This is a genomic window from Erythrobacter fulvus (genome assembly GCF_028595285.1).
GTDB lineage: Bacteria > Pseudomonadota > Alphaproteobacteria > Sphingomonadales > Sphingomonadaceae > Erythrobacter > Erythrobacter fulvus.
This window is the reverse complement of sequence record NZ_JAQQXQ010000007.1, coordinates 55,260-108,589: the sequence shown is the minus strand read 5'-3', so window position 1 is coordinate 108,589 and position 53,330 is coordinate 55,260. Positions and strand designations below refer to the sequence as shown.

Below are 53,330 nucleotides of genomic sequence, written 5' to 3'. Positions count from 1 at the left end.
GTGAGGCTGCCGATCCGCAACCTTCGCGCGAACACGCGCTGCCAGATGGCGGTTTGATCAAGACCATCAGCGCCTGCAAGCGTCACAGCCAGCGCATGGTGGCACTGGGGGTGCTGGGCGCACTTGCGCATCGCCCGGCGTTGGACGCGATAGAGCAGCTTGCTCTGGATGGTGCAGAGCAGCGCGACCTGCGTTGGGAAGCGGTGCGCCAGTTGATCGGGCTTGATCCGGCGCGGGGTTGCGCCGTGCTCACGCGGCTTTCGGAACGGCCTGCCGATTCCCTGTGTGAACCCGCCGCGAAGCTGCATCGCCAGCTTCTTGTTTCTTATCCCGCGCTCGCAGCCTTGGAGCCTGCCTGATGCCGCTTGTCATCGACAATCCATCGTCGGAAAGCTGCTCGCTGCCCGAATGCGTCGAGGCGTTGGCCGATCTGGGCTTCAATGCCGATGATCCTGCGAGCACGCGTGCGGCGGCGGACTGGCTGCGGCGGCTGGCGAATAACCACGACTTTCTCGGCGATCTGCTGGTCGACCGGTTGGCGGGGAGAGGCGGGCAGGAGATCGCGAGCGGTTACGGCCCACAGGCAATCATCCTCAGCCGCCCTGCGGATAACCGTGCGAACAGTGCCTTCCTGCGCGCCGCAATCTGGCCGTCGTCACAGGATCACGTGTTCCGTACCAGCGGCGCGGCGAGCTTCGTCTACGGCGCGCCCCATGATCACAATTTCGATTTTCTTACAGTGGGGTACTGTGGCCCGGGCTATGCCAGCGACTACTACGAATACGACTATGACGCGGTCGCGGGCTATCCGGGGGAGGAGGTGGGCCTGCGGTTTGTCGAACGTTCAACGCTCTCGCCCGGCAAATTGATGCTCTATCGCCGCCATGTTGATGTGCACCGCCAGTTGCCGCCGACAAGCCTTTCGGTCTCGATCAACGTGATGCGAGTGGATCCTGCGCAGGGGTGGTTCGACCAATACGGGTTCGAACTGGAGGCGGGCACGGTGACGCGCTGTCTGAACCCGCTGGCGAACGAGGCGCTGCTGCGGGTCGCAGTGGCAAGCGGTGCGGATAGCGCGCGTGACTTTGCCGAGTGGGTCGGAGCCACCCATCCAAGCGACCGAATGCGGCTGGCGAGTTTTGCGGCGCGCGCGGACATGCTCGACGATCCGGCAGAGGCTGACGCGCTGTGGCGAATGGGAGAATTGTCGGGCAGCCGGCTGGTTTTGGAAGTCGCGCAGCGGCAGCGGGCGATGCTGGCCTAGAGTACACCGCCTGCCAGACGATCGATCGCGCCTTGAAGGATCACCGCTGCGGCGTGGGCATCGATCGCGGCGGCACGTTTGGCGCGGCTCATGTCCTGTCCGATCATCGCAGCCTCTGCCGCCTGCGTCGACCAGCGCTCGTCCCAGAGCAGGATCGGCAGGGCAAAGGCCTCGGCGCAATTGCGGGCATAGGCACGCGAGGCCTGCGCGCGCGGGCCTTCTGATCCGTCCATGTTGCGGGGCAGACCAATGACAACGCCTTTGACGCCGCGCGCCTTCACCAGCGCCGCCAGCGTTTCGCGGTCACGGCCCCATTTGCCGCGCTGGATCGTGGTATTGTTAGTGGCAAAGCGCCAGCCGGCGTCGCAGGTCGCGGTGCCGATGGTCTTGGTGCCGAGATCTAGGCCGAGCAGCACGCCGCCATCGGGCAGCGCATCGGCGAAGGTGCGCGCATCCTCGAAGATCATTTGGCGGGCTGCTTCGTCCATGTCTCAACCCGGCGGATCACGTCGGCCTTGGTGTTCGCCCAGAACAGCGGCAGATCATAGACATGGTAATTGTTCCCCGGCAGCACATAGCTTCCCATTTCGGGCGGTGCGCCGATCAGCAAGACGCCCCGATTATCGCAGCGCGCAGGGACGAGACCGGGGGCGAGTTCGCCCTTTTCCATGCTGTCTTCGGGCACCAGTGTGCCGAGATTGGAGCTTGCCGGGGCTTGCCCGCCATAGGTGCCGGTCAGCGGATTGGTGCACAACATAGGGGACGTTCCCGGCGCATCACCATCGAGCGCGGGCATGCTGCCATAGGCTTCGAGCACCAGCGATGGATCGGCAGGCTCGGCAAAACTCTGCCACGAAAGCACGCATCCGGCCTGCTCCGGCGCGGCGCAGGCCGGAAAGCCCATCTGCGGCAGATCGTGCTGGAGGCTTACCGGCCAACCGATGATGTATGCTGCGACGAGCCGCTCTGCAGCCGGCGATCCGCGCACTTCTTCCGCCAGCAGCCGCTTGAGATGCAGCGAGCCTTGCGAATGGCCTGCCAGCACGATCGGCGTGTCGGGATCGATGCTGGACAGGAAGTAACGATAGGCCTCGCGCACGTCGGCATAGGCAGCGTCGATCGCTTGCTTGCCCTCCGGTGCGTCGGTCAGAAAGGCGCCCATGGTCGCCTGCCGGTATCGGGGTGCCCAGATTTCGGACGCCGCGTTGAAGGGACTGGCCATACCGCGCAGGTAAATGCGGGCGATACGCTCGGCATCCGGGTCGCCACCATTTTCAAGCGGCGCGTTCCAGCTTTCGCGGTTGAGATAGCTGGTAGGGTGGACAAAGAACACGGCAAAGCGCGGAGCGGGCGGATCGGCAGGGGTGGGCAGAAGCCCGCGGTCATTGGCATAGGCGGGTTGCCAGCGCGCCGGGTCCTTGAGCCCGATACCGGGGCGCGAGTACCACAAAGCCGGGTCCTCATAGGCATTGGCCTCGAGCGGCTTGACCGGCGCGAAAGCAACCGAGGGGACCGTCGCCAGTTTTGTGAGCTGGTTGGGGAACAGTGCCAGCAGGATCGCCCCCGCGATTACGAGCGTGATACAGAAAGCTACGAAATAGAGAAACTTGCGAGCCATTGCTTGCGCTGCCTCACGATTATTGTGCCGCGCTTTCTTCGGCTAGCGGCGGGCGCAGTGTTGTCCAGGCCCGCTCGGGACGCAGGCTCGAGAACCACGATACCGGGTTCCATGTGGTCGAACCGTCGAGACTGAAGGTGATGAATTCCGCCCGTCCGCCGATATTGGCCAGCGGTACTGCGCCGCCCAACCCGCTCTCGATCGCTTCGGCGCGGCTGTCGGCGCTTTCGTCGCGGTTGTCGCCCATCACGAAGACGGCGTTGTCCGGCACGGTATAGGGACCGTAATTGTCCAGCCGCTGGTCGCGGTAGTCGATGGTGAGATAGGTCGCCCCGTTGGGCAGCGTTTCGCGCCATGTCGGCGGTTCGTAATATTCGCGGCCGTCCGCGCCGTTGACGCGGTATTGATCGAAAGCATCAAGGCAGGGGGCACCGCGGCAGATCAGATCGGGTTCGAACGGGATGCGCACCGGCGGCACCACTTCGCGCTTGATCGCCTGGCCGTTGAGGATGATCTGCCCGCCGCGCACTTCGATTGTGTCGCCCGGCAGCGCGACCACGCGCTTGATGTAATCCTCGTCCCGCGTCGGGTGCACGGGAATGACGATATCGCCATATTCCGGCGTCGACGGCCACACCCGCCAGTCGCCCCGCGGCAACAGGTGGAAGCTCGCTGACGCCCACGACCAGCCATAGGGGTATTTGCTCACCACCAGCCGGTCGCCCACCCACAGAGTCGGCATCATCGAGGTAGAGGGGATGTAAAAGGGCTTTGCCACGAGGCTGTGAAACGCCAGCACAGCCAGCAGCATCAGCGCCAGCCCGCGGATTTCGGCCAGCCAGTCGACCTTGTGCGGCTTTTCGGGGGCGCTGGTGTCGGTCACATGAGGGCTTTCTTGGGGGCTTTCGGTGATTGCCATGTGCTTCGGGCCGATCAGAGGGGGATGGCTTCGATGATCACGAAGGCCTGGGCCCATGGATGATCGTCTGTGAGGGTAAGATGAATGCGCGCCTCATGGCCTTTCGGCGTCATTTCTTCAAGCCGCAATGCCGCGCCGCCTGTCAGCGCCAGCGTCGGCGCACCGGAGCGGCCGTTGACCACGCCGATATCCTTCATGAACACGCCGCGCTTGAACCCGGTGCCGACCGCTTTGGAGAAGGCTTCCTTGGCGGCGAAGCGTTTCGCATAGGTGCCGGCGATGGTGTAGGGGCGGCTGCGCGCCTTGGCGATCTCGATATCGGTGAAGACGCGGTTCTCGAACCGCTCTCCGTAGCGAGCCAGCGAATTGCCGATCCGTTCGATGTTGCACAGGTCGGAACCGAGGCCGATGATCATTTGAACGCCCTGATGATCACGGCAACCAGCAGGGCCAGCGCCATGAGGTGAAGCATCACCTGCGATTTGAACAGCGGATGGGCGAAATCGCCCTTGGAGAACTTCAGCGCACCGACGAAGCCGAAGATCTGCAGGGCGACCCAGCCGACCGCGAAGACTTCCATGACCCGCGTACTTAGCGAAAAGCCGAGAAAGCCGATGGCGAGCAGGAATAGCGCCGCGGCTGCGAAGGCCCAGCGCTTCTGTTCCGGGGCGAGCGGTGGAAGATCGCCGTCGGGCACTTATCGCACCTCGTCCATCAACTCGCGCATCCGCCGGATCGCGTTTTCCAGACCGACGAAAACCGCCTCGCCGATCAGATAGTGACCGATATTGAGTTCTGCGATCTGGGGAATCGCGGCGATCGGCTGGACGTTATCAAAGGTGAGGCCGTGGCCCGCGTGCGGCTCGATCCCGTTCTTGGCGGCGAGCGCGGCCATATCGGTAATGCGGCGCAACTCGCGTTCGACCCGCGCGCGGTCGCCGTCGAGGAAGGCGTGAGCATATTCACCGGTGTGAAATTCGACCACCGGCGCGCCCAATCGCAGCGCGGCATCGAGCTGTCGTTCGTTGGCCTCGATAAACAGCGAGACACGGATGTCCGCGCCGCGCAGATCCTCGACAATCGGCGCCAGCGTGTTGTGCAGGCCCGCCGCGTCGAGCCCGCCTTCGGTGGTGCGTTCCTCGCGCTTTTCCGGGACGATGCAGGCCGCGTGCGGTTTGTGCCTGAGCGCGATGGCCAGCATCTCGCGCGTTGCCGCCATTTCGAGGTTGAGCGGAAGATTGGTGGCTTGCTGGATGCGCGCCAGATCCTCGTCGCGGATATGACGGCGGTCTTCGCGCAGGTGCGCGGTGATGCCGTCGCCGCCCACTGCCGCAACGATTTCAGCCGCGCGCACCGGATCGGGATGGTCCCCGCCGCGCGCATTCCTGATCGTCGCGACGTGATCGATGTTCACGCCGAGCCGCAGCGGGCGAGGGTGGAGAGTTGCTGTCATTCTTTCCGGCTTCCGGGCTTCGTCACAGCTACGCGTGCCAGCGCTTCGGGGATGTCGCTTTCATCATAGGTGGGGAAATCGATGGCGAGCAGCGGGTAGAAAGGCACGCCGAGATCGACCGAACCGCATGAACGGTCGATGATCGCGCATTCGGCGATCACTTCACCGCCCTCGCGCGCGACAGCGGCGATAGCCTCGCGGCTGGAAAGGCCTGTGGTGACCACGTCCTCGACCATCAGCACCTTCGCCCCCGGTTCGAGTGCGAATCCGCGGCGGAGGTGGAAGGTGCCTTCTGGCCGTTCGAGGAAAAGTGCGTCCTTGCCCATCGCGCGGCCGACTTCGTGACCGATGATGATCCCGCCCATTGCGGGCGAAACCACGACATCGATCTGCGCGCGAACATCCGCAGGAATGCCCGCAACCACCGCCTCGGCCAACCGTGCGGCACGGGCGGGGTTCATGAGCACACGGGCGCATTGCAGGTAATGGCCGCTATGCCGCCCCGAAGAGAGTTTGAAATGTCCTTCTAGCAATGCACCGCTGGCGCGAAACTCGGAAAGGACTTCATCTTCGGTCATGAACGGACTCCGGGAAAAAACGAAAGTGACGCTGCGACTTGCGCGGCAATCATGGAGGCTTGCATAATTTTCTCCCTAGAAGCGCTTGAGGCCCTCGGCAAGCGCGGCTAAGGGCGGTCGGAAGCTGGCCGGAATGTCGGCGGAACGCTGTCTGGCGGAGGGTCGCCGGGCGGCAAGGGATCATAATTCGAAAACTAAGATTTCGAAGCAACTTGGACACATGAAGATGGGTCAGATGCATACCCGTATGAAATTGGCTGGAATCGCGGCGCTGGCTGCGATGGCAGCGCTGTTTGCGCCTGTGAGCGCTGGCGCGCAGGATGCGGCGGCGCCGGTTGCCGTGCAGGCAACCGCTCCGGATGCCGCATTGGTCGACGCTGTGACCGATGCTGCGAATGTCGAGGTGGGTGCCTACACCCCGATGGCTCCGACCAAGGGCAAGGGCATGCCGACCGATCCCCGCTCGGACGAGCCGGGCGCAATGGCCAAGTCGCTGACCTTCCAGGATCAGTATACCGATAATGGCGAATACGCGCTGGGGATGCACGACTACATTCTGCTGCCGGTGATCACCGTCATCAGCCTGTTTGTGCTCGGCCTGCTGCTGTATGTTATCGTGCGCTTCAACCGCGGCGCCAATCCGGTCGCTTCGAAGACCACCCACAACACCATGATCGAAGTGGTGTGGACGATCGTTCCCGTGATTATCCTAGTGGTGATCGCAGTACCTTCGATCACGCTGTTGGCGCGCCAGTATGAAACTCCGCCGGCCGATGCCGTTACAATCAAGGCAACCGGCTATCAGTGGTATTGGGGCTACACCTACCCCGACCATGGCGAGATCGAGGTCATCTCCAATATGCTTCCTGACGAAGAGGCGGTGCGGCGTGGTGAGCCGGCCCAGCTGGCGGTGGACAACCGCATGGTCGTGCCCGCTGGTGTGCCGCTGCGCATCCAGACTACGGCGACCGACGTGATCCACGCTTTCGCGGTGCCCTCCCTCTGGTTCAAGATGGACGCGGTGCCGGGCCGCCTGAACGAGAAGTTGCTGACCATCAAGGAGCCGGGCGTGTATTACGGCCAGTGCTCCGAGCTGTGCGGTTCGCGTCATGCCTACATGCCGATTGCGATCGAGGCGCTTCCTGCCGACGAATTCGCTGCATGGGTGCAGTCGCAGGGCGGATCGATGCCGGGTGCCGAAGAGACGCCCGCCGCCGAGCCCGAACAGGTCGCACTGCTGACCGCGCGCTGAGCCGAACGAACTGAACGAATAACACCTGAGAGTATCCGAAGATGGCAACCACCGCAGAAGGCTTCGACGTTCACGGCGATCACGCCCACGACGCGCATGACCATGCCGATCACAAGCCGGGCTTCTTCGCCCGCTGGTTCATGTCGACCAACCACAAGGACATCGGCACGATGTACCTGATCTTCGCGATCATCGCGGGGATCGTCGGGGGTGCCATTTCGGGCATCATGCGTGTCGAGCTGGCCGAGCCGGGTATCCAGTACCTGCAGTGGTGGGCCCAGTTCATGGGTGGCGCGAACGACATCAATACCGCGCTGCACATGTGGAACGTGTTCATCACCGCCCACGGTCTGATCATGGTCTTCTTCATGGTCATGCCGGCGATGATCGGTGGCTTCGGCAACTGGTTCGTGCCGCTGATGATCGGTGCGCCGGACATGGCCTTCCCGCGCATGAACAACGTGTCGTTCTGGCTGACGGTGGCGGGCTTCTTCAGCCTACTGTTCTCGCTGTTCGTCCCCGGCGGCTCCGGCCCGGGCGCGGGCACCGGTTGGACGGTCTATGCGCCGCTTTCCACCAGCGGTTCGGTCGGCCCTGCGGTCGACTTCGCGATCTTCTCGCTGCACCTGTCGGGTGCGGGCTCGATCCTGGGTGCGACCAACTTCATCACCACCATCTTCAACATGCGCGCGCCGGGCATGACTCTGCACAAGATGCCGCTGTTCGTTTGGTCGGTGCTGGTCACCGCCTTCCTGCTGCTGCTGGCGCTGCCGGTGCTGGCTGCTGCCATCACTATGCTGCTGACCGACCGCAACTTCGGCACCACCTTCTTCGATCCGGCCGGTGGCGGCGATCCGGTGCTCTACCAGCACCTGTTCTGGTTCTTCGGTCACCCCGAAGTGTACATCATGATCCTGCCGGGCTTCGGCATGATCAGCCAGATCGTTGCGACCTTCAGCCGCAAGCCTGTGTTCGGTTACCTCGGTATGGCTTACGCCATGGTCGCGATCGGCGTCGTCGGCTTCATCGTCTGGGCACACCACATGTACACCGTGGGTCTGGACGTTAACACGAAGATGTATTTCACCGCGGCGACCATGGTTATCGCGGTGCCGACCGGTGTGAAGATCTTCAGCTGGATCGCGACGATGTGGGGCGGCAGCCTCCAGTTCAAGTCGCCGATGGTCTGGGCGCTGGGCTTCATCTTCCTGTTCACCGTCGGCGGTGTGACCGGCGTGGTGCTGGCCAATGGCGGGATCGACGACAACCTGCACGACACCTACTATGTGGTGGCGCATTTCCATTACGTGCTTTCGATGGGTGCGGTGTTCTCGATGTTCGCAGGCTTCTATTACTGGTTCCCGAAGATGAGCGGGCGGATGCACAGCGAGTTCCTCTCGCACCTGCACTTCTGGACGTTCTTCATCGGCGTTAACGTGATCTTCTTCCCGCAGCACTTCCTCGGGATGCAGGGCATGCCGCGCCGCTATCCGGACTACACGGAGGCCTACACCTTCTGGCACCAGATCAGCACTTACGGCTACTACATCATGGCCGGTTCGATGCTGTTCTTCTTCGTCAACATCCTCTACGCGCTGTTTGCCGGCAAGAAGGCCGAAGCCAACCCGTGGGGCGAAGGCGCGACGACGCTCGAATGGACCCTGCCGAGCCCGCCGCCTTACCACCAGTTCGAAACGCTGCCGGTGATTACCGACAGCATGGACTATCACGATCACCGTCCGGCATCCGCGTAAGGACCGGGCGTGATCGGCTCCCTCGCCGGAGCATGACACACAGGCGGGAGCGCGGCTGGAATGGTCGCGCTCCTTGCCAATGGAACGCAAAGACGATGGCAAGCACAGCACCTCAGACCACCACGGCGCTGCCCACGGAATGGCGTGATTTCTTCACGCTGACCAAGCCGCGTGTGATGACGCTGGTGATCTTCACCGCGATCTGCGGCGTGCTGGCTGCGCCCGGCAGCATCCATCCGGTGCTGGGCTTCACCGCCATCCTCGCCATTGCCATGGGGGCGGGCGGTTCGGCGGTTCTCAACCAGTGGTGGGAAGCCGATCTCGATGCGGGCATGAAACGCACGATGAACCGTCCGCTGCCCGGCGGCCGGATGCGGCGCGAGGATGCGCGCGATTTCGGGCTCTTCCTGTCGGCGGCGTCGATCGTGCTGATGGGGGTCGCCATCGGCTGGCTGGCAGCTGCGCTGCTGCTGGCGGCCATCATCTACTATGCCGTGATCTACACGATGTGGCTGAAGCCGCGCACACCGCAGAACATCGTCATCGGCGGTGGTGCGGGCGCATTTCCGCCGCTGATCGGCTGGATCGCCGTGACCGGCGAAATCACCGCAATGCCGGTGCTGCTGTTCGCGATCATCTTTTTCTGGACCCCGCCGCACTTCTGGGCGCTGGCCCTGTTCGTGCAGTCCGATTACGCCAAGGTCGGCATTCCGATGCTGCCCGTTGTTGCGGGCGAGAAGGCGACCCGCCACCAGATCCTGATCTACACGCTGGTGCTCGCGCCCATCGCGATTGCTCCGTGGTATATTGGCGGAACCGGCTGGATCTACGGCATGACTGCGGTGACGCTGTCCGCGCTGTTCGTTCTGCTGGCTGTTCCGGTCGGCACCCGCACGCGGGCGGCCGAGGGTGACAAGATGCTGCCCGAGAAAAAGCTCTTCAAGTTCTCGATCTACTACCTCTTCGCACTTTTCGCCGCACTGGTGGCAGACCGTGTGGCGGCCTATCAGGGGTGGCTTGCATGACCCCGGAAGAGGAAAAGGAATTCACCCGCCGCCGCAAGAGCCGCAATCTTGTAGTTGCGGGAACGCTGCTGTTCTTCGTGATCCTGTTCTACGCGATCACCATCGCGCGGATCGGAGGCTGAACCATGGCTTCCACCGCGCCCGTCACCCATGATGCCGACACCGCCCGCCGCAATCTGCGGGTGGGGATGATGGCATTTGCGGGCGCATTGTTCATGCTCGGCCTCGGTTATGCGGCTGTTCCGCTTTACGAGATGTTCTGCCGTGTCACCGGTTTTGGCGGCACCACGCAGGTTGCGAGCGAAACCGACGCCGCACGCGCCGCCGCGATGGCTTCGGGCCAGCAGATCTCGATCCGCTTCGATGCCTCCACCGCAAGCGATATGCCCTGGACATTCCGTCCGAGCGCGCCGACGGACACGATCACCATCGGCCAGCGCGATATCGCGACCTACGTTGCGCGCAACAACAGTTCGCAGGCGATCACCGGCACCGCCACCTTCAATGTCGAGCCGGAACAGGCGGGCAAGTACTTCAACAAGATCCAGTGCTTCTGCTTCACCGAGCAGACCCTTGCCCCCGGGCAGGAAGTTGTCATGCCGGTGCTCTACTACGTCGATCCAGCCATGCTGGAAGACGAGAACATGAAGGGTGTCGAGCAGATCACGCTGAGCTACACTTTCCACCGCACGTCGGGGCCGGAATCGGCCGCACCGGCGGGCACCAACTGACTACGCAAGCAACCCAGGGACGGGAACGACCACATGGCTGGCACGGCAAACCACGATTACCACATCCTTGAACCCGATATTTGGCCGCTCGTCGGCTCGATCTCGGCGCTGACCTTCACCAGCGGCATGGTGCTGAGCTGGCATCCCGACGTGCTCGGGCCGCTTGCCGGCGCAACGGTGCTGTGGGCCGGCCTTGCGGGCCTGATCGCGACCTTCTTCATGTGGTTCCGCAACATCGTGATCGAAGCCCAGCGCGGCGATCACACCCCGGTGGTGCAGCTCCACATGCGCTACGGCATGATCCTGTTCATCGCTTCGGAAGTGATGTTCTTCGTCGGTTGGTTCTGGAGCTTCTTCGACTTCGCACTGTTCCCGACTCCGCTGACCTTCGACCATGAAACCGGGGCAACGACCAGCCTTTGGGGTCAGGCAGGCGCCATCGCGCAGTTCATTCCCGAAGGGATGGAAGTGCTCGATCCGTTCAAGCTGCCGCTGCTCAACACGCTGATCCTGCTGTGTTCGGGCACCACGGTGACTTGGGCGCACCACGCGCTGATCCACGGTGACCGTCAGGGCCTGAAGCAGGGCCTGTGGGCGACCATCGCACTGGGCGTGCTGTTCAGCTCGATCCAGGCGTACGAATACAGCGCCGCGCCGTTCGGCTTCGGCGGCAACACCTATTCGAGCGCGTTCTACATGGCGACCGGCTTCCACGGCTTCCACGTGCTGATCGGGACGATCTTCCTCGCAGTCGGCCTCTACCGCGCCTATCTCGGCCACTTCACCCCGCGGCAGCACTTCGGCTTCGAAGCGGCGGCGTGGTACTGGCACTTCGTCGACGTGGTGTGGCTGTTCCTTTTCGTCGCCATCTACGTTTGGGGCGGCTGGGGCGCCGAATACCACTGATGACGCCGGACTCCGGTCCGACGGAAAGCAAGGGGCAGCCGGGGATCGTCTCGGCTGCCCTTTCCGGTTTGTGCCCCCGCTGCGGCGCCAGGACGCTGTTCGCGACACCCGCAGGACTGGCGGATGAATGCGCGAGTTGCGGGCTCGACTTCCTCTCTCTGGAGCGCGGAGGGCGCTTCGTCGGCGTGCTGACGATGCTGCTGGCGCTGGTGCTGATCCTCGCCGCGCTCGGCGTGGATGAATGGCTGAGGCCGCCGCTTTGGGCGAGCCTTCTGTTCTGGGGACCGGTGACGGTTGGCGCGGTGATCCTTGCCTTGCGGCTCTGGAAGACCATGTGGGTCTATCACCAATACGAGGAACGTGCAGAATGACCCGCCGCCTACCGATCGTGTCGACCATCATCGTGCTGGCTGCCGTCGCCACGATGATCGGGCTGGGCGTGTGGCAGCTCGGACGCAAGGCCGAGAAGGAAGTGCTGATTGAACGCTACGAAGCGGCCGCAGGTGCGAGGGAGACCGTCGTCTTTCCTGTCTCGGGTGATGGCGCGGATGTCTGGTTTCGTCGCAGCGCTGTCGAATGTCTGGGCGCGCCGGTGGTCGATCCCGTGGCAGGCACGGCGGCGAATGGTCAGAAAGGCTGGGTGCATCGCGCGACCTGCAAAACGAGCGACGACGCCGCTGTCACAGTTGATCTGGGTTACAGCCGTGACCTTGCCAAAACCGCATGGCAGGGGGGCGAGGTGACAGGCGTTATCGCGCCCGGCCCCCGGCTTGTTGCCGATCCGGCGGTCGCCGGATTGCAGCCAATGGCCAAGCCTGACCCCGGCGATCTGCCCAACAACCACCTGGCTTATGCCGTGCAGTGGTTCTTCTTCGCGGCGACGGCGCTCGTAATCTACGTGCTGGCATTGCGGCGTCGCCGCAGCTAGTCCGCTACGCCTATGCAATACGTTTCGACACGCGGCAGCGCACCGGCGCTCGATTTCGAAGGGGTGACGCTGGCAGGTCTCGCCAGCGACGGCGGCCTCTATCTGCCCGCCGAATGGCCGCGCTTCAGCGAGGCCGAAATCCGCGACATGCGCGGGCTTTCCTATCCCGATCTGGCCGCGCGCGTCATGGCGCCCTTCGTGGCAGGCAGCCTGACCGAAGAAGAACTGCTCGGCCTGTGTCACAAGGTGTACGGCGATTTCGGCCATGCCGCTGTTACCCCGCTGGTGCAGATGGACGCGCAGCACTGGCTGCTTGAACTGTTTCACGGCCCCACGCTCGCCTTCAAGGATGTGGCGCTGCAATTGCTCGGCGCGCTGTTCGAGCTGTTCCTTGAACGCCGCGATCAGCGCCTGACCATTGTCGGTGCGACCAGTGGTGACACCGGCTCGGCTGCGATCCATGCGGTGGCGGGCGGCACGCGGGCGGAAATCTTCATGCTCCACCCCAAGGGCAGGGTGAGCGAGGTGCAGCGCCGCCAGATGACGACGGTGCGCGCGCCCAATGTTCACAACCTCGCAATCGAGGGCAGCTTCGATGATGCGCAGGCGCATGTGAAGCGCATGTTCACCGATCCGGAAGTGACGCGCGTGCTCGATCTGGGCGCGGTCAATTCGATCAACTGGGCGCGCCTGATGGCCCAGGTGGTCTATTATTTCGCATCCGCTCTCCAGCTTGGCGCACCGGATCGCAGCGTCGCCTATTCGGTGCCGACCGGCAATTTCGGTGACGTCTTTGCAGGCTATGTCGCGGCGAAGATGGGGCTGCCGGTGGAGCGGCTTATCGTCGCCACCAATGTCAACGATATCCTCCACCGCGCGCTGTCGAGCGGGGATTATTCCGCGGGCGGCGTCACGCCGACGATCACCCCGTCGATGGATATTCAGGTCTCCTCCAACTTCGAACGTCTGCTGTTCGACGCCGGCGGGCGCGACGGCGCGGCGCTGGCCGATCAGATGCGCAGTTTCGAGGCATCGAAGGCGATGCAGCTGACCAATGCGCAGGCCGAAGGCGCGGCGGCGCTGTTCACCAGTGCGCGCGCCGACCAGACCGAGACTGCGCGGGCCATGCAATGGGCCTACCGTAATGCCGGGCAGGTGATTGATCCCCACACAGGGGTCGGGCTTCACGCGGCGCAAGCCATGGCGGCAGAGGGCGTGGTTGCGCCGCAGGTGCCGCTGGTGACCCTCGCCACCGCGCATCCTGCCAAGTTCAACGATGCGGTCGAGCGCGCCATCGGCGTGCGGCCCGCGCTGCCGTCGCGGGTCGGCGATCTGTTCGGACGCGAGGAAAGCTATGTCGAACTGGCGGGCGATTATGCGACCACGCGCGATTATGTGCTCTCGCATGCCGCAGCTTCCGGTGAGGCCTGATGGCGGACCTCGTCCAGCAACCGCTGGTGATGGAATGCACCGGTTGGGATTCCTATCGTCTGATCGACAGCGGGGCGGGGCGTAAGTGGGAAGCCTTCGGCCCCTATAGCTTCATCCGCCCGGAACCGCAGGCCTTGTGGCAGCCCCGCATGGCCGACTGGCCCGCGGCGGGCGAATTCATTCCCGGTTCCGACGAAGACGGCGGGGGACGCTGGCATTTCGCGCAAAGCCTGCCCGACGAAGGCTGGGATCTGGCATGGGACGATGTGCGCTTCAATGCGCGCCCGACCCCGTTCCGCCACCTCCAATTCTTTCCGGACATGGCCCCGGTGTGGGAATGGATGCGCGCCCAGCTTGACGGGATGACCGAGGCAGAGGCGCTCAACCTGTTCGGCTATACCGGCCTCGGCACGCTCGCCCTGTCGCGTCATGGACGGGTAACGCATGTCGACGCTTCCAAGAAATCGGTCGCGCAGGCGCGTGAAAACGCGGCCTTGTCGGGCATGACCGATCGCCCGATCCGCTGGCTGACCGACGATGCCGCCAAATTCACCGCACGCGAGGTGCGGCGCGGGCGGCGCTATGACGGAATTATCCTCGATCCGCCCAAGTTCGGTCGAGGGCCGGATGGCGAAGTGTGGCGGCTTGAGGAGCATCTTCCGGGCCTTGTCGGCGATTGCGCAAAGCTGCTCGACAGCGATAGCCGCTTCCTTTTCCTCACCGTCTATGCCGTGCGGATGAGCAGCCTTGCGATTGCCGGCCTGCTGGAAGAGGCACTGGCGTACTTGCCCGGCCAGATCGAGCATGGCGACCTTGCTGTGCGTGAAGAAGGCGAGGGGGGCAGGCTGCTCCCGACGGCAATCTTCGCGCGTTGGTCCAATCCGCGCTAAGGCCCGCCGCCATGACCGATTCGCTCATTCTCGAAGTCAACGATCTCGTGGTCGATGTCCTGACCGGCATCTATTCCGAGGAGACCGGTAAGCCGCAGCCGCTGCGCATTTCGATCGCGGCGCGCTACGCCGTGGCGGATCGCTATGATCCCGACACGCCGCTGGATGCGTCGAAAAACTACATGGACCTCAAATTTGCCGCTTCCGAAGGCTTGCCTGCTGGGGTGCATTTCAAGCTGATCGAGGCGGTGGCCGATCACATCTGTCAGACGCTGTTCGTACAGGACGCGAAGGTTCAGGCGGTGACAGTGAAGATCGTCAAGCTGGCGATTGCCGAAGCAGGCGAGCAGATCGGCATCACTCTTCACCGCGAACGTCCGGGCGATCACGGAGCGTGAGGCAATGATGCGGCAGATCGAGGTCGGCCTGCTGCCTGATGCCCCGCTCGATTCGGCGGGCGCGTTCATGGCCTTCCACCTCGAAGCTGCTCGCGCGCTGCTGGCGCAGCCCGATTGCACCGCACTTGCCATCATTCTACCGCCCGCCGGGCACGATCACCGCGACTGGCGGCTGGCGCTGGCGCGAGATCTGGCGCGCGAGGCGGCGCCCAAGCGGGTCAATATTGTTGCCGGGGTCCCGGGTGAGATGCGGGAAGAGACGCTGCGCTTTTTGGCAGATGCGCCGGGGGTGACAGGACAGTATCTCCCGTGTCATGAATGACAATGTGCAGACAGCCTCTCCCCGCAAGCCTGACCTGATCGTGCTGCGCGATCCGGCCGAGGCCCCGCCGCCGCTGGTCGACGCCTTCCAACGCCGGATCACCTATCTGCGTCTTTCGGTCACCGACCGCTGCGACCTGCGCTGTTCCTACTGCATGCCCGAACGCATGACCTTCCTGCCCAAGAAGGACGTGCTGACGCTGGAAGAACTGTACGATCTTGCCACCGGCTTCATCGCCCGCGGTGTCACAAAGATCCGCATCACCGGCGGAGAGCCGCTGGTGCGGCGCGATATTATCGACCTGTTCACCGCGCTGGGGCGCAGGCTGGGCCATGATCTGGCGGAACTGACGCTGACCACCAATGCCACCCAGCTGGCCACCCACGCCGACGCTTTGGCAAAGGCCGGGGTGAAGCGGGTGAATGTCTCGCTCGACACGCTCGACCGCGCGAAATTCGCCGATCTGACCCGTCGCGATATGCTGCCGCAGGTGCTTGAAGGGATCGCGGCGGCCAAGGCTGCGGGCCTGCGGGTCAAGCTTAACGCGGTGGCGTTGAAGGGCGTCAACGAGGAGGAACTGCCAGACCTGATCGCATGGGGCCATGCACAGGGCCACGACGTGACCCTGATTGAGGTCATGCCGCTGGGCGATGTCGAAGAGGAGCGGCTCGACCAATATCTGCCGCTCAATGATGTGCGCGCCCAGCTTGAGCAGCGCTGGACCCTCAATGAAAGCAGCTATGTCACCGGCGGCCCGTCGCGTTACGTCGACGTGGCCGAAACCGGAGGGCGGCTGGGCTTCATCACCCCGCACACCAACAATTTCTGCGCCGGGTGCAACCGCCTGCGTGTCACCGCGACAGGCCAGCTTTACCCCTGCCTTGGCGGGGGCGAGCGGGTAGATCTGCGCGCTGCGCTCCGCTCGGACGCGCCGGAGGCCAATCTTGCCGCCGCGCTGGACGAGGCGCTTCGGATCAAGCCTGAAAAGCACCATTTCCGCATGGACGCACGCGGCGCCGCACCAGCCGTGCCGCGCCATATGTCGATGACGGGGGGCTGAGGTGATCACAGTCGTCCTGCTGGGCAGACTGGCTGACCTTGGCGGCGCGCCGACGTTGTCACTGCCCGCACCGCTCGACTGGGCAGGCCTCCAGGCCGCGCTGCCGCCTGCGCTGGCCGAGGCAGTAAAGAATTCGCGCAACCGCATTGCCGTCAACGGTGTGCTGCTGGCCGAGAAGACCGATTTGCACGCAGGGGACGGCGCCGAAATCGCGCTGCTGCCTCCCGTATCGGGCGGCTGAGTCCGTGTCTGCCCGTCCGCCGATGCGCGATATCCGCCTGCTCGATCAGATGTTCCTTCCGGGCTTGCTGATCGGTCCCTTTACTCAGGCTAACAAGGGGATGGGCGGGGTGTGCACCTTTGTGGGCGAGGTGCGCTCCGACACCGGCGTCGAGGCGCTCGAACTCTCGCACTACGAACCGCTCACCCTGCCGGGGATGCACGGCCTGGCCGACCGTGCCTTTGCCCGCTTCAGCCTGATGGGGCTCCTGATGGTCCACCGCGTCGGCCTGATGCGCCCGGGCGAGCCGATTGTGTGTGTGTCCGCTGCCGCGCTTCACCGCCGCGACGCGATCGACGCGGTCGATTTCTGCATGGACCACCTGAAAAGCGCGGCATGGTTCTGGAAACGCGAAAAGCGGGTCGGCGAATGGCACTGGATCGAACCGCGCGATCAGGACCACAGCGATCTTGCCCGCTGGTAGGGCGCATTTGATCCGGATCAAGGCACGCCGGGGTGCGCCCGGATAATCCTTCTCTTCACAAGAGGAGGATCACCCATGAGCCATATCGTCCATGATCTTATCGCGCGCGGCGATGCACGCATTGTCGACCAGCCCGAAACGCAGCCCGTCCGGCATCAGGTCGAGGTTGATCGCAATTTCGGCCTGCCCACGGTGTTCTACGCGGCCATGGCGGCTTGTTATGCCGGCTTTCTGGTGATCACCGTAACCGCGTTCGCCAGCCCTCTGCTGATCGTACCGATGGCGGTGATCGGACTGTTTCTGGTGATGTTCTTCGGCATCCCCACTGTCTGGACCCGCTTCCGTGGCAATGACAGCAGCCCCGAGACGCTCGGCGAGTTCGAGGTGAAGGGCATCATGACCAATACCGGCCCGCTGCATCCGCGTGATGCGGCAACGCAGATGCTGATCTTGCCGGTGCTGCTGGTGCTGTGGGGTCTGGCGGTGGTGACTATCGCCGCGATCGTCACCTGACCGGTGCAGAATTAAACTCCCCGACTGCGGGGCGGTGGCTTCGGGCTTACCGCCCCGAAATTTCTTGCAGCAGGTCTGCATCGCGGATGATGATGCCGCGCTTGCCTTCGCGCTGGATTGCGCCGGTATCCTCCAGCTCGCCGATCTTGCGGCTGACGGTTTCGATCGTGAGGCCGAGCATGTTGGCAATCTCGCCGCGCGTGAGCGGAAGATCGAAGCGCTGGGCCAGATGGCATGAGCTGTCGCTCGCAGCGGCAGCGAAATCGTGCAGCAGCGCGGCAAGGCGCGCCTCGGCGCTGGCATGGCCGGTGAGTTCAAGCAGCGTGCGCGTCGCCAGCAGATCGGCCTGACTGCGACGCAGCAGCGCACGGGCAAGTGCGGGATAATCCTCGATCGCGCGTTCGATGTCGCGCTTGGCGAAGGTGCACAGCCGGCTATCGGTCAGCGCCACCACGTCATGGTGCGCGAAAGGCGCGAACAGCTCGCCGATAAATCCGGCGGGATGGACAAGTGCCAGGATCTGCTCGTTGCCATCGGCGTCGATTGCCGAGACCTTGAGCGCCCCGGTCAGCAAGGTCGCGCATGCGGCATCCTCGTCCCCCGCGGCGAACAGCATCTCGCCGCGCTTGAGCGTGCGCGTCCGGCCGGCGGCCGCCATCGCGTCGCGTTCTTCGGGCGTCAGCACGGCGCAGGCGGCGGTTTCCTTGACCGGACAGGTGCTGCAGGCAAGGTTCATTGTCCCATCGTCTCCCACAAACGCGCGATAGCCGCGTCCTCGCTGCTCACCAGAACGGCAACCTGTTTGCGCGCGGTGTCGATCTCGTTGACCGGGGCAAAGGTGGTGGAGGCCCGGGCGGCCAGCAGGTCGAGATCGGCGAGCGCGCCCGAGGTTGCGGCGCGCTGGGCGGCAAGATCGGCCATGGCCACCAGCGCGGCACCGCGGGCGTCGCTTTCGATCGGCTGGCCGGCGGCAGCCCGCGCCAGCCGCGCGGCACCGGGTTCCTGCCGGGTGAAGCCTTCGTGGGATAGCGTTGCGCGTTCGACCAGCGCGGCGATCGTCGCGGCATCGGCAACGTCAGGGGCCGGTGCGGGGGGAGTGGTGGGCTGGCTCGCCGGGGATGCCGTCTCAAACGGACGCATCGAAAGCGAGGGATAGCGCGCATCGTCGCCCGCACAAGCACACAGGCCTGCGGTCAGCGGCAGCAGCAGATAGATTTTCCGTCGCACAAGCATCATAGACCCCGGCACCCGTTACCACGCTGTCCGCCAATGGCAAAGCCAAGTGTCGGAAAGGCCAAACGCGATTTTTGCCGCGCGGAGCCGTTGACTTGGCCGCACCTTTCCCCTAACGGCACCCATCTTTCCGGAGGCAGCATTCTCGCCGCTTCCGCATTGCTGTCTGGTTGGCATGGTGCGCCACGCTCTTCCGGACACAGCACAGACACGAGAGTATAAAGCCATGTTCGCTGTAGTGCGCACTGGCGGCAAGCAGTATCGGGTTGCCGCCGGAGACAAGATTGCCGTTGAAAAGCTCGCAGGCGAAGCCGGCGACACGATTACGCTGGGCGATGTCCTGCTGGCCGGTGAGGGCGAAACCCTTGCCGACGCCGCGAAGGTGACCGTCTCGGCGGAAATCATCGCCCAGGCGAAGAGCGAGAAGGTGGTCGTATTCAAGAAGCGTCGCCGTCACAATTATCGCCGCAAGAACGGCCACCGTCAGCAGATGACCCTGCTGCGCATCACCGCCGTGGACGAAGGCAAGCCGGCTGCCAAGAAGGCCGCCGCCAAGAAGACCAAGACCGAAGCGCCGGCCGAAGCCGCCGCCTCGGCCGAATAAGGAGTTCGCTGAGCCATGGCACACAAGAAAGCAGGCGGTTCGTCGCGTAACGGTCGTGATTCGGCCGGTCGTCGCTTGGGCGTGAAGAAGTTCGGCGGTCAGGAAGTGATCGGCGGCAACATTATTATTCGCCAGCGTGGCACCCGCGTCTATCCCGGCGTCAACGTCGGTATGGGCAAGGATCACACCCTCTATGCGCTCGACGCAGGCGTGGTGCGATTCCACTCGGGTAAGCTTGGCCGCAAATACGTGTCCGTAGACGCGATGGCCGAAGCAGCCGAATAAGCGGATGATCCGATAAAGGGATCGTCCGAACAGGACGGTCCCGGCAGGTGCAAGACCTGCCATGAGAGGGAGACAGGACCGTCCTCGCCAGAGGGGGTCCGTCTCCCTTTTTGCATTCTCCCTCACTGCTTGTCAGCGAATCATAAAGTTTCGCGGCAATGAAATTGTCATGCGTCTGCCCTAGGGGCTGCGCAGGCGAGGAAGGGAGTTCTCGTGTTCCATCGCAGTCACAGATTGCTGCTCCGGCCGATCTGGCCCGAGGATTCGCAGGCGCTGCAGGCGGGAATCGCCGATGAGGGCGTGGTGCGCAACCTTGCGCGTGCGCCGTGGCCTTATGGCGAACAGGACGCGCGTGACTTCGTAGCGCTGCCGATCGATCCCTTTTATCCCCGCTTTCTCATTACCCGTGCCCGCGATGCGGCGGTGCTCGGTTGCATTGGCATCGACGCCACGGAACGGCCCGGCACGGTTGAGCTCGGATACTGGATTGCGCGGCCTTACTGGGGCCAGGGCTTTGCGACCGAGGCAGGCGCGGCGGTACTTGGCATGGCCCGCACGCTTGGCCACGACGAAGCAGTCGCAGCACATTTTCTCGATAATCCGGCTTCGGGCAAGGTGCTGAGAAAGCTGGGTTTCGAGCCGACCGGGCAGGTTGCCATGCGCCATTCCTGCGCGCGCGGTCACGAAGTCGAGGCAGCAGGGTACCGTCTGCGGCTGGACATCGCGGGGGGCGCACGCCAACGCGCCGCCTGACCGTTCGGCCCGTACCGCTTGTCGATCCCCGAAAATGGGATTACGCGCCACGCATGAAGGCCACGCGTAAACGTCTCACCCCTGAGGAATCGCGCAGTTCCGCGCTCGACGCGGCGCGTGCGCTGTTGATCGAGACGGGGCCGCAATCGGTAACGCTGAAAGCAGTCGCGTCGCGTATCGGCCGCACGCATGCCAACCTGTTGCACCATTTCGGGTCGGCGTCCGGCCTGCAAAAGGCGCTGGCCGAACATATCGCGCGTTCGGTGTGCGAGACGATTATCGAGGCTGTGCGCGCGAGCCGCGCCGGGCTGGGTTCCCCGCGCGAGGTGGTCGATCTGGCCTTCGACGCCTTCGACCGCGAAGGGGCGGGCGCGCTGACAAGCTGGATGCTGCTGACCGGAAACGAGGATGCGCTCGATCCGATCATCTCGACCATCCATGATCTTGTGGACGAGATCGCGCCCGAAGAAGCCAGTCACGGCATCGAGCCCGGGCGCATTCACGGCGATACGTTGACGCTGGTGCTCATGGCGCTGGGCGATGCGTTGATCGGAGGGGCGCTGGCCAAGTCGCTCGGCCTGCAGCGCGACGCCGCGCGCGAGCGGGCGACCGCAATGCTCGAGGCCAGCCTCGCCGACTACCAGCAGGACTAGGCTTCGGTCTGCACCACGCCAACGCGCTGCCAGGGAGGCAGGGTATCGGGATCGATGCCGTCTACCCGCAAATGATCGACCGCGAGACCGAGCGCGGGATATTCGGCCACCCGCCGCGCCTGGTCCGAATCGGTTAGCGGCACCACGACCAAACGCCGGTTGACCTTTTGCCGCCAGTTCATGCGCGCGGTGTTTTCCTGCCCGACATAGCAGCCCTTGGTAAAACTGACGCCGTTCAGTTCGATCGCGTTGGTTTCCAGCCACAGGATCTCGCCAAGTTCCGCGCGGCCTTCCGGGACGCCGAGCGCGAGACGATGCGCCCGCCATGCCGAATCGGCGCTCTCGCCGCTCAAGGGAGCAAGCCAGCGATACCCGAGTCCCGGCAGGCGAGGATCGGCCGTCGCACCTTCATGCGCTTGCGTGCTCCAGTGAACTGCCAGCGAATCGTCGCGTGCAATCGCTATCTTGCGCCGCAGCCGGTAGAGCGTGAGGCGCTTGGCGAGATCGTCGGCCAGCGCCGCCTCGCAATCGATGAGGAAATCGCTCCCGTCGCCCCACACCAGAAAATCGAACATATGCTTGCCCTGCGCGGTCAGCAGCGCAGCGTAGCAGGGCAGGGGCCCTTTCACATCATTGGTGACGAGGCCTTGCAGGAAGGCGGCGACGTCCTCGCTGTCGTCCAGCGCGGAGAGGCGGATCACGGCCCGTTCGTTCAGCAGCGTTGCAGTCATGCGTGACAGATAGGATCGCACATCGCTAAGGGGAAGCCATGACCGACAGCATCACTATCCGCCGCCCTGACGACTGGCACCTGCATTTCCGTGATGGCGATGTGATGCGTGAGGTGGTGCCCTATACCGCGCGCCAGTTCGCCCGCGCGATCGTGATGCCCAACCTTACGCCGCCGGTGACGACCACCGAACTGGCGGCGGCCTATCGCGATCGAATTCTGGCGGCGGTGCCTGCAGGGGTGGACTTCACCCCGTTGATGACCTGCTATCTCACCGACAACACCGATGCCGACGATCTGGCACGCGGGGCCGCAAAAGGTGTGTTCACCGCGGCCAAGATGTATCCCGCCAACGCCACGACCAACTCGGCCGCGGGCGTGACAAATGTCGAGAAGCTCTACCCTGTGCTGGCGCGGATGGAGGCCGAAGACATCGTGCTGTGCATCCACGGCGAGGTGACGGATCATGCGATCGACGTGTTCGACCGCGAGAAGGAATTTATTGACAGGCACTTACGAGCGATTGCTGCAAACTTTCCTAAGCTAAGGGTGGTGTTCGAACATATTACCACGTCGGACGCGGTGGACTTCGTGATGCAGGCCGGACCGAACGTGGCTGCCACCATCACCCCGCAGCACCTCCACATCAATCGCAATGCCATGCTGGTGGGCGGGATCCAGCCGCATAACTACTGCCTGCCCGTCGCCAAGCGCGAGAGCCACCGGCTGTCGTTGCGCAAGGCGGCTACAAGCGGCTCGCCGAAGTTCTTCCTAGGCACCGACAGCGCGCCGCACCTGCGCAGCGCCAAGGAAAGCGCTTGCGGGTGTGCCGGCATCTTCGGTGCGCCCTATGCGCTTGAAAGCTACATCACCGTGTTCGACGAGGAAGGTGCGCTCGACCGGTTCGAAGGCTTTGCCTCGCTCCACGGGCCTGCGTTCTACAAGCTGCCTGTGAACGAGGCGACGGTGACGCTCGAACGGGCTGAACTGGCGGTGCCACCCTGCCTGCACGTCACCGGAGAGGAAATCGTCCCCTGGCACGGCGGCCAGACGCTGGGGTGGAAGTTCGTCGGCTAGACAGACCGGCGCGCGGCGCGGCGCTTGGCCAGCAGGTCGGTGACGAATACCCCGACAGCAATCCAGATCAGCACGAAGCTGGCGAGCTTGGTGGCCGCCAGCGGCTGGTGGAATACGGTGAGACCGAGGAAAAAGACGATCGTGGGCGCCAGATACTGGATGAAGCCGAGCGTCGAATAGTCCATCCGCCGCGCCGCAATCGCGAACAGCAGCAGCGGCACCGCGGTGACCACGCCCGAGAATATGATCGCAAGGCTGAGAAACGTGTCCTGCCCGAAGGACGAGCCTTGCGGGCCGCCCGCATACCAGATCGCGATCGCGCTTGCAGGCAGCAGCAATATCGCGCTCTCGATCGTCAGGCCGGGCAGCGAGCCCACCGAAACCTGTTTGCGCACAAGCCCGTAAAGCCCGAAGCTGAAGCCGAGTGTGAGGCTGATCCAGAGGCTGGTGATCGCTCCTGCCGCCAGCAGCGCGACTGCGGTGCCTGCAATCGCCACGGCCACCCACTGACGGCGCGACAGTTTTTCGCCGAGAAACAGCGTGCCCAGCAGCACGTTGATCAGCGGGTTGAGATAATAGCCGATACTGGTCGCATAGACCTCGCCCGCCATGATCGCCCAGATATAGACGAACCAGTTGATCGCGATCAGCACCGAGCTTGCCAGCAGCGCGAGCAGAGTGCGCGGGCTGCGCAGCGCGACGAACAGCTCGCCGAACTGGCGCCGGAAGGCGACGATCAGCAGGCACAGCGGCAGCGTCCAGACGATCCGCCACCCGACGAATTCGAACGGCGGCACGCTTTTCACCAGCAGGAGGTAAAGCGGCAGAAATCCCCAGATGACATAGGCTCCGATCGCCGGAGCAAGGCCTGATGGTGCCTTGTCGGCTGTGTCGGCGGAAGGAGCTGCGGCGGTCATGGAGCGCTGCCGTTAGGCCCCGTCGCCCTGCCGTGCAAGCGGGCAAATCGCCCGCGCTGCCATGAACACGAGCTTTCAACTCCGCGCCCGATTCGTTCAGGTTTGACGATATATACATGAACAATATCACGGGTGCCGCTGCCCAATCCCTCTCCGGGTGTGCGGTCTCGGTCACTTGCGGTCGTTCCCACCAAGCGACCGCCGGCGCGGGCCAGCCGGTTCGCGGGAAGCGCCTCCGGAGCCTCATTGCCCCGGAGGCGCTTTCGACAGGGGCAGGGGACAACCAATCTTAACCAAGTTCTGGCAAGGGGGGCAGGATGCGCCGCTTCTATGCCCTGTTGCCCTTGCCTGTGCTGCTTGCGGCCTGTTCAGCCGCGCCCGAAGCTGGCGGCCAGGGCAATCCCGTCGCGCGCGATCCGGTGGTGGCACGCGCGCTAAACGATCCGCTGATGAGCGATCCCGATCTCTCCGCGCGCAACGAAGCCAACGCGCTGCTCGGCTTTGCAGACCAAAGCGCCTTGCCGCTGATCCCCGCAACGACGGACAGTGCACAGGAAGCGCGTGAGGCCGGACGGCTGGAACTGCTGGATGGTGGCAGCATTCCACCGCTACCGCGGCCGGTGGACGGACGCGGACCGCTCTCCGCACCAGTGGCGACCGCAAGAGATGGGCTGGCCGCGCTGGGCGCCCCTGCAAACTGTCTTGGGGCGCTGACCGAGGATTTCCGCTGGGCGGCCGACTTGCCGCAAGCGGCGGTAATCATGCCGTATGGCATGGTGGTTCAGGCGGGCGGTGCCGATACCGCGGGCTGCGGCCTGCGCATCATCCGTTACCAGACCCAGGCTGCGCCCGAGGACGTGCTGCAATACCACTATGTCCGCGCTGGCAGAGCCGGACTTAGCCCTGTTCGTCATGCCGAGGGCGGAGACAGTATCGCGGGGCGTGCGGACGATGGCGAGGCGCTGGTGGTCGCAGTGCGCAAAGCCGCGGGCGGCATGACCGCCGTCGATCTGTTTTACCGTTCTCGCTGAGGCGGGGCCTTACGGTCTCAGCCCGACTCCGATGGTTGCGCGCGGCTGGTCCATTTCGGTGCTGGCGACCGGGTAGGCGCAATAATCGGCCGCGTAGTAGGCCGCCGGACGATGATTGCCCGACAAGCCGATCCCGCCGAAGGGGGCATTGGACGATGCCCCATTGGTGGGTCTGTTCCAATTGATGATCCCGGCGCGGATATTGGCCCAGAACCGCCCGTAATCATCCGGCGTGCCGCCGATCAGCGAGGCGGAGAGACCGAAGCGGGTATTGTTCGCCTCGGTAATCCCCGCGTCGAGATCGGGCACCCGGATTACTTGCAGGATCGGCCCGAACAGCTCGATATCGGGGCGGTCGGGAACATCGGTGACGTCGATGATGCCCGGCGTCAGGAACGGCAGGTCGGGCACGGTGCGGCGCATGTGCAACAGCGGCCTGCCGCCCGCCGTGATCAGCGTAAGGAAGCTTTCCATCAGCCGGTCGGCTGTTTCGTTGTCGATCACCGGCCCCATGAAAGGCTGCGGCTCGCCCAGTGGATCGCCCACCATCAGCTTGCGGGTCAGGGGCAGCAATTCAGCCATAAGATCGTCGTAGAAGCTGTCCTTGACGATCAAACGCCGCGCGGCGGTGCAGCGTTGCCCGGCACTGGTAAACGCGCTCTGCACGATCAGCGTTGCGGCATCGGCCACTTTGGGTGTGTCGATCACGACGATCGGGTTGTTTCCGCCCATTTCCAGCGCCACGATCTTGCCGGGATTGGCGGCGAGTTTGCGGTTGATCGCGATCCCGGCATTGGCCGATCCGGTGAACAGCACCCCGTCGACCCCGGGATGCGCGACCAGAGCCTTGCCTTCCTCCGGTCCGCCGATCACCAGCTGAACCACATCTTCGGGCACGCCTGCGCGATGCAGGCATGCGACCAGCGCCTCGCCCACCGCCGGGGTTTTCTCCGAAGGTTTGAACAGCACCGCATTCCCCGCGATCAATGCCGGCACGATGTGTCCGTTCGGCAAGTGGGCGGGGAAATTATAGGGGCCCAGCACTGCCATCACACCGTGCGGTTTGTGCCTTACGGCTGCGCTGCCGTTGATGCCGGCGTCGAACTTCTTCTTGCCCGTGCGTTCGGCATAGGCCTGCACCGAGATATCGACCTTGTTCACCACGGCATCGACTTCGCTGCGTGCTTCCCAAAGCGGCTTGCCTGCCTCACGCGCGATCAGTTCAGCCAGCGGTTCGGTTTCGCGGCGCACCTCGTTGGCGAAGGCCCGCAGGGCCTCGATCCGGTTGAGAAGCGGCTGTGCGGCCCACGCCGCCCATGCCCGGCGTGCCGTGGCGACTGCGGCATCGACATCGCCGTGCATCCCGCGCCATATTTCCTCGCCGCTGGCGGGCTCGAAGGAAACGAGGATGTTGTCGGTCACGATGCCTTTCTTCCCCCTGCGAAGATATGATCCGGTTGCGTGTTAAGGGGTTAATGCGCCGAAAGGTGAAAAGATAGGGTGAACGCTGCCCCGTGCCAAACCTAGGGATTAGCCGCTAGTCAGGTGTCCGGAAGGGGCTGGCGCGGGGCCGTGCGCTTCTCCCATCCGGCGCAGGGCTGCGACCTTGGCATGGAGCGGGGCCCAGTCGTCATCCTTGTCGATCGCCGCCCAGATTTCCTCGACTTCCTCGATAAGCATGGATTGCGGTGTAGCGTCCGACCAGTAGGCGTGGCTGGAATCGCGCGGGGTATAGTCCGCCAGCGCCTCGCCCAGTTCACCCTCCGCTGCGCCGCGCCCGCCACGGTGCGCGAAGAAGAAGGCATCGGGCTGAAGCTCGCCTTCACGCATCGCGGCCTCGCACAGGCTGACGAGCCGGGTGTCTTCCTCGAGGCCGCGCGACTCCACACCCAGACGCCAGCACCACCGCCGTGCCACGGCTGCCATATACAGCGGCCCGAAACGTTCCAGAGCGGCGATCAGTGGCGCGCTTTCGGCCAGCAGGCGCAGCGCAACCGCGAACTGCCCGCAGTTCCAGTGCAGCGCCTCTGGCTGGCGGCCGAATGCATAGAGCCCGGCATGGTCGAAATAGGCAGCGGTGAAGCCGGGATCCCATTGCGGCAGCCAGCGCCAAGGGCCGTAATCGAAGCTTTCGCCCGTCACGTTCATGTTATCGGTGTTGAGCACCCCGTGGACGAATCCGGCTACCATGTAGCTTGCAGCGAGATCGGCCATGCGTTCCACCACCTGATGCATCAGCCGGACAGCGGGTTCATCGCGGGCGGGAGCATCGTCGGGCGGGGGCGGGCCGGGGAACTGCGCGAGACAGTAATCGACCAGCTGCGCCATCTCGTCCGCCTGTTCCAGCGCCAGCAGCCGCTGGAACGTCCCGATACGGACGTGCGAGTGGCTGAGGCGCACCAGCACTGCCGATCGCGTCGGGCTCGGCTCGTCATTGCGCCACAGCTTTTCGCCGGTTTCGATCACGCTCAAGGTTTTCGAGGTGTTGACCCCCAGCGCCTCCAGCATTTCGGTGGCGAGAATTTCGCGCACTGCGCCCTTCAGCGTCAGCCGCCCGTCGCCCGCGCGGCTGTAGAGGGTGGTGCCGGATCCTTTGGTTCCCAGATCGAGCAAGCGGTCGGCCTTGTCTCGCAGCTGTGCGAACAGGAAACCCCGCCCGTCGCCGATCTGGGGGTTGTACACCCGGAACTGGTGGCCGTGATATTTCAATGCCAGCGGCGCGGGCAGGTTGCCGTCAAGCGGCGCGAAGCGGCCGAAATGCGCCGCCCATGCCGTATCGTCCAGATCCGCCAGACCCACGCTGGCCGCCGCGCGATCATTTCTGAAGCGAATGCGGGTTTCGGGGAAGTCTGCCGGCTCGACGGCATCTCCAAGCCACGGGGCGAGCGCAAGCACCGCGGGATCGCCGCGATAGGTGCCGGATGATGTCGGGTGTTGCACAGCTTCGTTCATCCCGCGATAGTGGGCACAAGCGCGCCCGTGCGCAAGCTGCCTGCCAGGGTGGCATCGCGGGCGACACCCGGACCGAAGGAATATCGCCGTTCATGGCTGCACAATACGAAGATCGCTACTGGACCAGCAGCGACGGGCTGAACCTGCATTACCGCAACTATCCCGGGCCCGAGGGCGGTTCGGCCTTGCCGGTGCTTTGCCTTCACGGGTTGACCCGCAATTCCCGCGATTTCGCCGGACTGGCGGATGATCTGGCTGCCCGTCATCGGGTGATCGTGCCCGAAATGCGCGGGCGCGGCCTTTCCGACTATGCGCCGGATTCGGACAGCTACAATCCGCTGGTCTATGTCGAGGATGTCGAGCGGTTGCTGGCCGAAGAGGGCATCACCCGCTTTATCGCGATCGGCACATCGATGGGCGGGCTGATGACGATGCTGTTGGCCCAGGCGAAGCCGGGGCGGATCGCGGCGGTGGTGATGAACGATATCGGCCCGGTGGTCGAGGCCGAGGGGCTGGGGCGCATATCCGGCTACGTCGGGCAGGGTCGCAGCTATCCTACTTGGGTGCATGCTGCACGCGGGCTGGAGGCGGTGCATTCCCCGGCCTTTCCCGATTACAATCTCGACCAATGGCTCGAAATGGCCAAGCGCACCATGGTGGTAAGCCAGAATGGCCGCATCGCCTTCGACTATGACATGGCGATCGCCGAACCTTTCGGAAAACCGGGCAATGCCGCGCCGCCCAACTTGTGGCTCGCCTTCGAGGCGCTGGCGGGCGTGCCGATGCTGCTGGTACGCGGCGAGCTTTCGGACTTGCTGACGGCCGAAACGGTCAAGCAGATGGGGGTCAGGAATCCGGCGATGCGATCGATCACCGTACCGCGGGTCGGCCACGCACCCACACTCGACGAACCCGAGGCGCGGGCAGCGATCCATGCGCTGCTGGACGGTATCGAATGAGCGTTAGTGGCGGAGCCGCATTGCGCGTGCTCCATTGCCATTCGACCTTCGCCGCCGGGGGCAAGGAAGTGCGCAGCGTGCGGCTGATGAATGCCTTCGGCGCGGCGATGGAGCACATCATCGTTTCCGCCGAACCGGATGCGACGGGCGCGCGCGCGCTGATCGCTCCGGGCATAAAGGTGCGGTTTCCCGCGAATTTTCCCGCGCTGAAGGGCCTTCCCACGCCGGGCCGGCTGGCCACGCTGGGAGAGGCGCTGAAGGGCTACGATCTGGTCTGCACCTATAACTGGGGCGCGATCGACGTGGCGATGGCGCATACCACTTTCGCGAAAAGTTTTCGCCTGCCGCCACTGGTGCATCACGAGGACGGCTTTAACGAGGACGAGGCGGGTGGTCTGAAAACCCGGCGCAACCTTTATCGCCGTGCGGCGCTGAGGGGTGCGGCGCGGGTGATCGTTCCCTCTACCGGCCTTGAACAGATCGCAACCGGCCCTTGGGCGCAGCCGCCGGAAAAGGTGCTGCGGATCGCCAACGGGATCGACACCGCCGCCTTCGCCGCGCCGCCCAATCCGGCTGCGCTGCGACTGATCAAGCGTGAGGGCGAGCGCTGGATCGGCACACTGGCGGGCCTGCGTCCGGTCAAGCAGTTGCCCTTGCTGGTCAAAGCCATGGCGGGCCTGCCGGAGGAATGGCACCTTGTGATCTGCGGCGAGGGGCCGGAGCGTGAGACGATCGCCGCCGCTGCCGACGCGCTGGAAGTCAGCCACAGGGTGCATCTGCCCGGCGCTGTGGCCGATCCGGCGCAGATCATCGGCCTGTTCGACATTTTCGCGCTGTCATCGGCCTCGGAGCAGTTTCCGCTCTCGGTGGTAGAGGCGATGGCGGCGGGGTTGCCGGTCGCCGCGCCCGATGTTGGCGACGTGCGGCAGATGGTGGCCGAACCGAACCGCGCCTATATCGCGGTGCCGAACGATGCACAGGCGCTGGGCACGATGCTGGCCGACCTCGCCGCCGACGCGGATTTGCGCAGCCGGATCGGCGCGGCCAACTGGGAGCGCGCGCGGGCGCAGTACGACGCGGCACAGATGGTGGCGCGGTACCGCGCGGTCTATGCAGCAGCGATCGGACGCGATTTCTGACCAGTCACGCTTCATCCGTGGTTCAAATCCGCTTGTCCACATGTCTTCGCATAGGGGCAGGAACGGGCGCGACCGGCATTGCGGAAGCGTCCGCACCTGCCTAAAGAGCGCGGCTGACCTGCTTGCCGCTGCGCAAGGCAATTCTTGCTACAAGGACACGAGAGCCGAATGGCGCGCACTCCGACCACCCCTTCTGTTCCTGCCGAGGCTCCGGCCGAGGACGATATCCTGATCCGCGAGATCGACGAGGCCGTGCGGCAGGACGATGCGCTGGAATTTCTGCGCAATCACGGAGCCAAGCTGCTGGGCGCGATTATCGTGCTGATCGGCGGGCTGGGCGGTTATCTGCTGTGGGACCATTTCCGCGAGAGCGAGCTTGAAGGGCAGTCGGAAGCGCTTGTTTCCGCGCTCGATTATGCCGGACAAAACGATTTCAAGACCGCTGACGAAAAGGTCGCCGCGCTGCTCGACGACGGTTCGCCCGGTGCCCGTACCGCCGCGCGCCTGCTGCAGGCGGGCGCGGCGCTTCAAGCGGGAGAGGTTGAAAAGGCCGCCGGGCTTTACCAGCAGGTTGCCGCCGATGAACAGGCGCCGCCCGCCCTGCGCGATCTGGCCCGCATCCGCGAAGTCGCCGCGCAGTACGATAGCATGAAGCCCGCCGATGTGATCGCCAAGATCGCGCCGCTGGCCGAGCCGGACAGCCCGTGGTTCGGCAGCGCCGCCGAGCTGCTGGCGATGGCGCATCTGGAAAACGGCAACAAGGCCGAGGCCGGCAAGCTGTTCGCGCAGATCGCCAAGGATGAGGAACAGCCCGAAACCCTGCGGTCGCGCGCGCGCCAGATGGCGGGCCTGCTGGGCGTGGATGCCATTGTTGATGTCGAAAAACTGCTGGAAGCCGAAGGGGTCGCGTCCGGGGGGAATGGCGGCGCAGCCGTCACCGAATGAGGATAAAGGTTTGAAACGGACGGGTATGAACAACTTCACGACTGCACGCGCCGCCTTGCTGGCGGGCATGATGGCGATGGCGCTGACGGGCTGCAAAGGCGGCCTGTTCGGCGGCGGCGACAAGGACAAGACCACGCCGACCGTGGGCAACCGCATGCCGATCCTGTCGCGCATCGAAAGCGGGGCGGAAGTCGATCCTGCGCTGGCTTCGATCAGCGTGGTACTGCCACCGGCGCGCGCCAATAGCGAATGGTCGCAGGTCGGCGGGTCGGCCAGCAAGTCCTATGGCCACCTCGCCCTGGCGGAAAACCCCGCCAAGGCATGGACCGCGCAGATTGCCGGATCAAGCAACCGCGAAAGGCTCGCTGCCGCGCCGGTGATCGGCGGCAACAAGCTGTTTGCCGAAGGCACCGATGGCACCATCCACGCCTTCGACAAGAAGACCGGCGCACGGCTTTGGAGCCGCACGGCCGGCGACGACATGACCAAGGACATGCGTCCTTCGGCCTTCGGCGGCGGGGTGAGCTTCGATAGTGGCAAGCTCTACGCCACCAATGGCGTTGGCGAGGTCAAGGCGCTCGATGCCGAAACCGGCGAGGTGCTGTGGAAGGTGACGCCCGCAGGCCCGCTGCGCGGTTCGCCCACCATCGCCTTCGGCCAGCTGTTCGTGATGACCCAGGACAACCAGATCATCGCGCTGAATATCGCCGATGGCTCCCTGGTGTGGGACGAGAGCGGCTCCACCACCCAGTCCGGCGTGTTCGGCGTGGCTGCGCCTGCCGCGGGGCAGGGCACCGTGATCGCCGGCTATTCCAGCGGCGAGCTTAGCGCCTACCGCTATGAAAACGGCCGCGTGCTGTGGTCGGACGCGCTGGCGCGCACCAATATTTCGACCACCGTGGGTTCGATCACCGATATCGACGCCGATCCGATCATCGATTCGGGCCGCGTCTATGCACTCGGGCAGGGCGGACGCATGGCGGCCTATGAACTGGTCACCGGCCAGCGCATCTGGGAACTGAACCTTGCCGGCATCTCGACCCCGGCAATCGCGGGCGAGTGGATCTTCACGCTGACGGACGATGCGCGCCTGCTTGCCATCGCCCGGTCGAGCGGGCGCGTGCGCTGGATCACCCAGTTGCAGCGCTATCGTGACGAAAAGGACAAGAAAGGCCCGATCTTCTGGACCGGTCCGGTCCTGGCCGGCGGACAGCTGTGGGTTGCCAGTTCGCGCGGCGAGGTGTGGAAAATCAGCGCAGGCGAGGGTTCGGCGCAATTTTTTGCCGACATCGGCGAAGCGGTCAGCCTGCCCCCGGTGGTGGCGGACGGCCATCTCTACATCCTCGACGACGGCGGCACGATCCACGCCTGGCGCTGATCCGCGCAGCAGACGGGAAGGGGTGTTAACCCTTTTGCGCTAGGGCGGGCGCGTGATGAGCGCGCTCTATTTGTCCGATAAGTCCACACGGCCCGCCCTGCCGCGCAGCGACGTGTCGGCGGGTGTGGGGATTGCCGGGCTGGCCGGACTCTTCGCGTGGATCGCCTTTTGCCGCTCCTATCCCGAAATCGCCGCGGCACTGGGCCTTGACGGCGTATTTGCTCCGGAGCGCGGCGTGTTGTCCGGGCCATATGCCGCACTCGCAGCAATGCTGTTTACCGCCGTACCGATGGTGCTTTGGTCGGTGCTGGTGGACAAGGTGCACCTGCGCCCGTCGACCGGGATCGACTGGAGCCAGCGGCGGCCTTTATCTGAAAGCCTACCGGTTTCGGTGGTCAAATTGTCGGGCCTATGGGCGACATGGGCGCTGCTCGCCGCGTTTTACGCTCTGGCGCGCTGGTATTGGAACGGCTCATACCTGTTCGCGATGGAGGTGCTGACTTTCGCCGCAGCGCCGCTGGTCGCGCTGTCGATTCCCTATGTCGTCTGGCTTGATCGCCACATGGTGAACCCGCGCGACGGAACATGGCATTTCGGCGCATTCCTGCTTGGACTGGGAGTGATCGGGCGCGAGACGTGGGACGGTGCGCAGATTGCGAAACACTGGCGTGCCTGGGCGATCAAGGGGTTCTTCGGCGCCTTCATGATCTCGATCCTGCCACCCGGCTTCGCACAGGTGGTAGAGGCCGATCCGGCGCAATTGCTGGGCAACCCGGTGCAATTCGTCATGCTGCTGGTGACGCTGCTGTTCGTTATCGACGTGCAGATCGGCACTGTGGGCTATCTGCTGACGCTGCGCCCGCTGGATTCGCACATCCGCTCGGGCAATCCCTTCCTCGCCGGCTGGGTGGCTGCGCTGCTGTGCTATCCGCCGTTCGTCTGGGGCCTCATCGGCCCGGACAACCAGATCCTGAGCTACGAATTCGGCACCCCCGGCTGGGCGCACTGGTTTGCGGGAAGCGAGGCGCTGCTGTGGGCATGGGGCGCTTTGCTGGTGATGCTCACCGGCATCTATGCCTGGGCGACGGTGGTATTCGGGATCCGCTTTTCCAACCTCACCTATCGCGGCGTGCTGACCCACGGGCCGTACCGTTTCACCCGCCACCCGGCCTACTTGTCGAAGAACCTGTTCTGGTGGGCTTCGGTGCTGCCGTTCCTCGTCACCTACGGCTCGCCTTTCGATGCGCTGCGCAACACGGTGTTCCTGCTGGTGGTGAACGCGATCTATTACTGGCGCGCGCGCACCGAAGAAGCGCACCTGCTGGCCGAGGATCCCAAATACCGCGAATATCACGCGTGGATGGCAGAGCATGGCCTCATCACCGCGCCGCTGGTGCGGATTGGGCGGATGATCACGGGAACGCCGCGTCCCGCCGCGCCGCAAAGCTACGCTCACCCGGCGGAATAGCCCGTCACATCACCGGCGCGCCGTCGTCGGCGTGATATTTGACCGCTTCGATCACCTTGAAATCCAGTTCCGCGATCGCAGCACCAAAGGCGGCCATGTGCGGCGTGGCGAAATGCGCGGCGAGCGCCGCTTCGTCCTGCCATTTCTCGACGATATGCAGCACCGATGGATCGAGCACATCCTGCGTAAAGGCATAGGCGATGCAGCCTGCTTCCGCGTTGGAGGCGGCGACCATGTCGGCAATCGCTGCGCGCGCGGCATCGATCGCGCCTTCGCCCAGTTTCGCCTTTGCCAGAACGATCAGCATGCCTTCGGTCTCCGTCAGAAGGATTGTTCGTAAACCCGCGAAATATCGCCGTTCCATTCGCCATGATAGGCGTCGAGCAGACGCTGGGCCGGAACCTTGCCGGTCGCCACGATCTCGTCGAGCGTATCGAGGAAGCCGGTCTCGTTATCACCGCTGGAATTGAGCCGGGCGCGCGCCGCCAGCCCGCGATGGGCGATTTTCAGCGCCTCGCGCCCGATGTCGCGCAGGGTGCCGCCGCCGGGGACGGGCGCATCAAGCGCCAGCTTGGGCGCGGCGCTGCGCAGCGCCTCGCGTTCTTCCATCGTCCAGTGCTTGACCAGATCCCACGCCGCATCGAGCGCGGTTTGATCATAGAGCAGCCCGACCCAGAAGGCAGGCAGGGCGCAAATCCGGCTCCACGGGCCGCCATCGGCACCGCGCATTTCGAGGAAGCTCTTCAATCGCACTTCGGGGAAGGCGGTGGACAGATGATCCCACCAGTCGCTCTGCGTAGGGCGCTCGCCGGGCAAGACGGACAGTTTCCCCTCAAGAAAATCGCGGAAGGAAAGGCCTGCCGCGTCGATATATTTCCCGTCACGGAAGACGAAATACATCGGCACGTCGAGCATGTATTCGGCCCAGCGGCCATAGCCGAAGCCGTCCTCGAACACGAAGGGCAGCATGCCCGTGCGTGCCGGATCGGTGTCCGACCAGATATGCGATCGGTAGGACAGGTAACCGTTGGGCTTGCCTTCGGTGAAGGGCGAATTGGCGAACAGCGCGGTCGCCAGCGGTTGCAGCGCAAGGCCGACGCGGAATTTCTGCACCATGTCGGCTTCGGAGGAATAGTCGAGATTGACCTGGATGGTGCAGGTCCGCAGCATCATGTCTAGGCCGAGATTGCCGACCCGCGGCATGTGCCGCAGCATGATGTCATAGCGGCCCTTGGGCATAATCGGCAGTTCTGCGCGCGTCTTGTCCGGCCACATGCCAAGCCCGAGATAGCCGACACCGCACTTTTCGCCGACCGCCTTGACCTGTTCCAGATGCCGCCCCGTCTCGGCGCAGGTCTGGTGCAGGTTTTCCAGCGGCGCGCCGGAAAGTTCGAGCTGGCCCGCCGGTTCGAGACTGATCGCCCCATCCGCGCCTTTGAGCGCGATGACCTTGCCGCCTTCCTCGACCGGCTGCCATCCGAACTGTTCGAGGCCTTTGAGCAGGTCGCGGATGCCGCAAGGTTCGTCATAGGACGGCGCGCGGTGATCGTCGCGCTTGTAGACGAGCTTTTCGTGTTCGGTGCCGATGCGCCAGTCGGCGGCAGGCTTTTCGCCCTTGATCATCGGTGCGACCAGCTGGTCGAAACTTTCGATGACGGGATCGTCGGCGGTGGATGCTTCGCGTGTGCTCATCGGGGAGGCCCTCTTTGATCGGTGGCCTTAGGAAACCGGATTGCCGGTGGGAAGCGCAAAACGCATCTGTGCGTGTCGCTACCAGTCGCCGGCGTTCGCCATCCAAACGGCAATTGCGGCAAGAGCGGCGGTCTCTCCCCGCAGGATGCGCGGGCCGAGGCTGATCGGGCGGGCCTGCGGGTGCGCGCGGATGGCGGCGCGCTCGGCTTCGTCGAACCCGCCTTCCGGGCCGGTCAGGATTGCCGCAGGGCCGGAATGGGCGGCAAAGGCGGCGGCGGCAGGTTCACCCCCCTGTTCTTTGGCATCCTCGTCCGCGAAAAACAGCGCACGGTCTTCGGGCCAGTCGGCCAGCAGCGTGCCGAGCTTCATCGGCTCATCCAGCGCGGGCAGGGCGGTTCGGGCGCATTGTTCGGCGGCTTCGGTGGTGATCGCGCGGGCGCGTTCGAGATTGAGCTTGTCCGCCACGCAGCGGCGCGTGACGATCGGCTGGATGCGCGCCACGCCCAACTCGGTCGCCTTTTCGAGCACGAGGTCGAAGCGGTCTTTCTTGAGCAGCGCGGGGCACAGCCACAGGTCGGGCACGGCCTCGCGTTCGCGCAGGCGTTCGGTTACCTCCAGCACCACATCGCGTTTTCCCGCATCGCTGACCCGCGCGGCCCATTCGCCGGTTTGGTCGTCGCAAAGAATCACGATGTCGCCCGCAGCCACGCGCATGACGCGGGCGAGGTAATGCGCGGGATTGCCTTCGATCCGCACGCTGGCGCCATCGGCAAGCACCTGCGAAACGAACAGGCGCGGTGCGCTTTTCGGAGGCCAGGCGGGCGTTGCGGGCATGGCTTTGCACTAAGCGCTTGCCCCGCTAGGGAGCAAGAGATGTCCGCGCGCACCGCACAATTCCTGATCGCTTTCGTATTTCTGGCGCTTGGCGGCTGGGCGCTGTTCGCGCCTGCCAGCGTGATCGAACTGGCGGTGACCGAAGCCTATCGGCAGGATACCTTTCTGGCCCGCTTCACCATAGCCTGCTTCGGCGCGCAGGCGGTGCTGTTCGGCCTGATGGCGTTGGCGGTGCGCTGGAGCGCGCGGGCGTTTCTGGTCTTCGCGGTGCTGCTACTGCCGTTCTTCGGCTTCAACTGGTATTTCCATTACGAAGTGCCTGTGCTGACGTCGATCGGGATGCTCGACTTCGCGGGGAACGTCACGATGCTGGTGCTCGCGATCATTGGCTGGCGCGCGGCACGGGGCGAGGAGGCACAGGCATGAGCGAACAGATCGTTCCCGACAGCGAACACCGCGGCCTTGTCGCGCGCCTGCCGCAGCTTCCGCGCGATCTTGCGCTGCTGGCACGGTTCGACCGGCCGATCGGCTGGTGGCTGCTGTTCTGGCCCTGCGTGTTCGGGGTGTGGCTGGCGGGCGCAGGCGCACAATGGGCGCTGCTCGGCTGGCTGCTTGTCGGCTCCATCGCCATGCGCGGGGCGGGGTGCGTCTATAACGATATCGTCGATGCCGATCTCGATGCGAAGGTCGCACGCACTGCGGCCCGTCCTGTCGCGAGCGGGCGGGTGTCGAAGAAGCTCGCCTGGGGCTGGTTGGTCGCGCTGTGCCTCGTCGGACTTCTTGTGCTGCTGCAACTGCGCTGGGAAGCGCAGCTGGTGGCGCTCGGCAGTCTGGCGCTGGTTGCCGCCTATCCCTTCATGAAGCGCATCACCTGGTGGCCGCAGGCATGGCTGGGGATGGTGTTCAACTGGGGGCTGCTGGTCGGCTGGGCCGAACTGCGGCTCGACAACTGGGATGCGCTGGCGGCGGTCTATGCCGGGTGCATCGCATGGGTGATCGGATACGACACGATCTACGCGCTGCAGGACCGCGAGGATGATGCGATGGTCGGCATCCGCTCTTCCGCGCTGGCGATGGGCGCGCGGGTACAGGCGGGGATTGCGGCGTTTTATGCCGCAGCCGTGGGCCTTTGGGCGCTGGGTTTCTGGCTCTACCGGCCCGATCCTGTTGCGCTCCTCGCGCTCATGCCGGTGGCGTGGCATCTGGCGTGGCAGGTGGTCACGCTCGATGCGGAGGATCCCGCCAACCCGCTCGACCGGTTCCGTTCCAACCGCTGGGCGGGGGCGTTGATGGCAGCGGCGTGCTTCGTGGTGGGCAACGCGGGGGCCTGAGGCAATGTGCAACCTTTACCGCATGACGAAGAACGCGACCGAGGTGGCCGCGTGGTTCGATGCGGTGGAGGGGGCGGGCGGTGCCAATTTCGGCGCGGAAGTCTATCCCGGCTATCCGGGGCTGGTGGTGGCCGAGGGGCAGGTGCGGACGATGACCTGGGGCTTTCCGCTGGTGCTGACGGGGAAGCAGGGCCAGAAGCTGAAGCCCAAGCCTGTCAACAATGCGCGAACCGACAAGCTCTCCACCTTTTTCTGGCGCCATTCCTTCGAAGAGCGGCGCTGCCTGATCCCGCTGACCGGCTGGGCCGAGGCGCAGGGGGCGAAGGGACGGATGACGCGCACATGGTTGAGCCTGCCCGATACGGCGCTGTTCGCCGCCGCCGGGGTGTGGCGGCCATCAGACGAGTGGGGCGCGTGCTATTCCATGGTGATGACCGACAGCGCCGGATCGGCGGCCGAGGGCGTGCATAGCCGGATGCCGGTACTGCTTGCGCTCCAAGACTACAGCGCATGGGTAGGCGGCACGCCGGAGGAGGCGCTGTCGCTGTGCCGTCCGTGGCAAGGGGACATCACCATCGACCGCACGCAGCAGCCATGGGCGAGGGGCGCGAGCGAGCAACCGGGTCTCCTTTAAGCGTAGCTGACCAGTTCGAATTCGATCCCGTCCCAGTCGAAGAAGTAGAACCGCCGCCCCGGTTCGTAATCGGCGTGGCTGAAGGGTTCGAGCCCGGCTTCGCGCACGATAGCCTCGGCGGCGTCGAGATCGTCGACCACTATTCCGACATGGTTGAGCGGCTGGCCCTTGGCAAAGCGATCGACCGGCGCACCATTCGTGTAGACGGCGATGTAATCGCGATCGCTACCGACATGGATGGTCTCTCCGCCCATTTGTGCAGGGCCGCGCCAGCGGATGTGCCAGCCCAGCAGCTTTTCAAGCAGCGCGGCGCTGCGTTCGATATCGCTGACGGTGATATTGACGTGTTCGAGATAGCCGTTGGCCATGGGAAGATCCTTTCTTGCGGGGTTGCGAATCAATCGGCTTGCCCAAGGTGCAATCTCAACCTAACTTGAGGTCAAGCTTATTCGGAGATGCCATGACGGCCCGCCTTAAACCCTCCGACCTTCTCTCCATCGGAGAAATCGCGCGCCGCACCGGCCTCAGCGTTTCGGCGATCCGGTTCTACGAGGACAAGCGCCTGATCGAACCGGTGCGCACCGGCGGCAACCAGCGGCGCTTCCTGCGTTCGGACATCCGGCGTTTGAGCTTTATCCTGATCGCCCAGCGGCTCGGCCTTTCGCTCGGCGAGATCGAGGCGCAGCTTGCAACGCTACCACAGGGCCGCACCCCCACGGCGCGTGACTGGCAGGCGATCAGTCAGGCGATCCGCGCGCATCTTGATGCCCGGATCGCCGAACTTACCCGTACCCGCGAAAGGCTCGACGGCTGTATCGGCTGCGGGTGCCTCAGCCTTGAACATTGCGCGATCTGGAATCCGGAAGATCGCCTTGCCGGAGAGGGGCCGGGGCCGCGAAAACTGGTCGGATAGGCGGCCCGATCAAGCCCGCTTGCAATTCCCGGTCATACCCTGTTCAAGAGCGCGCGTGCATGAGACCCGCGAAACGTTGCAGCTATGCAGCGATGCGCAAACGACCCGAGAGAGACTTTTCCTTATGACGACCCGCAATTTCGTTTCTGCCCTGTCCACCGTATCCGCCGCCGCACTGATGATCGGCCTTGGCGCCGTGCCGCAGGCCGCGCTGGCCCAGACCGCGCCCGCCGCGAGCCCTGCAATCCCCGAAGGCACGGGCTATTTCGCAGCCGACAGCACGCTGCCTTTCCTTGCGCCGGATTTCACCAAAATCACCGAGGATGATTACATCCCCGCCTTCGAACAGGGCATGGCGATCCAGAAGGCCGAAGTCGCCGCGATCATCGCCAACCCGGAAAGCCCGAGCTTCGACAACACCATCGTCGCGCTGGAAAAATCGGGCCGGATGCTCGGCCGCGTGGCGCGCGTTTTCTATGCGCTGACCGGTGCCAACACCACCGACCGGCTTGACGAGATCGACACCGAAATCAGCCCCAAGCTTTCGGCTCACCAGGATTCGATCACGCTCAACCCCGAACTCTTCGCGCGGGTGAAGGCGGTCTACGACGCGCGGGACACGCTCGGCCTGTCGCTGGAAGAATCGCGCCTGCTGGAAGAAACCTACAAGCGCATGGTCCACGCCGGCGCGCTGCTGACCGAGGCCGAGCGCGAGCAGGTGAAGGCGATCAACAGCGAATTGTCGACCCTCACCACCCAGTTCGGCCAGCAGGTGCGCGCTGCCACCAACGGCCAGCCGCTGATCGTCGACACCGCAGAAGAACTGGCCGGGCTTTCGGATGCCGATATCAAGGCCGCCGCCGATCTCGCCGCGGAAAAGGGCTTCCCGGGCAAGTATGCCATCGCGTTGCAGAACACCACGCAGCAGCCGCTACTGCCCACGCTGGAAAACCGCGCCACCCGCGAGGCGCTGTTCAAGCTCAGCTTTAACCGTGCCGACGGTGTGAAGGCCGATCACGACACCCGCACGCTGGTGGCCAAGATCGCCGCGCTGCGCGCCGACAAGGCCGCCTTGTTCGGCGAACCCGACTGGGCCAGCTACACCATGTATGATCGCATGGCGAAGAAGCCCGAAACCGCGTTGGGCTTCATGGAGCAGATGGTCCCGGCGCTCGCTGCCACGCAGCGCCGCGAGGCCGGGATGCTGAACGAGGTGATCGCGGCCGATGGCGGGAATTACGAGGTCAAACCGTGGGACTGGTACCGCTATGCCAACCGCATCAAGGCCGAACGTTACGACCTCGATGAAGATGCGGTGGCGCAGTATTTCCAGCTCGACAAGGTGCTGGAAGACGGCGTGTTCTATGCCGCGAACAAGCTCTACGGGCTCAGCTTCAAGCGTCGCACCGATCTGCCGACCTATCACCCCGATGTGTGGGTCTACACAGTCTATGACGCCGATGGATCGGAACTCGGCCTGTTCTACTTCGATCCGTTCCAGCGTCCGTCAAAGCGCGGCGGCGCGTGGATGAGCAACTTCGTCGACCAGAGCTATCTGTGGGGCACCAAGCCGGTGATCTACAATGTGCTCAACATCCCCAAGGCCGCCGAGGGCGAAGTGCAGCTCGTCAGCTTCGATGATGTCAGCACCACCTTCCACGAATTCGGCCATGCGCTGCACGGCCTGTTCGCCGACCAGAAGTTCGAAAGCCTCTCGGGCACGGCCACGGCGCGCGATTTCGTCGAATATCCGAGCCAGGTCAACGAGATGTGGGCGACCGATCCGGAAGTGCTGCAGAACTATGCCAAGCACTACAAGACCGGCGAAACCATTCCGATGGCGCTGGTCGAAAAGATCGATGCGGCGTCGAAGTTCAACCAGGGTTACGACTTCGGCGAGGTCGTGGCCGCCGCATTGCTCGACATGAAGTGGGCTGCGCTGACGCCGGAACAGGCCGCCGAAATCGATACGCCCGACAAGGTCGATGCCTTCGAACGCAAGTCGCTGGAGGAACTCGGGCTGGAGATCGATCTGGTGCCGCCGCGCTACCGTTCGACCTATTTCAACCACATCTTCAGCGATCCGGCGGGCTATTCGGCAGGCTATTACAGCTATCTTTGGACCGAAATGCTCGACCGCGACAGCCGCAAGTGGTTCCGCGACAATGGCGGGCTGACCCGTGCCAACGGCGATCACTACCGCAAGACCGTGCTGAGCCGCGGCGGGACGATGGACTATTTCGAAATGTTCCAGAATTTCGCCGGTCGCCAGCCCGACGTGCAGCCGATGCTGGAGGCCCGCGGTCTTGCCGGGGGCGAGGGCGAGTAAGACCCGCGAGCGCGGGGCCGGAGACTAGTTTTCCGGCCCCAGCTCGGGATCGAGATCGCGCGGCCGGGCGAAATGCACCAGCTCGGCGCAGTAACGCTTGAGCTGCGACCAGTGTTCGATATCGCATTCGAGCACGGCGTAGGCAGCGGTCGGAAACTTCACCACCGCCTCACGGAACAGGTCGTTTTCCTTCGACGGTGAAACCAGCTCCAGCAGCGTATCCTGCAGGCCCGGATTGTGTCCGACCACAAGGATCGCCTCGGCCTCGTCATCGCCGCTTCCCGCATGGGCCTCGATCGTTTCGGCGATGGTATCGTAACTGGCCAGATAAAGCTTCTGGTCAAACTCCGGCGCGACATCGGGCAGCGCGCCTTCGAGCGTCAGTTTCACGCGCACCGCGGGGCTGGCGATCACCTTGTCCCATTTTACCCCATGATCGCGGATGTGGCGGCCGATCAGCTCGGCACCCTTGCGCCCGCGCGCGTTCAGCCCGCGGTCGAAATCGCGCTGGTTCATGTCGTCCCAGTCGGATTTGGCATGGCGCAGGAGACCGAGGATCTTCATGGCTGCAAGGCTCCTTGGGGTGGCACGGACAGGGCGCCTCCAACACCAGCGGCGAGGCGTTGTAAAGCCTCATCAAGCGTCAGGCGCATGACAGGCGTGCCGGGCGGGAAGGCGGATAGCAGCCGCGAGGGAAAGGCGGGGGAAAGGACGATGAAATGTCCCGCGTCATCCTTGCTGCGGATCAGCCGTCCGAAGGCCTGCGCCAGCCGCGCGCGGATGATACGGTCGTCATAGGCCGAGCCTCCGCCTGCCAGCCTGCGGGCCTTGTGCAGGATATCGGGACGCGGCCAGGGCACCTGCTCCATCACCACGCAGCGCAAGGAATGGCCGGGAACGTCGACCCCGTCGCGCAGGGCGTCGGTACCGATCAGGCTGGCATGCGGATCGTCGCGGAAAATGTCCACCAGCGTGCCAGTATCGATCGGATCGACATGCTGGGCATAGACCGGCAGGCCGGCGCGCGCGAGCCGGTCGGCGATACGCCCGTGCACCGCGCGCAGCCGCCGGATAGCAGTGAACAGCCCGAGTACGCCGCCGCCCGATGCCTCGATGATCCGCGCATAGGCACCCGCCAGCGCGGGCAGATCGCCCTTGGCAACGTCGGTGACGATCAGCACTTCGGCGCGGGTCGCGTAGTCGAACGGGCTTGTCGCGGCGGATAGCAGCGGCGCCGCTTCGATATGCGCAGCGCCCGAACGCTGGATCGCGCTGGCCCAGGGATCGTCTTCGGTGGTGCGGTCGGTCAGTGTGGCGCTGGTCAGCAGCACCCCGTGCGCAGGTTCGAGCACGACGCGGGCAAAGGGCTTCATCGGATCAAGCCAGCGGCGGTGGATCGCAATGTCGAATTCGCGCGCCTCGGAACGGTCGACCGCGAGCCAATCGACGAATTCCGGATCGGCCGGTCCGCCGAGCCGGTCGAGCAGGGCTTCCCATGCAGTGATCAGATCGATCCGCCATGCCAGCGCAAAGCGTGCGCCTTCGATCCGCGCGCGCCCCTGCGCGTCAAGCCAGTCAGGCGGTTCGGCAAGGATTGCTTCCAGCCTGCCGCCCAGCCGGATCAGCGGCACGCGAATGGCGGCAAGCGCTTCGGCGGCGGCGCCCGCGGCCTCGATCACTTCGCCCGGCAAGCCCGAAGCCTCGGTCTCGATTCCGTATCCGGCATCGATCCCGCCGCTTTCGTCGCGCGCATAGGTTGCGGTGCGAACCGCAGCCAGCAACGCCTCCAGCGGGCCGAACGGACTGTTTTCGGACAGCCGTTGAAGCCAGCCGTCGGAGGGGAGCAATTGTCCCGCCTTACAGGCCGCGGCGATGGCTTCCGCGCCCGCCTCGTCATAGCTGGCGACGTCCGCCAGCCGCGCCGCAAGACCGCGTCTCCGCCCGCGTGCCTCACGCTCGGGGCCGATGATCCAGCGGCGCAGTTCGATCGCCTCCTGTCCGGAAAGCGTTGCGGCGAAGGTTGAATCCGCGGCGTCGAACACGTGATGGCCTTCATCGAAGATCAGGCGTGTCGGGCGCTGGTTCGGGTCTCTCGCCCCCCCTGAACCAGAACGCGCGGCGTTGACCATCACCAGCGCGTGATTGGCGATCACCAGATCGGCCTGCGCAGAATCGCGTGCGGCGCGTTCGATGAAGCACTTCCGGTAATGCGGGCACCCGGCATAGATGCACTCCCCGCGCTGGTCGGTGAGGGCGGCGATGCCGCGCTTGCGGAACAGCGTGCCGAGCCAGCCGGGCAGATCGCCGCCGATCATGTCCCCGTCGCGGGTATAGGCGCCCCAGCGCGCCACCAGCTGCGCCAGCACCGCCGGACGCCCCGCAAATCCGCCTTGAAGCGCGTCTTCCAGGTTGAGTAGGCAGAGGTAATTCTCGCGGCCCTTGCGCACCACCACCGGCGGGGTGCCGTCGGGGCGCTCGGCCGGCCAGGCGCGGCGGCTTTCGGCGCGCAGCTGCCGTTGCAGGTTCTTGGTGAAGGTCGAAACCCACACCGTCCCGCCGCTTTGCTCCGCCCAGAGCGAGGCCGGGGCGAGATAGCCCAGCGTCTTGCCGATCCCCGTTCCCGCCTGCGCCAGTGCCAGATGCGGGCGGCCCTCACGGGTGCGCGGTGCGAAGATGCGCGCCACGTCTTGCGCATAGGCGCGCTGGCCCTCGCGGCTTTCGGCCCCTTCGCCGGTCAGACGGGCAAGCTGCGCCTGCACCGCCTCTGCGGATAACTCCACCTGCCGCGGGGCAGGGCGTTCGCCCGCCTCCTCCCATTCGGGCAGACGCGCGAACAGCCAGCGCTCGGCGCGCTCCGGCTTGGCGATGTGGGGCTTCAACACCTGTGCCCACGGCCAGCGCAGGCGTTCGAGGCTTTGGAGGGCACTCCACGCGCCTTCGCGCTCGAACCATTCGGGATCAAGTACCGCGGCGATCAGCGCCCCTGCCGCCTGCTGGAGCAGTTCCGGCACAGCGGCATCGCCCGCCGGCACCGGCAAGCCGAGCGCCTCTGCCAGCCCGCGCGGAGTCGGCACGCAGAAGCGGGCAGGGTGGACGAAGGCGAAGGCTTCGAGCAGATCGAGCCCCGAAAGATCCGGATAGCCCAGCCGGCTTGCCACCAGCGGCGCGTTGAGCATCAGCACCGGCGTATCGGCCGCCGCCATGATCGCATCGCCCTTGGACACCGCGCTGGTGGTGCCCGTCGCCGGGCGCAGCCAGTGGCCGCCGTGGCTGGCGTGCAGCGCGGGCAGAGGCAGGGGCTGGGGCAGGGCTGCGGGGGCGGTCACGCGGCGCACGATGGGCGAGCGCGGCCGCATTGTAAACGATCCGCAGTCCCGCTTTCCCGAACGGCGTTGCTGGGTGTCAGGCCACCGTCTTGAGGACTTGCAGACCATTGGAGACGACCGATCCCACCACCCGGTCGCGCCCTTCGGCGGAAGGAGTGTGGATCAGCGCGATCAGCGCATACATCGCCGGAAATCAGCAGGAAGAGAGCGGCACTGTTGACCATCGCCGCTGTCCTACACGGCCTGCGGCAACCTATGACAGCGCATGATCAATGCCCTCAGGCCGGTTTTCGCGTCCGCACCCCGTGTCCGCCGTTTCGCATTTTCAGGTGCAAGTATATGAAAAATATATGAAAGTAATAAAATTACAAAGTATACACGGTGTCACCTTTGTATACTTTGCCTGCCCCATTGCCGCTTGCAAGCCGCCAGCGCATCCCTAATAGCCGCGAGTATCATGAAGATCACTCAAGACGCCCTTATCGCTGCAGCCCGCAATTCGAAGGCCTGGCCGTTCCAGGAGGCACAGCGCCTCGCCAAGCGGATGCCGCAAGGCAAGCCCGGCGGCGTGCTGTTCGAAACCGGTTACGGCCCCTCAGGGCTCCCGCATATCGGCACCTTTCAGGAAGTGCTGCGCACCACGCTTGTCCGCCGCGCCTATGAAGCGCTGACCGGCGGCGCGCCCACGCGGCTGGTGGCGTTCAGCGACGACATGGACGGCCTGCGCAAGGTGCCCGACAACGTGCCCAACAAGGCGTTGCTCGAAGCCAATCTGGGCAAGCCACTGTCGCGCATTCCCGATCCTTTCGGCAAGTTCGAAAGCTTCGCGGCACACAACAATGCAATGCTGCGCGATTTCCTCGACCGCTTCGGCTTCGACTATGAATTCGTCAGCTCTTCGGACTGCTACAATTCGGGCCGCTTCGACGAGGCACTGAAGGGCGTGCTCGCCAATTTCGGCGCGATCATGGACATCATGCTGCCGACTCTGGGCGAGGAACGCCGCCGCACCTATTCGCCCGTGATGCCGATCAGCCCGAGCACTGGCGCGGTGCTGCAGGTGCCGATCGAGGTCGTCGATGCCGATGCGGGGATCATCCGCTTCACCGACGAGGACGGCAGGCAAGTCGAACAATCGGCGCTGGGCGGCATGGCCAAGTGCCAGTGGAAGGTCGACTGGGCGATGCGCTGGGTGGCGCTGGGCGTCGATTACGAAATGTATGGCAAGGACCTGACCGACAGCGGCATCCAGTCGGGCAAGATCGCCCGCGTGCTGGGCGGCCACAAGCCCGAAGGGCTGATCTACGAGCTGTTCCTCGACGCCAAGGGCGAGAAGATTTCCAAGTCCAAGGGCAACGGCCTGTCGATCGAGCAGTGGCTCGAATATGGCAGCGAGGAGAGCCTCGGCTATTACATCTTCGCCAATCCCAAGAGCGCAAAGCAGCTCCATGTCGGCGTGATCCCCAAGGCGATCGACGATTACTGGCAGTTCCGCACGGCGCTTCCCACGCAGGATATCGACAAGCAGCTGGGCAACCCGGTGTGGCACCTGCTGCGCGCCAACGAACATCACGAAGGGGCCGAGGCGCCGGGCGCGGGCGATACGCTGCCGGTGCCCTTCAGCCTGCTGCTCAATCTGGTCGGCGTGCTGGGCGCGGGCGCGACGCGTGAGGCGGTATGGTCCTATCTCGGCAATTACGTCGAGGATGCCGATCCGGCAGCGCACCCGGCGCTGGATGTGTTGGTGATGAAGGCGCTTGCCTATAACCGCGATTTTGTCGCCCCTACGCTTGCCAAGCGGGCGCCGGTGGATGGCGAGGTGGCCGCGCTTTGGGCGCTGGATGCCGCGCTGGCCGAGGCTCCGGCGGACATGAGCGCCGAGGACTTGCAGACCATCGTCTACGAAATCGGCAAGCAGGAAGAGTTCGGGTTCGAATCCTTACGCGACTGGTTCAAGGCGCTTTACGAAACCCTGCTCGGCAGCGAGCAGGGGCCGCGCATGGGCAGCTTCATCGCGCTTTACGGCATTGCGCCCACCCGCCAGCTGATTGCCGAGGCGCTGGCCAAGGCGTAATGTCGGGGCCATGACCCGTCAAACCGATCCGCACAGGCTCGCGCGCGACTTGCTCGGCCGTGATTTCGACGATCTCGAGGCGGACGAACAGCGGGTGCTACGGCGCGTGGCGGCGGGCACCTTCACCGGGCGCGATGCCGACGAGTTGGCGCAGGCGCATGAGACATGGAAAGATCGTCTGGCCGACCGGGTTGCTGCCGTTGGCGGTAGCTGGGGCTTCATCCTGGGTTTCGGGATGGTGTTGCTGGTTTGGGTGGTACTCAACTCCGGGGCGCTGCAACTGCTGGGGATGGGGCCGTTCGATGCCTATCCGTTCATTTTCCTCAACCTGATGCTGTCGATGCTGGCGGCAGTTCAGGCGCCGGTGATCCTGATGAGCCAGAACCGTCAGGCGATGAAAGACCGCATCACCGCGCGCCACGATTACGAGGTGAACCTGCGCACTCAGCTCGAAATCCTGCGCCTTGCGCACCGGATCGATCGGCTAGCGAAGGAAGTGCGCGCGATCGGCCGTGAGGTCGAGGAAGAGGCGGAAGGGCAAGGCCCGGAAAAATAGGCTTCCGGGTCTTTCCTACCGCCACTGGCGGGTGCGATACCATTTGGTGATGACGTATTTCGCGCCTTTTACCACCGGAGTCCCTGCGTGCATCGTGCCTTCGTTGGGGCGACCGTCGGGCAGCGCGTTGTTCCATAAAAGCAAAACGCCGGGCTTGGGCCGGATTTTGATCCCGATTTCGGTGAAGTGGGTTTCCCCTCCTTCGGCGACATCGTTGAGATAGGCCATCGCCGTCCAGCTGCGCTGCCCGCCGCGGGCTTCTTCGAGCTGCCAGTATTTCTCGGAGGTGTAGAACCAGTCATTATGCGGCTGGAATTGCTGGCCGGGCAGATAACGCTGACCTTGGATTGCCTCTCCTATTGCAGGGTCCAGCCCGAGCAGGTCATCAATCCGGCGCGAGATGCTTTTCACGAAGCTGTCATAAGGGTCGAGATCGCCCGAATAAGAGGTTCTGAAACCGCTCGCATAATCGAGTTCGTGCAGCGAGGACGGGCGTGCGACCTCGTCGATCATGGTGCAAAGCTTCTCGCACTCTGTCGGGCTGAGGAAATCCCCGACTGCGAAAAGCTCGGCCAGGGGGTTTTCTACTTTGTAGATGCCGGGATCACCCGCCAGTCGTTCGCGCACGGTCGCGCCGACCCGGGCAAGGGCTTGCTGGTCAGGTACGAGGTCAGTGTCACTCATACCCGTCTGTTAGCAAGCAGGGCGCGCGGCGCAATCCTGCACCGCGCGCCTGCCGTCAGATCACCAGAAGAAGTCGTAAATCACGTCCACCACTTCGCCGGAGTAAATATCTACCAACAACACATCGTCGTAATAGCGCACCCAGCGATAGGGGCCGTAGACAGGCGGCAGGCGGTAATCCCACGGATCATTGATGAAGAACCGCGGCTGGAAGAACAGGCTGTCGAGGAAGAACCCGATTTGCAGCCTGTTATACCTGTGCGCGCGGAACGGCGCGTAATAGGGGCCGGGGTGGTAAATGAAGCGGTTCCCGCGACGGAAATCGGCCCAGTTGTACCTGCGGCTACCACGCCATCCGCGATCCCAGCGGCGGAAATCGCGATTGTCCCAGCCGGCCCAGCCGCGATAGTTCCAACGCCAATCGTCGCGCCGCCAGTTCCGCTGGTCGCGCCGGAAGTCGCGACGATCATCGCGCCAGTTGCGATCACGACGCCCGTCCCGCCAATTGCCGTCACGGCGCCCATCGCGCCAATTGCTGTCACGGCGACCATCACGCCACCCGTCGCGGCGGTCGATCCGGTCGGCGCGGCGATCACCACGCTGTTCTACGCGGATGCTCCGCTGATCACTGCGCCTCTCGATCTGTTCTGCGCGCTGTTCGCTACGACGCTCCACGCGCTGGGCGGCACGGTCGCGACCCTGCCATTCAAGCCGATCGGCGCGGCGGTCTCCCTGCCGTTCGACGCGTTCGGCACGCTGTTCGCTACGCCGGTCGATCCGGTCCGCGCGGCGTTCGCTGCGGCGGTCAACCTGTTCGGCCCGGCGCGCGGGACGGTCGCCGCGCAGCATCGAAACGGGACGCGCGTCGGGCTCGCCGGCGCGCTCCACACGGCGCGCGACACCGGAACCGAAACCGTCGCGTGCCGCAGCACGCTGGACGCGCTCGGGCCGCTCGGCACGACGCTCGCTGCGACGCTCGACGCGCTGCACCTGCCGTGTGCCGCGGCTTTCGCTGCGGGCCTGCTGACGTTCGGCGCGGATTTCTGCACGGCTCTGCGCCTCGGCCGCAACCGGCGTCACGGCAAGGGAAAGAACGAGGGCGAGAGCCGAAAGCGCACCGCCCCTGGTAATCAGGGTCTTGGTCATAGATGCCTCCAGTGTCGCCCGCCCACCACAAGCGGCAAGTTGATATTTGCCCTGATAGCGCCTGCCAACTGTCGCGGGGATGAACCAGCTCGTCGATATTCAGAAAAATATGACTTTGGATGAACAATCATGCGGCAACAGGAGTGCGGCTTGACGCGCGCGGTTTTGCCACCGAAGGCGCAAGGCGTGATGTTCGACACCCTCGATGAAATCCGCACCGACTGCGCCAACCGCCTGATCCGCGCTGCGCGAGACCGCAAATCGCCGATGCATACGCCGGTAATCGTCACCGCCGATGTCGATGCCCGGGTGATGGTGCTGCGGGCGTTTGATCCGGTCCATTGGACATTGCGTCTGCACACCGATAGCCGTGCCCCCAAGGCGCAGGCGATCGCCGCCGATCCCCGGATGGCGGCGGTGTTCTACGACAAGGGAGCGAAGATCCAGATCCGCGTGCGCGGCACCGGGCGGATCGAGGCGCAAGGGCCCGTGGCGGATGCAGCCTGGGCGGCAAGCTCCAATTTCGCGCGGCGCTGCTATCTTGGTGAAGGCCCGGGCGCTGGCTCGGACGGGCCGACTTCGGGCTTGCCGCCGGAATTCGAGGGTGTGGAGCCCGACGACGCGCAGCTTCTCCCCGCGCGCGAGAATTTCGCAGTGTTGCTGATCGATATTGCCGAAGTGGATTGGCTCTATCTTGCGCATACCGGCCATGTCCGCGCGCAGTTCTGCCGCGCAGGTGATGGCTGGCAAGAACGCTGGGTCGCGCCCTGATCGCGGCGGCTCAGGCGGCGTTTGTCGATGGCTCCGGAGCCGGCAGGTAGATTACTTCCTCGATCTCGCTGGCGGCGACGACATGGTCGCTCTCTGCCTTTTGTGCCGCGTCGAGCGCAGCCAGTGCCCGCCTCATAAGTGTGTCACCCATCTCGTCGGCCCGGCCAGCCGCGACGCCGAAGCTGGCTGTGAAAGCATTGTCCGATCCGAATTGCGGCAATCTGATTTGTGCCAGAGCGCGGCGCAGGCGGTCGGCAGCGCTTTTTGCAGCCCTCTCGTCGGCACCGGACATGACGATCGTGAACCCGTCACCTGCGACCCTCGCAAGGCGATCGTCGCGGCGGATGCTGGCCTTCATCACCGCTGCGACATGATCCAGCACCGCTTCGCGGGCCTCGGCATTCCTTCCGCTGCGAAGCATCGCAATCTGGTCGAGCCGGGCGTGGAGCACCGCTCGGGCCGAAGCCCGGTCGCCCGTGCGGCGTCTGGTGCTTTCGATTGCGGTTTCGAGGGTTTCCGGCGAGAAGAGGCCCGAAAGCGGGTCGGACAGGGATGTGTGCCGCGGGATTTTCCACGCGCGTCCGATGAACACGCCAAGCACCAGAGCCGCTAGCCACCCCGCGATCGCCGCTTCGAGCGGCACATCAATGCCCGTGACCATGCCGCTCTTGCCCCTTTGCGATCCCGTTGTCGCAGGCAAGAGTGACGAATTCTGCTTAAGGGAAGGTAAAGAAGCGGCGGGCGCTATCGAAAACGCCCGCCCTTTGATGCACTTAGCGGGTCAGCTTCTTGTAAGCCAATCGCGTTGGGCGGTCGGCGGCATCGCCCAGACGGCGGCGCTTGTCTTCCTCGTAGGCTTCGAAGTTGCCTTCGAACCATTCGACATGGCTGTTGCCTTCGAACGCGAGGATGTGGGTGGCGAGGCGGTCGAGGAAGAAGCGGTCGTGGCTGATGACCACGGCGCAGCCCGCGAAGTTCTCGATCGCGTCTTCCAATGCGGCCAGCGTTTCGACGTCGAGATCGTTGGTCGGCTCGTCCAGCAGCAGCACGTTGCCGCCCTGCTTCAGCATCTTGGCCATGTGGACGCGGTTGCGTTCACCGCCGGAAAGCTTGCCGACGTTCTTCTGCTGGTCCGCGCCCTTGAAGTTGAAGGCGCCGACATAGGCACGGGTGCTCATGTCCTGCCCGTTGACCTTCATGTAATCGAGCCCGTCGGAGATTTCCTCCCACACGTTCTTCTTCGGGTCGAGGTGGTCGCGGCTCTGGTCGACATAGCCGAGGCGCACGGTCGAGCCGATCTCGATCGTGCCGCTGTCGGGTTGTTCCTTGCCGGTGAGTATCTTAAACAGCGTCGACTTGCCCGCGCCGTTGGGGCCGATCACGCCGACGATGCCGCCCGGGGGGAGCATGAAGCTGAGGTTTTCGAACAACAGCTTGTCGCCATAGGCCTTCGTGATGTTCTTGGCCTCGATCACCTTGCCGCCGAGGCGCTCGGGCACCTGGATGACGATCTGGGCCTTGCCGACCTGGCGGCTGTCCTGGCTGTTCTGGAGTTCCTCGAACTTGCGGATACGCGCCTTGGACTTGGTCTGGCGGGCAGCGGGCGTCTGGCGGATCCATTCGAGCTCGCGCTGGAGCGCCTTCTGCTTGCCGCTTTCCTCGCGGCTTTCTTGCTCCATGCGCTTGGCCTTCTTCTCGAGATAGGTCGAGTAGTTGCCTTCGTAGGGGTAGTAGGAACCGCGATCGAGCTCGAGGATCCATTCCACCACGTTATCGAGGAAGTAGCGATCGTGGGTGATCATCAGCACTGCGCCGGCATATTCCTTGAGGTGGTTTTCCAGCCACTGCACCGACTCGGCATCGAGGTGGTTGGTCGGTTCGTCCAGCAGCAGGATCGAGGGCTTCTGGATTAGCAGGCGGGTGAGCGCGACGCGGCGCTTCTCGCCGCCCGACAGGTCCTTGACCGGCCAGTCGCCCGGCGGGCAGCGCAGGGCTTCCATCGCCACTTCGAGCTGGTTGTCGAGCGTCCAGCCATCGACCGCGTCGATCTTGTCCTGCAGCTCGCCCATTTCCGCGCCGAGGGCGTCGAAATCGGCATCAGGCTCGCACATCAGCGCGCTGACTTCGTTGAAGCGTGCAACCAGATCGGCGGTTTCCTTGGCGCCTTCGCGCACGTTTTCGAGCACGGTCTTGGTCGGATCGAGCTCGGGTTCCTGCTCAAGATAGCCGACGGTGATGTTCTCGCCTGGCCAAGCCTCGCCGGTGAAGTCCTTGTCGATCCCGGCCATGATCTTGATCAGCGTCGACTTGCCCGCGCCGTTGGGGCCAACGATGCCGATCTTCGCGCCCTGATAGAATTGCAGCGAGATATTGTTCAGCACCGGCTTCTGGGCGCCGGGGAAGGTTTTGGTCATGCCCTTCATGACATAGGCGTATTGCGCGGCCATCGGATGTGTCCTTCGAGGGATCGGAAAAAGGAGGTGGAAGCTTTGGCTGCGCAGATAGGGAAGGGGATGCCGTAGGGCAAGCGGCTAGACTTGCGCCCGCGTGCCCGATAGCACGCTGACCCATGACCAGACCCCTTATCGCGCTTGCCGCGCTTTCGCTCGCCATTCCCGCTTTCGCCGCACCGGCGCCGCTGACGCTGACGCTGGAGCAGCAGGCCGAGGCGGCACTTGATAAAGACGAGAATGCCTATGCCTTCGTCGAAGGGCTGACCACCGAGGTCGGCCCGCGTCAGGCCGGGACCGAGGCCGAGGCACGGGCGCGCGAATGGGCCGCGGCGTGGCTTCGGAACGCCGGTTTCGACAATGTCGCGATCGAGCCCTTCATGATGGATACTTGGGTGCCTGGCGATGTCGCCCGCGCGCGCGTCACCTCACCCTTCGCACAGGATCTGGCTGTGCTGCCGCTCGGCAATTCGGCCGCCACCCCGGCAGGCGGGATCGAAGCCGAGGTGGTGTTCTTCCGCACCGTCGATGATCTGCGTGCTGCCCCTGCGGGCAGCCTCAAGGGCAAGATCGCCTATATCAGCCACCAGATGCGCCCCGCGCAGGACGGCTCGCACTACGGCTTTGCCGGCCCGGCGCGCTGGGTGGGCGCGGGGATCGCCGCGAGCAAGGGCGCGGTCGCAACCGTCATCAAGTCGGTCGGCACCGATCACCACCGCA

61 protein-coding genes (2 of these 61 cut by a window edge) are annotated in these 53,330 nt (G+C 64.5%); 38 read left to right on the top strand and 23 right to left on the bottom strand.

The genetic code is table 11. The annotated features are described in order from the left end of the window. Both OIK40_RS10480 and OIK40_RS10475 read left to right on the top strand, forming a co-directional pair. Positions 1-359 carry the final stretch of a hypothetical protein gene (locus tag OIK40_RS10480; RefSeq protein WP_273678278.1) on the top strand. 553 nt of this gene lie to the left of the window's left edge, so only the last 359 of its 912 coding nucleotides appear in the window; its start codon lies off the left edge, out of view; the stop codon is at positions 357-359. Further along, positions 359-1,264: a transposase gene (locus tag OIK40_RS10475; RefSeq protein ID WP_273678277.1), complete on the top strand. Its 906-nt coding sequence runs from the start codon at positions 359-361 to the stop codon at positions 1,262-1,264. The genes OIK40_RS10480 and OIK40_RS10475 overlap by 1 nt, the downstream gene beginning before the upstream one ends. On the opposite strand, the gene ruvX is transcribed toward OIK40_RS10475, so the two are convergent. The 7 genes from ruvX to pyrE are packed head-to-tail and all read right to left on the bottom strand — an operon-like array spanning position 1,261 to position 5,832. Beyond that, complete coding sequence (gene ruvX / locus OIK40_RS10470; protein ID WP_273678276.1) at positions 1,261-1,752, bottom strand: Holliday junction resolvase RuvX; 492 nt, start codon at positions 1,750-1,752, stop codon at positions 1,261-1,263. The genes OIK40_RS10475 and ruvX overlap by 4 nt on opposite strands. After that, positions 1,728-2,882, bottom strand: a complete 1,155-nt coding sequence (locus OIK40_RS10465; RefSeq protein WP_273678275.1) for a DUF3089 domain-containing protein — start codon at positions 2,880-2,882, stop codon at positions 1,728-1,730. The genes ruvX and OIK40_RS10465 overlap by 25 nt, the downstream gene beginning before the upstream one ends. A gap of 19 nt (positions 2,883-2,901) precedes the next feature. Then, complete coding sequence (lepB, locus tag OIK40_RS10460; RefSeq protein ID WP_273678274.1) at positions 2,902-3,801, bottom strand: signal peptidase I; 900 nt, start codon at positions 3,799-3,801, stop codon at positions 2,902-2,904. A 14-nt stretch (positions 3,802-3,815) separates the two neighbouring features. Next, positions 3,816-4,217 carry a holo-ACP synthase gene (gene acpS / locus OIK40_RS10455; RefSeq protein WP_273678273.1) on the bottom strand — a complete coding sequence of 134 codons (402 nt, stop codon included), beginning with the start codon at positions 4,215-4,217 and terminating at the stop codon, positions 3,816-3,818. Then, positions 4,214-4,498 carry a pyridoxal phosphate biosynthetic protein gene (locus OIK40_RS10450; protein WP_273678272.1) on the bottom strand — a complete coding sequence of 95 codons (285 nt, stop codon included), beginning with the start codon at positions 4,496-4,498 and terminating at the stop codon, positions 4,214-4,216. The genes acpS and OIK40_RS10450 overlap by 4 nt, the downstream gene beginning before the upstream one ends. Beyond that, complete coding sequence (locus OIK40_RS10445; RefSeq protein ID WP_273678271.1) at positions 4,499-5,254, bottom strand: pyridoxine 5'-phosphate synthase; 756 nt, start codon at positions 5,252-5,254, stop codon at positions 4,499-4,501. Next, positions 5,251-5,832, bottom strand: a complete 582-nt coding sequence (pyrE, locus tag OIK40_RS10440; RefSeq protein ID WP_273678270.1) for an orotate phosphoribosyltransferase — start codon at positions 5,830-5,832, stop codon at positions 5,251-5,253. The genes OIK40_RS10445 and pyrE overlap by 4 nt, the downstream gene beginning before the upstream one ends. A 247-nt stretch (positions 5,833-6,079) precedes the next feature. Between pyrE and coxB the strand changes: the two genes are divergently transcribed. The 16 genes from coxB to OIK40_RS10360 all read left to right on the top strand — a co-directional run bounded on the left by coxB (position 6,080) and on the right by OIK40_RS10360 (position 17,746). Continuing rightward, the gene (coxB, locus tag OIK40_RS10435; RefSeq protein WP_273678269.1) at positions 6,080-7,084 is read left to right on the top strand and encodes a cytochrome c oxidase subunit II; all 1,005 of its coding nucleotides are present in this window, start codon (positions 6,080-6,082) and stop codon (positions 7,082-7,084) included. Positions 7,085-7,125: 41 nt separating this feature from the next. Next, the gene (gene ctaD, locus OIK40_RS10430) at positions 7,126-8,838 is read left to right on the top strand and encodes a cytochrome c oxidase subunit I (RefSeq protein ID WP_273678268.1); all 1,713 of its coding nucleotides are present in this window, start codon (positions 7,126-7,128) and stop codon (positions 8,836-8,838) included. A 95-nt stretch (positions 8,839-8,933) separates the two neighbouring features. Continuing rightward, positions 8,934-9,863, top strand: coding sequence for a heme o synthase (locus OIK40_RS10425; protein ID WP_273678267.1), 930 nt, complete (start codon positions 8,934-8,936; stop codon positions 9,861-9,863). Next, positions 9,860-9,985, top strand: coding sequence for a cytochrome c oxidase system small membrane protein (locus OIK40_RS10420; RefSeq protein ID WP_273678266.1), 126 nt, complete (start codon positions 9,860-9,862; stop codon positions 9,983-9,985). Before OIK40_RS10425 ends, OIK40_RS10420 begins: the two co-directional genes overlap by 4 nt. A 3-nt stretch (positions 9,986-9,988) precedes the next feature. Then, on the top strand, positions 9,989-10,594 hold the full coding sequence (locus tag OIK40_RS10415; protein ID WP_273678265.1) for a cytochrome c oxidase assembly protein: 606 nt from the start codon (positions 9,989-9,991) through the stop codon (positions 10,592-10,594). A gap of 33 nt (positions 10,595-10,627) precedes the next feature. Then, positions 10,628-11,500, top strand: a complete 873-nt coding sequence (locus OIK40_RS10410; protein ID WP_273678264.1) for a cytochrome c oxidase subunit 3 — start codon at positions 10,628-10,630, stop codon at positions 11,498-11,500. Then, complete coding sequence (locus OIK40_RS10405) at positions 11,500-11,871, top strand: DUF983 domain-containing protein (protein ID WP_273678263.1); 372 nt, start codon at positions 11,500-11,502, stop codon at positions 11,869-11,871. Before OIK40_RS10410 ends, OIK40_RS10405 begins: the two co-directional genes overlap by 1 nt. Continuing rightward, entirely contained in the window at positions 11,868-12,428 is a 561-nt protein-coding gene (locus OIK40_RS10400) for an SURF1 family cytochrome oxidase biogenesis protein (protein ID WP_273678262.1), read from the top strand. The genes OIK40_RS10405 and OIK40_RS10400 overlap by 4 nt, the downstream gene beginning before the upstream one ends. A 12-nt stretch (positions 12,429-12,440) precedes the next feature. Next, on the top strand, positions 12,441-13,859 hold the full coding sequence (gene thrC / locus OIK40_RS10395) for a threonine synthase (protein WP_273678261.1): 1,419 nt from the start codon (positions 12,441-12,443) through the stop codon (positions 13,857-13,859). Beyond that, positions 13,859-14,749 carry an RsmD family RNA methyltransferase gene (locus OIK40_RS10390; protein ID WP_273678260.1) on the top strand — a complete coding sequence of 297 codons (891 nt, stop codon included), beginning with the start codon at positions 13,859-13,861 and terminating at the stop codon, positions 14,747-14,749. Before thrC ends, OIK40_RS10390 begins: the two co-directional genes overlap by 1 nt. 11 nt (positions 14,750-14,760) lie before the next feature. Continuing rightward, positions 14,761-15,147 carry a dihydroneopterin aldolase gene (locus OIK40_RS10385; RefSeq protein ID WP_273678259.1) on the top strand — a complete coding sequence of 129 codons (387 nt, stop codon included), beginning with the start codon at positions 14,761-14,763 and terminating at the stop codon, positions 15,145-15,147. A gap of 4 nt (positions 15,148-15,151) precedes the next feature. Then, positions 15,152-15,469 carry a Rossmann fold domain-containing protein gene (locus OIK40_RS10380; RefSeq protein ID WP_273678258.1) on the top strand — a complete coding sequence of 106 codons (318 nt, stop codon included), beginning with the start codon at positions 15,152-15,154 and terminating at the stop codon, positions 15,467-15,469. After that, complete coding sequence (gene moaA, locus OIK40_RS10375) at positions 15,462-16,529, top strand: GTP 3',8-cyclase MoaA (protein WP_273678257.1); 1,068 nt, start codon at positions 15,462-15,464, stop codon at positions 16,527-16,529. Before OIK40_RS10380 ends, moaA begins: the two co-directional genes overlap by 8 nt. Before the next feature lies 1 nt (position 16,530). Beyond that, complete coding sequence (locus OIK40_RS10370; RefSeq protein WP_273678256.1) at positions 16,531-16,770, top strand: MoaD/ThiS family protein; 240 nt, start codon at positions 16,531-16,533, stop codon at positions 16,768-16,770. A gap of 22 nt (positions 16,771-16,792) precedes the next feature. Beyond that, entirely contained in the window at positions 16,793-17,233 is a 441-nt protein-coding gene (locus OIK40_RS10365; protein WP_273678383.1) for a molybdenum cofactor biosynthesis protein MoaE, read from the top strand. A 75-nt stretch (positions 17,234-17,308) separates the two neighbouring features. Next, a complete protein-coding gene (locus OIK40_RS10360) occupies positions 17,309-17,746 on the top strand; it encodes a hypothetical protein (protein WP_273678255.1) in 438 nt (145 codons plus the stop codon). Positions 17,747-17,792: 46 nt separating this feature from the next. On the opposite strand, the gene OIK40_RS10355 is transcribed toward OIK40_RS10360, so the two are convergent. Both OIK40_RS10355 and OIK40_RS10350 read right to left on the bottom strand, forming a co-directional pair. Next, positions 17,793-18,482 carry a Crp/Fnr family transcriptional regulator gene (locus OIK40_RS10355; RefSeq protein WP_273678254.1) on the bottom strand — a complete coding sequence of 230 codons (690 nt, stop codon included), beginning with the start codon at positions 18,480-18,482 and terminating at the stop codon, positions 17,793-17,795. Continuing rightward, positions 18,479-18,982, bottom strand: a complete 504-nt coding sequence (locus OIK40_RS10350; protein ID WP_273678253.1) for a hypothetical protein — start codon at positions 18,980-18,982, stop codon at positions 18,479-18,481. The genes OIK40_RS10355 and OIK40_RS10350 overlap by 4 nt, the downstream gene beginning before the upstream one ends. Before the next feature lie 223 nt (positions 18,983-19,205). Between OIK40_RS10350 and rplU the strand changes: the two genes are divergently transcribed. The 4 genes from rplU to OIK40_RS10330 all read left to right on the top strand — a co-directional run bounded on the left by rplU (position 19,206) and on the right by OIK40_RS10330 (position 21,274). Continuing rightward, positions 19,206-19,583 (top strand): 50S ribosomal protein L21, encoded by a 378-nt coding sequence (gene rplU, locus OIK40_RS10345; RefSeq protein ID WP_273678252.1) that lies wholly within the window; start codon positions 19,206-19,208, stop codon positions 19,581-19,583. Between the two features lie 15 nt (positions 19,584-19,598). Then, positions 19,599-19,868 (top strand): 50S ribosomal protein L27, encoded by a 270-nt coding sequence (rpmA, locus tag OIK40_RS10340; protein WP_066532346.1) that lies wholly within the window; start codon positions 19,599-19,601, stop codon positions 19,866-19,868. 213 nt (positions 19,869-20,081) lie between these two features. Next, a complete protein-coding gene (locus OIK40_RS10335; protein WP_273678251.1) occupies positions 20,082-20,621 on the top strand; it encodes a GNAT family N-acetyltransferase in 540 nt (179 codons plus the stop codon). Positions 20,622-20,674: 53 nt separating this feature from the next. Next, positions 20,675-21,274, top strand: coding sequence for a TetR/AcrR family transcriptional regulator (locus OIK40_RS10330; protein ID WP_273678250.1), 600 nt, complete (start codon positions 20,675-20,677; stop codon positions 21,272-21,274). Here OIK40_RS10330 and ygfZ read toward each other — a convergent pair. Beyond that, positions 21,271-22,005, bottom strand: a complete 735-nt coding sequence (gene ygfZ / locus OIK40_RS10325; RefSeq protein WP_273678249.1) for a CAF17-like 4Fe-4S cluster assembly/insertion protein YgfZ — start codon at positions 22,003-22,005, stop codon at positions 21,271-21,273. The two genes, OIK40_RS10330 and ygfZ, sit on opposite strands and share 4 nt — an antisense overlap. 38 nt (positions 22,006-22,043) lie before the next feature. Here ygfZ and pyrC point away from each other — a divergent pair, with 38 nt between their 5' ends. Beyond that, complete coding sequence (pyrC, locus tag OIK40_RS10320) at positions 22,044-23,081, top strand: dihydroorotase (RefSeq protein ID WP_273678248.1); 1,038 nt, start codon at positions 22,044-22,046, stop codon at positions 23,079-23,081. Here the strand turns inward: pyrC and rarD are convergent. Continuing rightward, complete coding sequence (gene rarD, locus OIK40_RS10315; RefSeq protein WP_273678247.1) at positions 23,078-23,998, bottom strand: EamA family transporter RarD; 921 nt, start codon at positions 23,996-23,998, stop codon at positions 23,078-23,080. The two genes, pyrC and rarD, sit on opposite strands and share 4 nt — an antisense overlap. Before the next feature lie 317 nt (positions 23,999-24,315). Between rarD and OIK40_RS10310 the strand changes: the two genes are divergently transcribed. Then, positions 24,316-25,029, top strand: a complete 714-nt coding sequence (locus OIK40_RS10310; RefSeq protein ID WP_273678246.1) for a hypothetical protein — start codon at positions 24,316-24,318, stop codon at positions 25,027-25,029. A 9-nt stretch (positions 25,030-25,038) separates the two neighbouring features. Here the strand turns inward: OIK40_RS10310 and astD are convergent, their stop codons facing one another. Beyond that, positions 25,039-26,391, bottom strand: a complete 1,353-nt coding sequence (gene astD / locus OIK40_RS10305) for a succinylglutamate-semialdehyde dehydrogenase (RefSeq protein ID WP_374211807.1) — start codon at positions 26,389-26,391, stop codon at positions 25,039-25,041. 168 nt (positions 26,392-26,559) lie between these two features. Beyond that, entirely contained in the window at positions 26,560-27,981 is a 1,422-nt protein-coding gene (locus OIK40_RS10300; protein ID WP_273678244.1) for a protein adenylyltransferase SelO family protein, read from the bottom strand. 92 nt (positions 27,982-28,073) lie between these two features. Here OIK40_RS10300 and OIK40_RS10295 point away from each other — a divergent pair, with 92 nt between their 5' ends. From OIK40_RS10295 to OIK40_RS10275, 5 genes are all read left to right on the top strand, one after another. Further along, positions 28,074-28,940, top strand: coding sequence for an alpha/beta fold hydrolase (locus OIK40_RS10295; RefSeq protein ID WP_273678243.1), 867 nt, complete (start codon positions 28,074-28,076; stop codon positions 28,938-28,940). After that, the gene (locus OIK40_RS10290; RefSeq protein ID WP_273678242.1) at positions 28,937-30,079 is read left to right on the top strand and encodes a glycosyltransferase; all 1,143 of its coding nucleotides are present in this window, start codon (positions 28,937-28,939) and stop codon (positions 30,077-30,079) included. Before OIK40_RS10295 ends, OIK40_RS10290 begins: the two co-directional genes overlap by 4 nt. Positions 30,080-30,247: 168 nt before the next feature. Next, the gene (locus OIK40_RS10285) at positions 30,248-31,024 is read left to right on the top strand and encodes a tetratricopeptide repeat protein (RefSeq protein WP_273678241.1); all 777 of its coding nucleotides are present in this window, start codon (positions 30,248-30,250) and stop codon (positions 31,022-31,024) included. Positions 31,025-31,049: 25 nt separating this feature from the next. Continuing rightward, positions 31,050-32,402 (top strand): PQQ-binding-like beta-propeller repeat protein, encoded by a 1,353-nt coding sequence (locus tag OIK40_RS10280; RefSeq protein ID WP_273678240.1) that lies wholly within the window; start codon positions 31,050-31,052, stop codon positions 32,400-32,402. A 55-nt stretch (positions 32,403-32,457) separates the two neighbouring features. Continuing rightward, positions 32,458-33,870: a methyltransferase family protein gene (locus OIK40_RS10275; protein ID WP_273678239.1), complete on the top strand. Its 1,413-nt coding sequence runs from the start codon at positions 32,458-32,460 to the stop codon at positions 33,868-33,870. 4 nt (positions 33,871-33,874) lie between these two features. Here OIK40_RS10275 and OIK40_RS10270 read toward each other — a convergent pair whose 3' ends face one another. The 3 genes from OIK40_RS10270 to OIK40_RS10260 form a co-directional block, all read right to left on the bottom strand. Then, positions 33,875-34,177, bottom strand: coding sequence for a putative quinol monooxygenase (locus tag OIK40_RS10270; protein ID WP_273678238.1), 303 nt, complete (start codon positions 34,175-34,177; stop codon positions 33,875-33,877). Between the two features lie 14 nt (positions 34,178-34,191). Beyond that, complete coding sequence (locus OIK40_RS10265) at positions 34,192-35,562, bottom strand: glutamate--cysteine ligase (protein WP_273678237.1); 1,371 nt, start codon at positions 35,560-35,562, stop codon at positions 34,192-34,194. Between the two features lie 78 nt (positions 35,563-35,640). After that, positions 35,641-36,396 carry a 16S rRNA (uracil(1498)-N(3))-methyltransferase gene (locus tag OIK40_RS10260; protein ID WP_273678236.1) on the bottom strand — a complete coding sequence of 252 codons (756 nt, stop codon included), beginning with the start codon at positions 36,394-36,396 and terminating at the stop codon, positions 35,641-35,643. Positions 36,397-36,435: 39 nt separating this feature from the next. Here OIK40_RS10260 and OIK40_RS10255 point away from each other — a divergent pair, with 39 nt between their 5' ends. From OIK40_RS10255 to OIK40_RS10245, 3 genes are read left to right on the top strand one after another with little or no spacing between them, the layout of a single operon-like run. After that, entirely contained in the window at positions 36,436-36,822 is a 387-nt protein-coding gene (locus OIK40_RS10255; protein WP_273678235.1) for a hypothetical protein, read from the top strand. Beyond that, positions 36,819-37,727 carry a 4-hydroxybenzoate octaprenyltransferase gene (gene ubiA / locus OIK40_RS10250; RefSeq protein WP_273678234.1) on the top strand — a complete coding sequence of 303 codons (909 nt, stop codon included), beginning with the start codon at positions 36,819-36,821 and terminating at the stop codon, positions 37,725-37,727. The genes OIK40_RS10255 and ubiA overlap by 4 nt, the downstream gene beginning before the upstream one ends. Positions 37,728-37,731: 4 nt before the next feature. Further along, the gene (locus tag OIK40_RS10245) at positions 37,732-38,361 is read left to right on the top strand and encodes an SOS response-associated peptidase (RefSeq protein WP_273678233.1); all 630 of its coding nucleotides are present in this window, start codon (positions 37,732-37,734) and stop codon (positions 38,359-38,361) included. Here the strand turns inward: OIK40_RS10245 and OIK40_RS10240 are convergent. Then, positions 38,358-38,729 (bottom strand): VOC family protein, encoded by a 372-nt coding sequence (locus tag OIK40_RS10240; RefSeq protein ID WP_273678232.1) that lies wholly within the window; start codon positions 38,727-38,729, stop codon positions 38,358-38,360. The genes OIK40_RS10245 and OIK40_RS10240 overlap by 4 nt on opposite strands. 92 nt (positions 38,730-38,821) lie before the next feature. Here OIK40_RS10240 and soxR point away from each other — a divergent pair, with 92 nt between their 5' ends. Both soxR and OIK40_RS10230 read left to right on the top strand, forming a co-directional pair. Beyond that, a complete protein-coding gene (gene soxR / locus OIK40_RS10235) occupies positions 38,822-39,274 on the top strand; it encodes a redox-sensitive transcriptional activator SoxR (protein WP_273678231.1) in 453 nt (150 codons plus the stop codon). Positions 39,275-39,398: 124 nt separating this feature from the next. Then, positions 39,399-41,603: a M3 family metallopeptidase gene (locus tag OIK40_RS10230; RefSeq protein ID WP_273678230.1), complete on the top strand. Its 2,205-nt coding sequence runs from the start codon at positions 39,399-39,401 to the stop codon at positions 41,601-41,603. A 24-nt stretch (positions 41,604-41,627) separates the two neighbouring features. Here OIK40_RS10230 and OIK40_RS10225 read toward each other — a convergent pair whose 3' ends face one another. Then, on the bottom strand, positions 41,628-42,167 hold the full coding sequence (locus OIK40_RS10225) for a SixA phosphatase family protein (RefSeq protein ID WP_273678229.1): 540 nt from the start codon (positions 42,165-42,167) through the stop codon (positions 41,628-41,630). After that, positions 42,164-44,959, bottom strand: a complete 2,796-nt coding sequence (locus tag OIK40_RS10220; protein ID WP_273678228.1) for an ATP-dependent DNA helicase — start codon at positions 44,957-44,959, stop codon at positions 42,164-42,166. The genes OIK40_RS10225 and OIK40_RS10220 overlap by 4 nt, the downstream gene beginning before the upstream one ends. Positions 44,960-45,386: 427 nt before the next feature. On the opposite strand from OIK40_RS10220, the gene OIK40_RS10215 reads away from it, so the two are divergent. Beyond that, a complete protein-coding gene (locus tag OIK40_RS10215) occupies positions 45,387-47,003 on the top strand; it encodes a lysine--tRNA ligase (protein WP_273678227.1) in 1,617 nt (538 codons plus the stop codon). A gap of 10 nt (positions 47,004-47,013) precedes the next feature. After that, positions 47,014-47,559, top strand: coding sequence for a DUF1003 domain-containing protein (locus tag OIK40_RS10210; protein ID WP_273678226.1), 546 nt, complete (start codon positions 47,014-47,016; stop codon positions 47,557-47,559). Positions 47,560-47,574: 15 nt separating this feature from the next. Here OIK40_RS10210 and OIK40_RS10205 read toward each other — a convergent pair whose 3' ends face one another. Both OIK40_RS10205 and OIK40_RS10200 read right to left on the bottom strand, forming a co-directional pair. Further along, positions 47,575-48,243, bottom strand: a complete 669-nt coding sequence (locus tag OIK40_RS10205; RefSeq protein WP_273678225.1) for a prolyl hydroxylase family protein — start codon at positions 48,241-48,243, stop codon at positions 47,575-47,577. A 60-nt stretch (positions 48,244-48,303) separates the two neighbouring features. After that, positions 48,304-49,389, bottom strand: a complete 1,086-nt coding sequence (locus OIK40_RS10200) for an RcnB family protein (RefSeq protein ID WP_273678224.1) — start codon at positions 49,387-49,389, stop codon at positions 48,304-48,306. 189 nt (positions 49,390-49,578) lie between these two features. On the opposite strand from OIK40_RS10200, the gene OIK40_RS10195 reads away from it, so the two are divergent. After that, positions 49,579-50,160, top strand: coding sequence for a PNPOx family protein (locus OIK40_RS10195; protein ID WP_273678381.1), 582 nt, complete (start codon positions 49,579-49,581; stop codon positions 50,158-50,160). A 10-nt stretch (positions 50,161-50,170) separates the two neighbouring features. Here OIK40_RS10195 and OIK40_RS10190 read toward each other — a convergent pair whose 3' ends face one another. Both OIK40_RS10190 and ettA read right to left on the bottom strand, forming a co-directional pair. After that, the gene (locus tag OIK40_RS10190; RefSeq protein ID WP_273678223.1) at positions 50,171-50,821 is read right to left on the bottom strand and encodes a GGDEF domain-containing protein; all 651 of its coding nucleotides are present in this window, start codon (positions 50,819-50,821) and stop codon (positions 50,171-50,173) included. 112 nt (positions 50,822-50,933) lie between these two features. Continuing rightward, on the bottom strand, positions 50,934-52,607 hold the full coding sequence (gene ettA / locus OIK40_RS10185; protein WP_273678222.1) for an energy-dependent translational throttle protein EttA: 1,674 nt from the start codon (positions 52,605-52,607) through the stop codon (positions 50,934-50,936). A 122-nt stretch (positions 52,608-52,729) separates the two neighbouring features. Here ettA and OIK40_RS10180 point away from each other — a divergent pair, with 122 nt between their 5' ends. Beyond that, positions 52,730-53,330 carry the start of a M28 family peptidase gene (locus OIK40_RS10180; RefSeq protein ID WP_273678221.1) on the top strand. The gene runs 815 nt beyond the window's last position, so the window shows 601 of its 1,416 coding nt (coding positions 1-601); its start codon is at positions 52,730-52,732; its stop codon lies beyond the right edge, outside the window.

Excerpts from the sequence above, each read along its gene's own strand:
- OIK40_RS10475 (WP_273678277.1), top strand. The coding sequence starts at position 359 with ATGCCGCTTGTCATCGACAATCCATCGTCGGAAAGCTGCTCGCTGCCC.
- ruvX (WP_273678276.1), bottom strand. The coding sequence starts at position 1,752 with ATGGACGAAGCAGCCCGCCAAATGATCTTCGAGGATGCGCGCACCTTC.
- OIK40_RS10465 (WP_273678275.1), bottom strand. The coding sequence starts at position 2,882 with ATGGCTCGCAAGTTTCTCTATTTCGTAGCTTTCTGTATCACGCTCGTA.
- lepB (WP_273678274.1), bottom strand. The coding sequence starts at position 3,801 with ATGGCAATCACCGAAAGCCCCCAAGAAAGCCCTCATGTGACCGACACC.
- acpS (WP_273678273.1), bottom strand. The coding sequence starts at position 4,217 with ATGATCATCGGCCTCGGTTCCGACCTGTGCAACATCGAACGGATCGGC.
- OIK40_RS10445 (WP_273678271.1), bottom strand. The coding sequence starts at position 5,254 with ATGACAGCAACTCTCCACCCTCGCCCGCTGCGGCTCGGCGTGAACATC.
- pyrE (WP_273678270.1), bottom strand. The coding sequence starts at position 5,832 with ATGACCGAAGATGAAGTCCTTTCCGAGTTTCGCGCCAGCGGTGCATTG.
- coxB (WP_273678269.1), top strand. The coding sequence starts at position 6,080 with ATGAAATTGGCTGGAATCGCGGCGCTGGCTGCGATGGCAGCGCTGTTT.
- ctaD (WP_273678268.1), top strand. The coding sequence starts at position 7,126 with ATGGCAACCACCGCAGAAGGCTTCGACGTTCACGGCGATCACGCCCAC.
- OIK40_RS10425 (WP_273678267.1), top strand. The coding sequence starts at position 8,934 with ATGGCAAGCACAGCACCTCAGACCACCACGGCGCTGCCCACGGAATGG.
- OIK40_RS10420 (WP_273678266.1), top strand. The coding sequence starts at position 9,860 with ATGACCCCGGAAGAGGAAAAGGAATTCACCCGCCGCCGCAAGAGCCGC.
- OIK40_RS10415 (WP_273678265.1), top strand. The coding sequence starts at position 9,989 with ATGGCTTCCACCGCGCCCGTCACCCATGATGCCGACACCGCCCGCCGC.
- OIK40_RS10410 (WP_273678264.1), top strand. The coding sequence starts at position 10,628 with ATGGCTGGCACGGCAAACCACGATTACCACATCCTTGAACCCGATATT.
- OIK40_RS10405 (WP_273678263.1), top strand. The coding sequence starts at position 11,500 with ATGACGCCGGACTCCGGTCCGACGGAAAGCAAGGGGCAGCCGGGGATC.
- OIK40_RS10400 (WP_273678262.1), top strand. The coding sequence starts at position 11,868 with ATGACCCGCCGCCTACCGATCGTGTCGACCATCATCGTGCTGGCTGCC.
- thrC (WP_273678261.1), top strand. The coding sequence starts at position 12,441 with ATGCAATACGTTTCGACACGCGGCAGCGCACCGGCGCTCGATTTCGAA.
- OIK40_RS10390 (WP_273678260.1), top strand. The coding sequence starts at position 13,859 with ATGGCGGACCTCGTCCAGCAACCGCTGGTGATGGAATGCACCGGTTGG.
- OIK40_RS10385 (WP_273678259.1), top strand. The coding sequence starts at position 14,761 with ATGACCGATTCGCTCATTCTCGAAGTCAACGATCTCGTGGTCGATGTC.
- OIK40_RS10380 (WP_273678258.1), top strand. The coding sequence starts at position 15,152 with ATGATGCGGCAGATCGAGGTCGGCCTGCTGCCTGATGCCCCGCTCGAT.
- moaA (WP_273678257.1), top strand. The coding sequence starts at position 15,462 with ATGAATGACAATGTGCAGACAGCCTCTCCCCGCAAGCCTGACCTGATC.
- OIK40_RS10365 (WP_273678383.1), top strand. The coding sequence starts at position 16,793 with ATGCGCGATATCCGCCTGCTCGATCAGATGTTCCTTCCGGGCTTGCTG.
- OIK40_RS10360 (WP_273678255.1), top strand. The coding sequence starts at position 17,309 with ATGAGCCATATCGTCCATGATCTTATCGCGCGCGGCGATGCACGCATT.
- OIK40_RS10355 (WP_273678254.1), bottom strand. The coding sequence starts at position 18,482 with ATGAACCTTGCCTGCAGCACCTGTCCGGTCAAGGAAACCGCCGCCTGC.
- OIK40_RS10350 (WP_273678253.1), bottom strand. The coding sequence starts at position 18,982 with ATGATGCTTGTGCGACGGAAAATCTATCTGCTGCTGCCGCTGACCGCA.
- rplU (WP_273678252.1), top strand. The coding sequence starts at position 19,206 with ATGTTCGCTGTAGTGCGCACTGGCGGCAAGCAGTATCGGGTTGCCGCC.
- rpmA (WP_066532346.1), top strand. The coding sequence starts at position 19,599 with ATGGCACACAAGAAAGCAGGCGGTTCGTCGCGTAACGGTCGTGATTCG.
- OIK40_RS10330 (WP_273678250.1), top strand. The coding sequence starts at position 20,675 with ATGAAGGCCACGCGTAAACGTCTCACCCCTGAGGAATCGCGCAGTTCC.
- ygfZ (WP_273678249.1), bottom strand. The coding sequence starts at position 22,005 with ATGACTGCAACGCTGCTGAACGAACGGGCCGTGATCCGCCTCTCCGCG.
- pyrC (WP_273678248.1), top strand. The coding sequence starts at position 22,044 with ATGACCGACAGCATCACTATCCGCCGCCCTGACGACTGGCACCTGCAT.
- rarD (WP_273678247.1), bottom strand. The coding sequence starts at position 23,998 with ATGACCGCCGCAGCTCCTTCCGCCGACACAGCCGACAAGGCACCATCA.
- OIK40_RS10310 (WP_273678246.1), top strand. The coding sequence starts at position 24,316 with ATGCGCCGCTTCTATGCCCTGTTGCCCTTGCCTGTGCTGCTTGCGGCC.
- astD (WP_374211807.1), bottom strand. The coding sequence starts at position 26,391 with ATGCACGGCGATGTCGATGCCGCAGTCGCCACGGCACGCCGGGCATGG.
- OIK40_RS10300 (WP_273678244.1), bottom strand. The coding sequence starts at position 27,981 with ATGAACGAAGCTGTGCAACACCCGACATCATCCGGCACCTATCGCGGC.
- OIK40_RS10295 (WP_273678243.1), top strand. The coding sequence starts at position 28,074 with ATGGCTGCACAATACGAAGATCGCTACTGGACCAGCAGCGACGGGCTG.
- OIK40_RS10290 (WP_273678242.1), top strand. The coding sequence starts at position 28,937 with ATGAGCGTTAGTGGCGGAGCCGCATTGCGCGTGCTCCATTGCCATTCG.
- OIK40_RS10285 (WP_273678241.1), top strand. The coding sequence starts at position 30,248 with ATGGCGCGCACTCCGACCACCCCTTCTGTTCCTGCCGAGGCTCCGGCC.
- OIK40_RS10280 (WP_273678240.1), top strand. The coding sequence starts at position 31,050 with ATGAACAACTTCACGACTGCACGCGCCGCCTTGCTGGCGGGCATGATG.
- OIK40_RS10275 (WP_273678239.1), top strand. The coding sequence starts at position 32,458 with ATGAGCGCGCTCTATTTGTCCGATAAGTCCACACGGCCCGCCCTGCCG.
- OIK40_RS10270 (WP_273678238.1), bottom strand. The coding sequence starts at position 34,177 with ATGCTGATCGTTCTGGCAAAGGCGAAACTGGGCGAAGGCGCGATCGAT.
- OIK40_RS10265 (WP_273678237.1), bottom strand. The coding sequence starts at position 35,562 with ATGAGCACACGCGAAGCATCCACCGCCGACGATCCCGTCATCGAAAGT.
- OIK40_RS10260 (WP_273678236.1), bottom strand. The coding sequence starts at position 36,396 with ATGCCCGCAACGCCCGCCTGGCCTCCGAAAAGCGCACCGCGCCTGTTC.
- OIK40_RS10255 (WP_273678235.1), top strand. The coding sequence starts at position 36,436 with ATGTCCGCGCGCACCGCACAATTCCTGATCGCTTTCGTATTTCTGGCG.
- ubiA (WP_273678234.1), top strand. The coding sequence starts at position 36,819 with ATGAGCGAACAGATCGTTCCCGACAGCGAACACCGCGGCCTTGTCGCG.
- OIK40_RS10245 (WP_273678233.1), top strand. The coding sequence starts at position 37,732 with ATGTGCAACCTTTACCGCATGACGAAGAACGCGACCGAGGTGGCCGCG.
- OIK40_RS10240 (WP_273678232.1), bottom strand. The coding sequence starts at position 38,729 with ATGGCCAACGGCTATCTCGAACACGTCAATATCACCGTCAGCGATATC.
- soxR (WP_273678231.1), top strand. The coding sequence starts at position 38,822 with ATGACGGCCCGCCTTAAACCCTCCGACCTTCTCTCCATCGGAGAAATC.
- OIK40_RS10230 (WP_273678230.1), top strand. The coding sequence starts at position 39,399 with ATGACGACCCGCAATTTCGTTTCTGCCCTGTCCACCGTATCCGCCGCC.
- OIK40_RS10225 (WP_273678229.1), bottom strand. The coding sequence starts at position 42,167 with ATGAAGATCCTCGGTCTCCTGCGCCATGCCAAATCCGACTGGGACGAC.
- OIK40_RS10220 (WP_273678228.1), bottom strand. The coding sequence starts at position 44,959 with ATGCGGCCGCGCTCGCCCATCGTGCGCCGCGTGACCGCCCCCGCAGCC.
- OIK40_RS10215 (WP_273678227.1), top strand. The coding sequence starts at position 45,387 with ATGAAGATCACTCAAGACGCCCTTATCGCTGCAGCCCGCAATTCGAAG.
- OIK40_RS10210 (WP_273678226.1), top strand. The coding sequence starts at position 47,014 with ATGACCCGTCAAACCGATCCGCACAGGCTCGCGCGCGACTTGCTCGGC.
- OIK40_RS10205 (WP_273678225.1), bottom strand. The coding sequence starts at position 48,243 with ATGAGTGACACTGACCTCGTACCTGACCAGCAAGCCCTTGCCCGGGTC.
- OIK40_RS10200 (WP_273678224.1), bottom strand. The coding sequence starts at position 49,389 with ATGACCAAGACCCTGATTACCAGGGGCGGTGCGCTTTCGGCTCTCGCC.
- OIK40_RS10195 (WP_273678381.1), top strand. The coding sequence starts at position 49,579 with ATGTTCGACACCCTCGATGAAATCCGCACCGACTGCGCCAACCGCCTG.
- OIK40_RS10190 (WP_273678223.1), bottom strand. The coding sequence starts at position 50,821 with ATGGTCACGGGCATTGATGTGCCGCTCGAAGCGGCGATCGCGGGGTGG.
- ettA (WP_273678222.1), bottom strand. The coding sequence starts at position 52,607 with ATGGCCGCGCAATACGCCTATGTCATGAAGGGCATGACCAAAACCTTC.